This is a genomic window from Lysinibacillus sp. RC46, assembly GCF_041262385.1.
GTDB lineage: Bacteria > Bacillota > Bacilli > Bacillales_A > Planococcaceae > Lysinibacillus.
Map to the genome: position 1 here is coordinate 1 of NZ_JBGCCF010000017.1, position 57,671 is coordinate 57,671.

Below are 57,671 nucleotides of genomic sequence, written 5' to 3' on the forward strand. Positions count from 1 at the left end.
TCGTCCTGAGCCAGGATCAAACTCTCCATAAAAAGAAATTTGATTAGCTCAAATTGTTTTGCTGGCATCATGTTTGATGTCCAAAATTTTGTTTCGTTCACCAACTTAAGGCTAGCTACTAAAAACTTTATTGATTACGTTTTGCTTGTTCAGTTTTCAAGGTTCATGTCATTATCTTGTAGTGACAGCTTTTATATCGTACAACATAAAAGTTCGTATGTCAACAAGTTATTTAAAGTTTTTTGGAGCGGGTGATGAGAATCGAACTCACGACATCAGCTTGGAAGGCTGAGGTTTTACCATTAAACTACACCCGCGCGGTAAATTATATTTATTTAAAATGGCGCGCCCGACAGGAGTCGAACCCATAACCTTCTGATCCGTAGTCAGACGCTCTATCCAATTGAGCTACGGGCGCATATTATATAAATCCATAAATTGACTTGGTGCGGCCGAGAGGACTTGAACCTCCACGGGGTTGCCCCCACTAGGCCCTCAACCTAGCGCGTCTGCCGTTCCGCCACGACCGCATTCAATTAGGAACTTTCTTATCATACTATGATAATTCAAAAAGTCAACCTTTTTTCTTAAAAAAGATGAGCCATGAAGGACTCGAACCTTCGACCCTCTGATTAAAAGTCAGATGCTCTACCAACTGAGCTAATGGCTCATATTAAGAAATGAATGGCTGGGGTACTAGGATTCGAACCTAGGCATGACGGAATCAAAATCCGTTGCCTTACCGCTTGGCTATACCCCAATAAGTGGCGGTCCCGACCGGGATCGAACCGGCGATCTCCTGCGTGACAGGCAGGCATGTTAACCGCTACACCACGGGACCAATGTTACTATATTTTTATGAATTAAACTAATGAAATGACCCCTACGGGATTCGAACCCGTGTTACCGCCGTGAAAGGGCGGTGTCTTAACCACTTGACCAAGGGGCCATGGCTCCGAAGGCAGGACTCGAACCTGCGACAACCTGATTAACAGTCAGGTGCTACTACCAACTGAGCTACTTCGGAATAATTCATATATTTTGCCGTCGTTATCTTGTCGACTTTTACTATTATAGAGACATCTATAACGAACGTCAACCCTTTTTTTATTCCACTAGTTTTAAACGTCCTAAACACTTGCTACAACAGTATTTCCCCACATTCATTCTAATTTTCCTTACATATAATTGTTGGCATTTTACACATGTATATGTATAAAGTCGGCGTTGTTTTTTTTGAGATGTTTTAGGGATTTGCAATACTGAGCAAAAACGAGGAGCGTTCACTTTGACTAATAGCTCTCGAAAATCTTTGTCTCGATGCTGATACCCTTTGCCTTCCAAGTGTAAATGATAATGACATAATTCGTGTCGAACTATACCTTCTACTTCGCTAATACCATACAATTCATAAGCTTTTGGATTAACTTCAATATTGTGCGATTGCAAGAGATAACGTCCACCTGTTGAACGTAGCCTTGAATTAAAATATGCTCGATGCATGAATGGCTTCTGGAAACTTTCTAATGATATTCGACTAACAAGACTTTGTAGTTCCTCATTGTTCATATCTATATCACCTCTAACAATAAGAATACCACACTGCGTAGTATAGACAGTGTGGTATTGATTTATCCCGCATTAACGGATAGTAATTTATCTGTACCGAAAGCGTAGTGGCAGCAAAGCAAATACAATTGCGCCAATGCGAAATTGATTACGCTTCAATAGTTTGATCTTTAGGAGGTAGCATCGTTAGTGAAATGCGGCCTTTTTTGACATCTATTTGTTCTACCCAAACAGTCACAATGTCACCGAGAGCAACAACTTCTAATGGATGTTTAATCCGTCTTTTTTGTAATTTTGAAATATGCACAAGTCCGTCCTGCTTCACGCCAATATCTACAAACGCTCCGAAATCAACTACGTTTCTCACTGTACCTTGTAATTCCATCCCAACTTGTAAATCTTCCATTTTTAAAACATCTGTTTTCAGCAGAGGCTGAGGGAATGCATCACGTGGATCGCGACTTGGTTTCATTAATGTATCCACAATATCTTGAATTGTGACAACTCCAATATCTAAAACTTCACTTAATTTTTCTACATCTAGTTTTGCAATGGCCTCCTCTGCCTTCTGCATCCCAAGCTCTTTTTTATCAATTTGCGCTACCTCTAAAATCTGTTCGGCTACACTATAACTTTCGGGGTGAATGCCCGTAGCATCAAATGCGTTTTTTGCTCCTGGAACACGTAAGAAACCAATTGCTTGTTCATACGTTTTAGCACCAAGTCGCGGAATTTTCTTTAGCTGAGTACGTGTAGTAAATTGTCCATTTTCCTCTCGTACCTTCACAATATTCTCCGCAACCGTTTTAGATAATCCAGAAACGTATTGCAGTAGCGAAGCTGAGGCTGTATTAACATCAACACCAACTTGGTTAACAGCTGTCTCTACTATAAATGTTAAGGACTCCGTCAATTTCTTTTGAGAGACATCATGCTGATACTGACCTACTCCAACTGCTTTGGGCTCAATTTTTACTAACTCCGACAACGGGTCTTGTAAACGACGTGCAATAGAAACCGCACTACGCTGTTCTACCTGTAAATCAGGAAACTCTGCACGAGCAGTTTCAGACGCTGAATAAACAGATGCCCCTGCTTCATTGACAATAACATAGGCCGTATCAGTTTCAAGCTCATTCAATACATCTGCTATAAACTGTTCTGTTTCGCGTGAGGCAGTACCATTACCAATAGCAATTATAGTTATTGGGTATTTTGCTAAAATCTCTTTCACAACCGCTTTCGATTTTGCTACATCTGGCTTTGGCGGATGTGGATAAATGGCTGTAACCTCTAGCATTTTCCCGGTTGCATCTACAACAGCTAACTTACAGCCTGTACGGTACGCCGGATCAACACCCAATACATACTTCCCTTTCATTGGAGGCTGTAATAAAAGATTACGCAAATTCTCAGAGAAAATGTGGATAGCCTGCATCTCTGCCTTTTCAGTAAGTTCATTTCGTAACTCTCGTTCTATAGAAGGCTGAATTAAACGCTTGTACGAATCCTCTATCGCTAGCTTCACCTCGGCAATTGCTGGTGAAGAACCTGTAGCAGGAATCCATTCCTTCCACATAATCATCAATACTCGATCTATTGGTACATGAATTGCTACTTTTAAAATTTCCTCTTTCTCACCACGATTTACAGCTAAAATACGGTGCGGAACAATACGATTTACGGGCTCTTCATATTCGTAATACATTTCGAAAACGTTTTTGTCGTCTGTCTCTGCGTTCTTAACACTTGTTACGAGTACTCCATCTTTCCAGGAATACGTTCGAATTTTTTCACGGATTGCCGCTTCATCAGCAAAGCGCTCTGCTAAAATATCTCGAGCCCCAGCTAACGCATCCTCTACATTAGCAACTTTCTCCTCATCTACGAAAGCCATTGCTAATTGTTCTAAAGCATCACTACGATACTCTAATAGAAGATCCGCAAGAGGTTCTAACCCTTTTTCTTTCGCTATAGTCGCCTTTGTTCGACGTTTTTGTTTATAAGGTCGATATAAATCCTCTACACGCTGTAAAACAGTTGCTGCTTGAATAGCTTGTTCTAATTCAGGTGTTAGTTTATCTTGCTCCTGAATTAATCGTATAACCTCTTCTTTGCGTTGTTCAAGCTGCTGTATGTAGTGATAACGATCCTCTACAGCTTTAATCTGTACCTCATCAAGGGATCCAGTAGCTTCTTTTCGATAACGTGCAATGAATGGCACGGTGTTTCCTTCTTCTAATAATTTAATAACAGCATCAGCTTGACCTGACTTAATAGCTACATCCTTTGCAATGAGCTGTAAAATTTGCTTTTGTTCCACATTATCACTACCTTTTTTCTTTTTATTTTACCATTACACTTTACTAAAATTGCAAAAAAATAGTCTACTCTAAAAGAAGAGTAAACTATTCAATCAATTATACCTTGGCATAATTACGTCTGGAACAACCCCCTCGCTCCAAAAATTTCAGAGCGAAACTCTATCACTTACTAAGATAAATTCCTGTAACTTTTTTATTGCTTTCCTTTGTATTCTTGATACATGCATTTGAGAAATCCCTAATCGTTCCCCAACTTCATTTTGAGTGAGTTGTTCTAAATATGTAAGCTGAATTATTTCTCTTTCTCTCTCATCTAAAATACTCATAGCGTCAGAAACAATCATTCTTTTATTAGTCATTTCAAAGCCGTCATCTTCTTTACCCATAATATCAAATAGTGTTACTGTGCTGCCGTCAGAATCTGACTCTACTGAATGATCCATAGAAAGAGCATGATAACTACGGCTCATCTCCATAGCCTCTAAAACCTCTTCTTCTTCCACTTCTAATTGATCTGCGATTTCCTTAATAGATGGAGAACGCTGCAACTCAATTGTCAATGCTTCCACTGTTGTTTTAATGCGCGGTCCTAATTCTTTTATTCGCCTTGGTACATGAACATCCCAAGTTTTATCACGTAAAAAGCGCTTAATTTCCCCAACAATCGTTGGTACAGCAAATGCTTCAAAGCTCCGACCAACATTAGGATTAAAACGTCTAATTGCACCTAGCAACCCCAGCATACCTACTTGAACAATATCATCATAATGAGATCTACCATTCGAATATTTACGTGCAATGGACTCAACTAAATATCGATAATGCATCACTAAATTTGTTTGTGCTTCATCATCCTCTGTTGATTGGTACAACGCAATCCATCTTAATATATCTTCCTTGGACGAAGTTTTATGTGGTGATTCTTTCGACATTTTTTTCCACCTGCTCTCTAGCAACATACTTTGTCATGAAAACAGTAACGCCACCATCGTTATTTATCATCACCTCATCCATCAAAGTTTCCATTAAATAAAGCCCTAAACCACCTTCTCTTAAACCCGCAATACCCTCTTCAGGATGGTACGGTCCAACTTTCGACTTTATTTCCTCAAAATTGAAACTATTGCCGTAATCTGCAATCATCATTTCTATTTTATTTTCATACAAAGCGCAACCAATGACGATTTCTCCTTCTTCTTCGTCCTTATATGCATGATGTACAACATTCGTTACCGCTTCACTTGCGGCAATTTTTAAGTCCTCAATATCATCATAATTAAACCCAACCCGACTAGCTAAGCCAGAAACCGTCAATCGAATCACACTGACAAATTGCGGTTTTGCAGGAACCCTTATCTCAATATAATCAAATTCCTTCATTTTCGTAATTCCACCTTTTTATCAGTCTCAATATCCATTAAATCGCTTAAACCAGTAATTTCAAACAACCTTTGTAATCTATTCGACAAACCTACAAGTTTAACTTTCCCGTTTTCACGTAACGTTCTTTTATAAAAGGCTACAAAAATACCTAACCCTGTACTATCCATATAATTAACTTTCGATAAATTAAGCACTATTTCTAATCCTTCAATAATTTTCACTGCCTCTAACTCCTCCCTAAGACGTGAAGCAGTATAAGTATCTATTTCGCCCTCAATAAATCCGTATAATTTATTATCTAATTCTTTAAAGTGTATCGCCATATCCATATAGCACACCTCCACCATATTTGTTTGACTGCTTTTCTATTCCCGTAATTACAAAGGTTAAAACCCTATTTTTTTATAATCGCAACTGTAAAATCGTCTGATAGTTTAAAATCCTGCATTTCTTCAATTTGCTTATAAAGGAGATTACATAATTGTTGAGCTGATAAGTATTTATTTTCCAATATTAGTGATGTAATGACCTCTCGTGAATTCATTTCATCATGCGTTCTGAATTCCGTAACACCATCCGTCATCATTATTACGATATCATTTTCTTCCAAAACAATTTCGTTGTACGAATATTTCGTTTCTGGCAACACCCCCAGTAATAATCCTGTCGATTCCAAAGGAAAAAATTCATTATGTTTAGCGCAATAATGGAGGGCCGGCTCGTGACCTGCAGAAGCATAAGAAAAAATACTCTTTCGCATATCCAAGCAACCGTAAAACATAGAAACAAACATACTGTCGTCTACACTCTTTTCAATTACTCGATTGATGACCTCTAATACATACGAAGGTTCTTTATATGCATATTCTAACGTTTCAAGACCGTATTTCACCATAGTCATACATAATGCAGCGGGAACACCTTTACCTACCACATCTGTCACAGCTACACTCAAATAATCCTCTCGATTATATAAAAAATGTACATAATCTCCATTCATCTTCCGGTTTGGGATAGATATCATTCCTATATCAATACTTGAAAGTTGTGGTACGTCTGTTTTAAGTAATGTTTTCTGAATGTTTGTAGCGATTTTCATTTCCATCTCATACTCTGCTTGTTTTTGTAATAAACTTTGGTGCTCCCTATGAGCCATTCCATAATGCACCATAACTTCGATAAGAAAATCATATGCGAGCTGTTCTTCACTCATTCTACATGGAAATAGTTTCTCAACTGCGTTTTTATGGACACTTACAACATCCTCTGGAGATATATTCTTTTGGATTAACTGGCGAATGAAATTTTGAGCAATATACAAATTCTTTTCAGTTTGATCGGTCATATAATCTGACAAAATCTTTTTATATTGTGATTCTAATTGTTCCAAAAATTCCACATCCTAACGCAGCCATTTTTCAGCTCTTATCGTTGTTCCTTCTCCTACAATCGATTGAATAACCATATTGTCCATCAATCGATTAACGCCTGGTAAACCTGCACCGAGCCCTCCTGAAGTGGAATAGCCATCCTCCATCACTTTCCGAACATCCTCTATTCCTGGACCCTGATCAGTTGCAATAACAATTATCTTCTTCTCAGTGTCTGTCTCAACTTTTTCAATTTCAATGACACCTATCCTTGCATATAAATATATATTTCGGGCTAGTTCACTTATAGCTGTGGTGATTCGTGCCTGATCAACAGTGTCAAATCCAAGCGCCTTTGCTTCGTCACGCCCCAGTTGTCTTGCTGCTACTATATCCCACTCAGTAATAATTTCAACCGAAGACTTAATTGTCACTGTCGCCCCCCCAATTCCTTTCGGAGTTATACTCTTACACTTTAATTCAGATCATCTTATCAACTTTTACCTTGGCGTAATTGAACTGTCGCTACGTTAACACTACGCTTTCGCACAGACAATCTTGTTGCTGAACGATGATAAAATTCTATTTTTATTTTCTTAAACCTCTCGATATTTTTTCAAAAATCTATTCAAAATATAGATCTTGAGTATATCTTAAATCTATTAATACCATTTTTGAATAACGATTTCAATTTATGGTAATAAAGTATTTGAGAGTACAATATCAATTTCCCCTTGACGGAATTGTAGCTGTCGCCACAGAAAACTTTTGTTGCTGTCGCTTCGCTTTCGCACAGAAAATATTTGTTGCTGTCGCTTCGCTTTCGCACAGAAAATATTGTTGAATAAAGATAAAAAAGCATCGAGATGAAAATTCATCTCGATGCCACTATACACATATGTATATCAAAATTTAACAAGCCCTAAACTAATCATCAATGCACCATCAACTTTCTCCATCAACGCATTGTCAAGTTGCGTAATACGATCTGTCAATCTTGACTTATCAATCGTCCGCACTTGCTCGAGCAGAATAACCGAATCACGTTCAAAACCATACTTTTCAGCATTAATTTCAACGTGCGTCGGTAATTTTGCTTTTTGAATCTGTGCAGTGATAGCTGCGATGATGACAGTCGGACTAAATCGATTGCCAATATCATTTTGAATAATTAGCACCGGCCTAGTGCCCCCTTGCTCGGACCCAACTACCGGCGATAAATCTGCAAAAAAAACGTCACCACGTTTTACATTCAAAGTGTCATCCCCCGCTAACGAGACGCTCCACCGTATGTTGTGCTTCATATTCTGCGTGCAAGCATTCACTTGCAATACTCAGGTTTATATGAGACATTTCAACATATCCTTTCATCATAGCTTCCCGTATTTGATTTGGTTGCTCCTGCATTAAAACTTTGCGCGACAAAATACGCGCAAAAGATTCACTCTCAATTACTTCCTTTGTTTGTAGAAACAGTCTATCCTGAACAGCAATTGTAGCTTCTCTTAACTTTTTCTCGTACACAGCAAGCACCTCCAACGGAACCATCCACTTTTCATTACTACCCATTCTACCATTGAAAGATATTGTTGAAAAGACACGAAATGACAAAATATCTGACAATTTAAAGTCCAAGTTGTAAAAATATGTAGGTTGTCGAAGGTATTTGCCGAATATTCACCTTGCAATTCGTTACAAAATATGAATGAATCAGCTTCTTAGTAAATCTTCTATAGTTGTTATTTACCAAGTTGTTTAGTGTTTAGATATAGTATTCATTTATCCAAATTTAAATGTCAAAACTATTTAAGACCGCCTATAACAAAATCCTTAAGTAACTTTTTAGGTTAAGTCCAGATTAAATGTATAATCTAGGAACTCTCGCTGTAATAATGCATGGTACTTCATAATTAATGGTTTCAAGCTTTGCTGCCCATTCATTCATTGAAATAGCATCATGTCCTTGAGGACCAATGAGTGTTACCTTCTCACCTATAGCATATGCTTTAGGCAAGGCAACCATACATTGGTCCATACAAATTCGTCCAACAATCGGCATTCTTTGTCCATCAATTAGTACTTCTTGTCCACCTAATTTACGAATCACCCCATCAGCATAGCCTACTGGTATTGTTCCTATCCACATATCCGAAGGAGCCTCAAAAGTAGCTCCATAGCCTACTGAATCCCCTGCTTGTAACTGTTTCACATGAACAAGCTCACTCTCAAGCGAAAACGCTGGCTGTAACGGAAATGGTAAAATACTTTCTACATAAGAAGATGGTGATAATCCATACATCGATATACCATATCTAACAGCATCAAATTGTAAATGTGCATCTTTTACTAAAGATGTAGCCGTGTTTGATGCATGAACAAGTCTAGGTTTTTCGGGCAATGCAGTTACACATTTCTCAAAAAATTGTACTTGTCTATCAAAGTATGAAGTATCCTCTTCATCCGCAGTCGCAAAATGTGTAAATATCCCATCAAGCTCCACATTCACTGTATTTTGTATTGTTTGATATAGATCCAATAATTCTTGTTCTGAACGAACGCCAATTCTGCCCATTCCACTATCTACTTTAATATGTAGTCGTAAAGGACTTGCTTCATTAGCTATGAACGGAGCCGCTTGCTGTACCCATTCACTTGCAAATGCCGTAAGAATAATGCGCTGTTGGGCAGCATATGGTGCAAATGAAACTGAAGAGGCACCTAATATTAGTATGTCTGGCTCTTCAAAATGTGCTCGAATATGTAATGCTTCATCTGGCGTTGCCACTGCAAGCATTGTTGCACCTGCCTCAAGTGCTGCTTTTGCAACGGCTACATCTCCGTGACCGTATGCATTTGCCTTTACGACAGCTATAATTTGAACATTAGGTCGAAGTAGCATTTTCAAATTTTTTACGTTTTGTTGAATTGCTTGTAAGTCTACTACTGCTTTAGTTGGTCTAAAATATTGCTGTGTCTCCATTAGAATACCCTCTTTATTTTTTATTAAAACATTATGTATTGAATAAATTGCCTTTTTTATACTATTTTTACATAATTCGTTCTATTTTAGACTAATCTTCTACATAACTTTTATCATATATGACTTAACAACTTCTAAACAGTGTTAATTTTCTTCAAAACTGTACTTATTTACTTAACGAGCTACAGCTTTCCATATAGAAAGCTGTAGCTAGAAAAATTATTTCATACTACCTATCGTCATAGAAGTGGCTACTTGCACCATTTCTTCACGAGTCAATTTACTAGAGGCTACAAAGAATTCAACGCCGTCCTTTTCCCAGCTAATAGAGGTATCGGTAATAGCACCAATCGTAAAGCCTAAATCTACCGGATCACCAGGAGACGATACTGGCAACATAGCAGCCTCTTTCGAAACTGGCTGTTGCATGACAGTAAATGGCTTGTCACCGTCGAATGTTAAGATGACACGGTCCATTCCACCCTCTCGCATAACTTTCTCTTCCACCATCTTCGTATTTTCTAAATTTACAACAGGGTAGTGTGTTTGGAACTCTTTATTTTCGGCTTCTGCACTTACTGCCTTTTTCTCTTCATTTCCATTCGGGTTATTGTTGCTCTCCTTACTGTCTTTGTTGTCTTTGTTATCTTTTTTATCTTTTTCTGATGGTGTAGCTTGTTCACCTTTTGTTTCATCTGATTCTGTAAATTGCTCAACCGCATACTCTTTAGCAGCGTGTTGAACACCTAATTTAATATTTTTAAATGTGATACGAATTTGTTCTTCTTTTACATCATTCATAATTACTACGGAAGTAGGAAGCATTGTTTTCTTATCAACTGTTATAACCTGATGAGGCATACTATTTTTATAGCTATTTCTAGTAGCCGCTTCAAATATATATGCTTTGTCCTCTTCTTTCATGACTAAATTTTTATCTTGAGCTAAATCTTCTGCTAGTGCACCTATTAAATAAGCTTGACTATTTTTCTTGGGCCAATCACTTTGGAATTTATACATTTTGTTTAATGTAGGTGTCACAACAAAAACTCCATCTGCATTTCGCACTATCATTTGTGAAACATCTTTCCCACTTTCTACTACTTCTACTCGATAAAAATCAGGTTTCGTATGCCAAACTGTTACATCATATTTTTTGGGATCTCCACCAGATTTAATCTCCATCGTAGCATTCAACTCATAACCATTTGCTTCTGCCCATTTCCCATTAACTTTCTTCAACACTTTTTCCTGTGAGTCTGTACCACATGCCGATAAAAGTAATATCGTACAAAATAAGACGAGCCATTTAACTATTCGGTTGCCCACGCTTTCACCCTTTCCTTCTTTCAAATCCACTACGACAATATATGAACCGTATTTGTCAGTTATGTCATTTGAACAAGGGCAATATATTTATCTTCACTCAGAAATTTATTTTTCTTTTAACTTCTTTCAGCGGATATTTGGACAACCGCTGAAATAGAGGAACTCAGTCTAAGAACGCCACGTCCTGTAGCAACGACTGAGTGACCAACTTCGTGTTGGCCTAAAGCCTCCGGCGGACGTCACGGAATCGGCAAGGAGTTCTTTGTGCAAGCAAAGCCGATTCCAGACCCAATTATGCCAAGGCATAATTGATTAGCTTATCACCATAACGTAGGGTTGATTTCCGCTCCGGCTGGGGGCGTCAGTCTTCACTCCAATTAACTTTATCTAAATGGTATACGTTTTAAAAATGTCAACCACAACTTTTGGTGATGAGCTTTTTTAATATTTTATATGGCGCAAGCTTTGTTTATCATTATTTATTGTAATAATATTACTTGTGCCGCAGCGTATTGCTTAGAATGTGTTATACTTACAAATCCATTTGCAAGCTGTCCTTTGAAATATAAAACCGGATTTCCAGCTTCCCCTCTTAAAACTTCAATATCATGAAGCTTACATTCTTCACCAATACCAGTTCCCAATGCCTTTGAAAATGCTTCTTTTGCAGCGAATCGTCCAGCTAAAAATTCTATTTTACGAGTTTCTGAATGTGCATCAAACAAAACTCTTTCCTTTTCAGTTAAAATGCGATCTTTAAATTTATTTGTTCTTCTTATTGCTTTAGCAATACGGTCAATTTCTACAATGTCAAGACCAATTCCTTTAATCATTTGAACTTCTCCTTTTCCTATTTCTAAAAAGCCATGTATAATAATTGTAAATTGAGGTGGAGTTATGTTTAGTAGAACAGAAAATTTTAAGCAATATACAAAGTATTATCCGATTGTTTCAACATTAATAGCGGTTAATTTAATTGTTTATGTACTAACTATTTTACCTGGAGTAGGAGAAAATGTATTGAATTACGGATTTCAATCGAACTTCCTTATACGATCTGGTGAATGGTGGCGTGTTTTTACTGCAATGTTTTTACATGCTGGCTTTTCGCACGTTTTCTTTAATATGTTTTCATTGTATTTATTCGGACCAGAGCTTGAAAGAATTGCTGGCAAGGTACGTTTTACTACAATTTATTTAATGTCTGGTATTGTAGGTAACATGGCAACCTATTTACTTTATGATAGTAGCTATCAAAGTCTTGGTGCAAGCGGAGCTGTTTTCGGAATATTCGGTGCTTTCGGAGCGCTTGTCTACTATACACGTCGTACAATGCCGATGCTTCGTAAACTTATTTTGCCCATCATTGTGATCAGTGTTATCATGACTTTCCTACAGCCAAATGTGAATGTCTATGCTCACTTAGGCGGCTTAGTAACAGGTTTCCTTCTTGGACTCGTTTACTTACATCCAAAAAGAATTTTAAGCTGGCGTAAACAAAAGATGGCGGGTAAGTAATAAGTACAAGAGGAGCAATCCTCCGTGATAAGCTATCATCACGGATTGCTCCTCTTATTTTTATACTAGAGTGATATACAATTCGTCAATTTCAAAGTGCGACCGTATCCTCTTTCGCTGCCTTTATTTTTTTCCATTCAACTGCTGTTAAGCCATAGACAACTTGGTCTACATGATGATCATAAAGCCACTCAGCATCTCTTAAACGTCCCTCTTCATGAAACCCTAACACTTTTGGAATTGTACGACTTCGAATATTCCCTACCGCTACTCGCACTTCAATGCGATTTAATTTTAAATAGCTAAAGGCATAATCAATAAATGCTTTCATAGAATTTGTGACTAAGCCCTTACCAACAAATTCGTCCCCCAACCAATATCCAATACTTGTCCATTTATGTTGCCAATTCACTTGATGATAGCCAATCACTCCAGCAAGCTTCCCCTCATAATAGATCCCCGCTTGTAGGCCATTATTATCTGCGTATTGTTGCATCGCACCTCTTACAAATCGCTCTGTATCCTCTACTGTTTTCACATCATCTACAAAAGGTAACCATTCACGCAACGTATCTCTCGAACGATCCGTCAACGCGAATAATTCATCTACGTCACTTAAATCCAATAATTTTAAATACGTGTTCTTATTAATATCATACTTAAACAAAATTACCACCCCTTTTGTTTGATTTATTCTATTATAAACAGTATATTTGCATATTTATAGATAAAAAAGGCTAATCCTCCTATTAATTGTAAAGATTAGCCAAACTCTTGCTTTCAATGTTCATACCAAGATAATATTGTTTCAGCATCTTGCTGCTCTAAGTTTCGTACATTCCCTGCCATACCGGTCATACCTGACATGACCGTTGCTTTTACAGACATAACCTTCTTTCTTTTTTGAAAATAGGTTTGAGTAGTCCCAATAGATTGTATGCGTTTTTTCTCCATAAAGAATGTAGTACGACTGAACACACGATATTGCATAGTTAGTTGCTTTCCATCGATCATATAACCAGCTGATTTATGTTGCCAAATACCCATTACTATTGTTAATGGAATTAATAATAACGAAAGCAACCCATACGGATATAAGAAGTAACTACATGCACCAATTATAGGTATGAGCCAAACAAAATCAATTCGGTAAAAAAATGGACGAGCTCGTTCTGGTGAATAAATAAATTCTGGACGCCAATTTATATCTGGAAAAAGTTGCTCTAGCGTTCCCAAACAATCCTGCTTCTGAATAAGTGGGAACAGAGTAATTTTCTTATCATTTCCTTCTCCACCATTTCCTCCAGCACTCTCAACGACAACTGTGGCGAAGCCAAATAATTGGCGCACTGGATTCTCTACAATACGAATCGCCTGAATTCTATTTAACGGTAAAGTAATTCGTTTTTTCTCAATTAGCCCTTTTGTAATAATAAGCTTTTCATCTTCAATTCGGACTGTATATTGGTAATAATTGAACAGTGTAATAACAAATGACACAAACCATGCCAGAATTAGGCTGAATATCACTGTTAGTACAACTAAAAATGCACCAATTTTCGCAAAGTCAGCTAGCTCGTTAAAAATTTCCTCATATGGGATTATTTCTGAAATCTGAGGGATAAATGCTGCTACCCCGGACAGAACAAACCCAATTCCACCTGAAGTTATGGCCAATATAAGCAAATCACGTATCGACATATGATAAATAGTTGGAACTGGTACTTCCTCTATTAGCGACTGTTCATCATTCATCTGTTCATTTATTTGGTTCTTTGCACGACGCATTTCTAGCTCTATGACATCTGCCTCTACCTTACGTATAGCCGTTAACTCTACCTCAGGCTTTCTATCCTTACTCCCCGCAGTTTCAACCTGAACTTTTACTAAGCCAAATAATCGATGAAAAATACCCTCATTATAATTTAAGCTCTGAATACGTTCAAATGGGATATAACGTTTCTTTTTAACGAATAAACCATACTTTACACGCAATTCTCCATCTTCAAACCAATATACAAAGGTACGCCACTTAACAATGCCACTAACAAGCGCAAGTAAGGCCCCTACTCCCCATATACCGAATAAGAAAATCGTCCGCCAAAAATTATCACTATGGAAATTAAAGGAGAAGTGAAAACCATTAGTTATGATAATAACAACTAACGGAAAAATCATACTTTTTAATGCTTTTGCACTCGCGATAACAGCCGATATCGGGTGTAAACGATTAATTTCCTTAGACATCATCTTCCGCCACCCTTGCTAATTCCGAAATACGTGCACGAAGCCTATCAGCCTCGTCCATTACAAGTGCAGGAATTGTATGTACAGTTGCTGCTGTAGATATTGAAATATTACCTAAACCATATTTTTTTAATATCGGTCCTTGCGTCGTATCAACATGCTGTACACGCACCATTGGAATAAGTGTACGTTTAACAACGAATAAACCATGTTGCACCTCGATTTCATTGTCACGCACCTCATAGCGCCAGCGTTCCCATCTTATCTTTGGAAATAAATAAGTGGATAGGACAGCACTAAGTATGACTACAGCAACGGCAATGAAATAAATATATGATGGCCATTCATAATAATATGTGCCGTAGCATGCAAACGCCGCTACAATCAAAAGTAATAATGTTTGCAATACACCATATAAACGCCACACTGTTAACCCTTTCTTAGAAATCATATGCATTGGTTCTGTTCTCAAAGTCGTTCCCTCTCTTTCTTTAACTACGTATACGTAATCAGTAATCATTTTGTTTCAAAATTATATCAATTTTCGCCTTGGCGTAATTGCCGCTGACGCTTCGCTTTCGCGCAGAAAACATTTGTAGCTGTCGCTTCGCTTTCGCACAGATGAATTGCCACTGGACGTGGTGTTCTTAGACCGATTTCCTCTATTTCAGCGGGTGCTTGGACACCTGCTGAAAAAAGTTAAAAAAAAACCTTACAGCCATTTTGACTGTAAGGTTTAATCATTTCCATGAAGATAAAATTAGTCTTCGTGACGACGTGGTGCGCGTGAACGACCTTGTCCACCTTCACGGCGTCCGCCTTCTCGACGAGTTCCACCGCTTCCTCCACGACGATCTCCGCCGCTTCCTCCACGACGATCTCCGCCACTTCCTCCACGACGATCTCCGCCACGTCCGCCTTCTCGACGTCCGTTAAAGCTACGGTTACCGCCACGTCCACGATCTCCACCGCCACGGTTGTTAGAACGCTCACGACGCATTGGTAATGGTCGTTCTTCAGTAATTGTTACTGGCGAGTCATCTGGCTCTTTTGTTAACGAACGAAGTGCAGCAGCTACAACATCGATTGCATCATGGTTTTCAAGTAATTCTGTCGCAAGTGTACGATAATCACCTAAGTTGTTGTTCGCAATAAGACCTTCTAGTGTTTCCAAAGCTAGGCGTTGTTGACCAACTAAAGCTTCGTCAGTTGTTGGTGGACGAAGTGGTGTCATACGTTTTTTCGTTGTCTCTTCTACAATACGTAGGTAACCCATTTCGCGTGGTGTTACAAATGTTACTGCAAGACCTGATTTACCTGCACGACCTGTACGACCAATACGGTGAACATAAGACTCCGGATCTTGAGGAATATCGAAGTTATAAACATGTGTTACACCAGAAATATCAAGACCACGAGCAGCTACATCTGTTGCCACAAGAATATCAATTTTATTTTCTTTAAATTGACGTAACACAGAAATACGTTTTGCTTGGCTTAAGTCACCATGGATTCCTTCAGCAAGATAACCACGGATTGATAATGCTTGTGCAAGCTCATCCACGCGACGTTTTGTACGTCCAAAGATGATCGCAAGTTCTGGTTGGTGAACGTTTAATAAACGAGATAAAATGTCGAATTTTTCACGCTCAGCAGACTTCACAAAATATTGATCGATGTTATCAACTGTTAGTTCTTTCGCTTTAATTTTTACGATTTCTGGATCACGCATAAATGTTTCAGCAATTTTACGGATTGCTGGTGGCATTGTTGCTGAGAACAATAATGTTTGACGTTCAGAAGGCACATTTTCTAAGATTGAATTAATATCATCGATAAAGCCCATATTTAACATTTCATCAGCTTCATCAAGTACCAATGTTTGAACATCTTCTAGTTTTAAAGTACGACGATTAATATGGTCAATAATACGACCAGGTGTACCTACGATAATTTGAGGTTTATTTTTCAGTGCACGGATTTGACGGCCGATTTCTTGACCACCGTAAACTGATAACAATTTTACACGTTTATCATAACCAATTTTATATAGCTCTTCTGAAACTTGAATCGCTAATTCACGAGTTGGAGCAATTACTAATGCTTGGATATTAGGGTTTTTCGGGTCAATTTTTTCGATAAGTGGAATCCCGAAAGCGGCAGTTTTACCTGTACCTGTTTGCGCTTGACCTAATACATCACGGCCTTCAATTGCAAAACGAATAGTACCTTCTTGGATTGGTGTTGCTTCTTCAAATCCCATACGCTTTACTGAGCGTAATGTAGATTCGCTAATATTTAATTCTGAAAAATTTGTCAAACTTCTCAATCTCCTTTTTCTGCTTTTAAGTTGACAAATGGTTACATTTTCAGATGAAGTTGTCGGCAAATTCGAGCCTGTGTTTTGGAACGTTTCCGTTACTTAAAATTTTTCTCTATATGATGGTCACATAGAGCTCTCTTATATGAAAAGGAAAGCCCGGTCTTTACCGAGCGGTTTGATTCTGTCGTAATTATTCACTTTAGAATAAAACCGTTGTGTTCAAAAAAAAGTACTCTTCAATCAAATATGAAGAGTCTTCGCACAAAATGTATCCATTGCTTACACTAGTCTAACATGGGATTAAAACGTATGCAACGATAACGCATGAGTCGTAATAATCTGACTACTTTACGCACTCATTAAAAACGACAAAACGTAAGAAAACCATTCAGAACAATCTTCATCATAACATATATGATGCTTCCCTTTATCAGAAAAATACAAAGTTTTATCGTTTGAGGTTACTTGATCATATAAAAATTGAGCCGTGTGATATGGTACTATTCCGTCTAATTTCCCTTGTACAATATACACCGGAATTTTAATATCTTTATAATACGGCTCCACCATTCGAACAAGCTTCATGAATTCTATCGTTGACGATAGTGGCACATGATTAAATTTATGCCGGTACCGTAAAAACAATTCATTACTAGACAGATTACGATGATACGCCTCAGTGGCAAGCATTTTAAAATCTTTGACTAGTTGCTTCGGACTCACATACTTGGCGGCTGCGCTTAGTAATACAAGCTTTTTCACTTTATAACGTTTAGCTAAATAGAGCGCTATAATGCCACCCATTGAAAACCCAACTACTATTACTTCGTCTACTTTTTTAGCAAGAGCACGAAAAGCGAGCTCGGCATCCATTAGCCAATGCTTGGCAGTGAAACCACGCATTTGCAATTCCTCCCCATGTCCTGACAAAGTAGGTTCTTCAATCAGCCAATTTATATGCGTACGTAAATAGGTAGTAAAAGGTTCTACTTCATAAGGCCCGCCTGAAAATCCATGTATACATAACACACCTACTGACATTTTTTTCACCTCTAAATTGTAACTCATTTAAATCAAGAATTTAAAGAATCGGTGAAAGAGTATCCCACCGATTCCTTGTTTCATTTTATGACGTGAATGCACGTAAGATTGTTTCTAATTTCATACCGCGAGAGCCTTTTAGTAAAACGATAGCCTCCTCGTTAGCTTGCTGTAGTTTTTCGATAATTGGCGTATAATCATCCTCAACATATAGCAAATGTTCCTCATCAAAACGCTCTTTTAAGACTTCATTTAAATAAGCCATTCTTGGGCCAAATAAACATACATAAGCAATTTCTTCTGCATGAATATCCTTCGATAAATCTTCATGGAAATGTTTTTCATTTGGGCCAAGTTCAAGCATATCACCTAACACAAGCCATTTTTCTGGGCGGATCGTTGTCGATGCTACAAATTGAATAGCCGCCTTCATAGAGGTTGGTGCAGCATTGTATGCATCATTAATAAACAATGCCCCGTTTGATCCATTCACTTGTTGCATGCGCATATCCGTTAGAGCTACTTGTTTTAAGGATGCACGAATTTGGTCATCGTTTAAACCTAACTTTTGAGAAATTAACATAGCGACTAATGTATTTTTCACCTGGTGCTTCCCGAGAACGGAAATAAAGAAATCTCCTTCAATCACACCATGTGTAGAGAAGCCACTACCATCAGAAGTTGCTTCAATATTGTCTGCATACAATAGATTGTCATGCTCTAAGCCAAATGCCACTGCATTTAACTGCTGCTCTTTTGCAACTAGCTCCTGAAGCAGCGGTTCATCTCCATCATAAAATAGCACGCCATCCGGTTGCATTCCTTGAATTATTTCAAACTTGGCTTTAGCGATTCCGGCACGTGAGCCTAAATCTTGCATATGAGCCTCGCCAATGTTTGTAATCACCGTCATATGTGGACGAGCAAGTTTCGTTAAAAATTCTATTTCACCAAAACCACTCATACCCATTTCAAGCACAGCAACGTCCGTATCTTCATCTAGCTGTAAAACCGTAATAGGTAAACCTAGTTCATTATTAAAATTCCCAATGGTCTTTTGTACTTTAAAAAATGGTGTTAGCGTTCCCGCTAAAATATCTTTTGTTGATGTTTTACCGTTTGAACCAGTAATGCCAATAAATTTCGCTTTATGCTCACTACGATAGGCACGAGCCATTTGCTGAAGCGCCACTTCTGGATCATCTACAAAGAGTAATGGTACACCTTGAGGTGGATTCGGTTCATCTTTCTGCCAAAGAGAAGCACCTGCTCCTTTTTCAATAGCCTGCTGAACGAATTTATGACCATTGGCCGTCTCACCACGAAATGGTACAAACAGGTCCCCTTGTTGAATTGTACGTGTATCAATGGAAATTCCTGATACTACCGAGTCACCAAAAGCTGGTACATCCTCATTTAACCATGTAGCTAACTGCTTTAATGTTTTTTTCACAATAATCCCACTCAGTCTTTTTTATAGTGAAGCTGTTGTTTTTCTTCAAAACGCTCAATTGCTAGTGTAATCAGACGATTAATCAGCTCTGGGTAGCTTACATTTGTATGTTGCCATAGAAGAGGATACATGCTAACAGGTGTAAAACCTGGCATTGTATTCACTTCGTTAATATAAATGCTGTTATCGGCTGTCACAAAAAAGTCCGCACGAACTAAACCGCTTCCATCAATAGCTTTGAACGCACGCTTTGCAAGCTCCTGTAAGCTTGATACAGTATCTTTAGGAACCTCTGCTGGAATAATAAGGGCTGTCGAGCCATCTTTATATTTAGAATCATAATCATAAAATTCAGTTACTGGTTTGATTTCACCAGGTACAGAAACTTCCGGGAAGTCATTTCCTAGCACAGCTAGTTCAATTTCACGAGCAACAATACCTTGCTCAATTACAATTTTACGATCATACTGTAAAGCTATTTCGATAGCCTTCACTAATTCATCGCGGTTTGTTGCCCTGTTAATTCCGACACTTGATCCCAAGTTTGCAGGTTTCACAAACATCGGCCAAGCCAACTTTTCTTCACAACGAGCAAGGATAGCCTCCTGTTCATTAGCCCATTCGCTACGAATGAAGTACGTATACGGTACTTGTGGTAAGCCGGCAATTTCAAATAATTGCTTCATGATTACTTTATCCATGCCTGTCGCTGATGCTAACACACCGTTTCCTACATACGGCAAATTTAGAACCTCAAGTAAACCTTGAACAGTTCCATCTTCACCATTAGTACCGTGAAGTAATGGGAAAATTACATCGAATTGTACAGTTTTACCATCTTTATCCATTAAAAAATTTGTAATATTATTTTCTAATATAGTGTTATCATCACCAAATTGTAATTCTTCAATTGTACTTGCAGGTTTTTTTAGACGCTCACCGCGGCGCCATTCTCCTTCAAGGGTAATGAAAATCGGATATACTTCATACTCCTCGAAATTCAAAGCTCCAGTGACTGCACGTGCTGTCGATAATGACACCTCATGCTCCGCTGACTTTCCACCGTATAATAAACCGATTCTTTTTTTCATTTTTGTGCCCTCCGCATACTTCTTGAGTACTATTAGTTTATCATGAAACGTCTTGACAAATGACATCAATTTCGACTTGCCGTAATTGTAGCTGTCGCTGCATAAAACATTTGTAGCTGTCGCTTTGCTTTCGCTACATAAAGCATTTGTAGCTAACTCTTTACTTTCGTTACAAACATTAAAACAATTACTGAATGACGATAAAAATCTCACCGTAATTTTGACGGTGAGATTTAGTGTATATTCATTCTACGTACAAATGAATAGATCAATTATGCCTAGGCATAATTGCGTCAGGAATCAGCTTCGTGCTTAGGCCTGCACGATGCAGGTCAGTTAGCCGTTATCGCATGGATGCGATGATTTTAGGCTAACATCCTTTATTGAACTCCCTTCTGATTCCGTGACATCCGCCGGAGGCTTTAGGCCAACAGATGTTTTTTGCGCGAAAGCGTAGTGCTAACGTAGCGTCAGCAGCACCGATGTTGGTCACTCAGTCGTTGCCACAGGATGTGGCGTTCTTAGACTGAGTTCCTCTATTTCAGCGGGTGTTTGGATACCCGCTGAAAGAAGTTAAATAATATAAATCAATTCATCGTGCTCATTTTTCAAAATTGTATTTTTTAAATCATCCCACACCTCATCAGGGAAGGAATACTCTGACAGATTGCGAATTTCGAGACCGTAAGCTACTTTAGGCTTTTCAATTCGATACAATGATAACAGTGCCCCATCTTTAGCAAATGAACGATAGGCACGCAAAAATTCCGGTGAAATAGCAGGAATACTCGATTTCGCCTTCCTTCGCCAAAAACCAGTGCTACGTTCCTTTTCACGAATCAAACTGTTCAAAACATTAGCTATGAGTAAATCTGAATCGCTTAAATGGCGAAAATAAATTTTAGTCATTTTCTCTAAATCTGAAGAATAGTAGACAAATCGATTTTGTAATTTATTAAAAAATGGCGAAGTAATCGGTTCCTTTTTATGACTTATGTAAAGTAATTCCCCTTGTTCCATCGGTGTTAGTTGGTCTAGCCTCTTCTCATCCATAAAGTCTATCCAACACAATTCTTTGGATTCGGTAGATTTTTTTACAAACTGAGGTACTTCCTCTTCTGGTATATAATCCAACTGTGTATGCATATTAAAGGAACCATCTTCATAGGAATGTTTCAATAACAGTAAGTGATGAAGTGGTTCAAGTGCAGCCACAAATTGCGAGAATTTAAGCCCGCTAAAAACAACAAATTTATCGACCTCATTCATATGAACATAAATATGAAACATAAAATCTTCAGCTGACTTCAATTTTTTACCCACAACCATCACCCCATTCTTCACTACATTATAAAACTAAACAGGAATTTTTGAAACATTTAATGCTAATAATCGTCATAACAATATTCACAGGCGTAAAAGTGTTTTTTACGTTATAATATGAATGTTAAAGATGCTATTGCATATATGTTTTTTAACTACTCGGAATGAGCACATTTAGAAAGAATATAATTCTATTCATTTCTTACAAATATCTGAGAGGATTCTAAATCAAAAGCAAGTATTGAGCCCCCTTGTTCACACGCTCACTTCGGTTTGATATTTGCCTCTTGAGGATGCACTTTTTAAATATATTTGGTAGTATATTGAATTGGAATTAATTTAAATCAAATTTACTCATTAAGAGATACTATTTTAATATAGGTGGCTTGTATGGAAAATAAACGAAATTTCGCGAATCGTTTTGACTGGACGCTCGCTTTTATACTTTTAACCTTCCTAGTCATAAGTTTGTTAGCCATTGCGTCGGCTCAAACATCAGGTCAGTATGGTGTTAACTATGTTCCTTTACAATTGCGATGGTACGTCATTTGCTCAGTAATTATTGGAATAGTTATGTTTTTTGAACCTGACCAATATAAAAAAATGTCTTGGTATATGTACGGGGCAGGCATCGTATTATTAGTACTACTTATCTTCATGCCAGAAGGAACAGGACAAATCGGTGCAAAAATTAATGGTGCAAAAAGCTGGTATCATACACCTCTTGGAAATATTCAACCTTCTGAGTTTATGAAAACCTTTTACATTTTAGCACTTGCTCGACTTATTAGTAAGCACAACGAAGTCTATTCTTTTAGATCATTAAAAACAGACTTTATATTGTTAGGTAAAATCGGTGTTACACTGTTACTACCTTTAGCTCTTATTATGCAGCAACCTGACCTCGGTTCAGCATTGGTATTCTTTGCCATTACAGCTGCCGTTGTCATTGTAGCAGGTATATCGTGGAAAATTATTTTACCAACTTTTCTAGGTGGCGCTATAGTAGGTGGTTCTCTTGTATGGATGGCACTCTATATGCAGGGTTTTTTAGAGAAAACATTCGGCTTTAAACCATATCAATTTGCTCGAATCTATTCTTGGTTAGATCCATATTCATATTCTTCTAGTGATGGATACCATTTAATTACTTCCCTAAACGCCATTGGTTCAGGTGAAATTTTCGGTAAAGGTTTCCGTAGTCGTGAAGTTTACGTTGCCGAAAATCATACCGATTTTATTTTTACAGTTATCGGAGAAGAATGGGGTTTTATTGGTGCTAGTATCGTTATTTGTATTTTCTTTTTATTAATCTATCATTTAACAAAAACTACACTATTATTGAAAGATCCATACTCAACATATGTATGTGCTGGTATTATTGCAATGATTACATTCCACGTATTTGAAAATATCGGTATGACTATTCAGTTATTACCTATTACCGGTATTCCCCTACCGTTTATCAGTTATGGAGGAAGTTCATTGATGGGGAACGCTCTAGCCCTCGGTCTTGTTTTCAGTATGCGTTTCCACTACCGTACTTACATGTTTACCACTCATGATGATGATGATTAATTATGGACATAAAAAATGGGTAGTCTCAATTACAGAGACTACCCATTCTTATTTGTAAAACGAGTTAAGCTTGAACTTGCGGTGTTTGCGTTGGTGGTGTGAGCACTTTTAAAAGTTCAAGTCGAGACTTTGTTACAGTGGCTTTTACACCCAACTTAGATAAATTCGAAACAATCTTTTTCAAATCTACTTCTTTTTTCATACATTCCACCTCAATCTTTCCTCGAATTTATATAACGTTTTATTTCCAAAAAAGTTTCGTTTTTGCAAGCGTATGATGTCTGACGAGTTAATCTCTTTCTATCATACCATTTAACTTCGCTTTAAAATTTTTCATTTTTGTTACAATGTAAATTTTTCCTTAACATACTATTTACCATCTCATCATCAAAGCGTGAAGTTGATTTCCGTTCCGGCTGGGCGCTTTGTGCTGACGCTCCAGTCTCCACTCCAATCAACTATAACGTGTTAATAAATGTCATTCCTATAAACTTATTTACCATTAAACAGCAAAAGTTAAACATAAAAAATTAAAATACTGACATACCCTCTAGTAGTATACCCCAGAGATAAATTAATACACTATGCGACAATCGATACAAAAAATTAAAAATGGAGTGAGTCCATTTAGTTACTTTAAACTCGTTATTAAATTTTTAGTATCAATATAATTCATTGTTAACAGTCTGCAGTTTTTTATACATTGTTTTAACCTCTTTTCTCTACTGCATTGTCCCCGGGAAGTCTCCAAGCATTAACGTTTTAGCAAATGTCATCCCCTACTTTTAGTAATAAGCCATTAAACATAAATTGTTTTGACTTCCGCTTTCTTGTAATAACAATAACAAGAGAGGTAGAATATACATACTAAAATATCGTATGAAAGCAGGGTACTATATGAAAAAGGCAATTTTATTATTAATGTCTGTTCAATTCCTCGTCTACCTAGGATTTGGAATTATTATACCGGTCTTACCCGAGGTTGTAGTTCAGCAAAATTGGGATGAACTACACGTAGGTGGCCTACTTACAGTGTACTCGCTTGCAAGTTTTTTCACTGCACCATTTTGGGGTATGCTGTCCGATAAGGTAGGTCGTAAGCGACTTATATTAATAGGCCTAGTTGGTTTTAGCTTAAGTTTTGTTATTTTCTCTTTATTTATTGATAATTTAGCAATGTTGTACTTCTCACGTGTTGTGGGTGGTTTATTCTCAGGTGCACTATACACATCTGTGACAGGCTTTGTAGGAGATATGTCAAGTGAGGAGGATCGCAATAAATATATGGGTTTCATGGGTATGTCCATCGGGCTCGGTTTTATTTTTGGTCCTGCAATTGGCGGTATGCTCGGACACTATAGCCTGCAACTACCATTTATCGCTTCTGCAACACTAATTGCACTATTATTTATTTATGCAAGTTTCGTTTTAAAAGAACCTACAAAACGAAAAGATACAAATAAACGTGCCATTGTGCCAAAGGGTGCGGCCAAAATGTTGCAGTACCGTGTGCGATATTTATTTATGTTCTCATTTTTAGTGACTTTTATGCTGGCTGGAGTAGAAGCAACGTTCCAGTTATTCCAAATTGATCGAATTCAAATTACACCGTTACAAATTGGTTATTTGTTTATGTTTAGTGGCTTTGTAGATGCAGCTATTCAAGGCGGTGTTGTTAGACGTATTAAAAATGGAAGCGAGACAACTTGGTTAATAGGTGCACAAATTGTCACAGCTATGGGTATGCTTTTATTCACTTTAACAGCTAACTTATTTATGGCAGGCTTTGCCCTTTGTGTTTTCACAGCAGGAAATGCGCTCGCAAGAACATGCGTCGTATCTCTTTCAACTAAAGAATCTGGTGGTCAATACGGGACTGCTGCAGGTCTTTCCTATTCAATGGATAACCTAGGACGCATTCTAGGTCCACTATTCTTCACTTGGCTATTTACAATGCAATCTAGTTTAGGCTATTATACTTCAGCAGCAATAGCCGTCGTTTCAATAAGTTTAATATTTATTTTTAAAGCATCAAATAAATCTTTACGACTTGAATAATTTGTTGATAAAAAGCCGTAACTTAATAGTAATTCGAAGTTTATAGAACACAACAAGGGATATTGGATCCATCAATTATGCCTCATCTGGAATCGGCTTTGTGCTTACGCAAAGAACTCCTTTCCGATTTCCGTGACATCCACCGGAGGCTTTGGGCCAACAAATGTATTTTGCGCGAAAGCGTAGTGACAGCAAAAGGGTTTTATCTGTGCAAAAGCGAAGCGGCAGCGGCAAGATGTTGGTCACTCAGTCGTTACCACAGGACGTGGCGTTCTTAGACTAAGTTCCTCTATTTCAGCGGATGATTTGGACACCTGTTGAAAAGTGACTTAAAACCGCATTCATTTACCACCTATAGAGGTGGGAGACTTCTGTACCTGACGCTACGCTTTCGGTACAAAAGACATTTGCCGAAAGAATGTAAAGCAGAATATCGGAGGGCCCCGCATGAACAAAACAACAAATCTTTTTCTTCCAAAAGAGCTAGAATCGTTTCGTTTTGAAATTGAAGATACACTACTTTCAGCAATGATTATCACACCATATAAACGATCAACTACGTTAACGGAAAGTAAATTTGCTGGGGAACCTTACTTACCCTATTCCCAAACATATCCGAAAGATATTACAGGTGAGCCTATGCGGCTATTAGCTCAAATTAACTTTGCAGAAATGCCACCACTAAAGGATTTCCCATCTCAGGGTATTTTGCAATTTTTTATTTCATCTAATATTTTCGTGAATGTTGATCATTATCACGAGGATATTTTCCAGCAATTTTATAAAATACGTTTTTATCCTACTGTAAATTTTGAAGCGACAGTCCCTAAACAGGAGTTTTTAGTACAAACAGCAGATGACAGGTTCCCTATTCACCAGGAGTTAGCATTACAATTCCAACCTATCCAAGAACCTGTATCTGCTTTAGATTATCGCGCGATACATTGTTTACCAAACTTAATACCTTCATCACAAGATGTTGATTTACGAGAAATTTATCTACAGCACTTCTTAGGGGCTGGAGCTAAAATCGGTGGTTATGCCTATTTTTTAGAGGAAGATATCCGTCACGAATCGCAGCTTCTTAAACGATATGATGTATTGCTACTCCAAATTGACTCTAATGATGAAATTGGTATAATGTGGGCAGATAGTGGAGTTGGGAAGTTTTTCATTAACAGAGAAAAGCTTCTTAAAAGGGATTTTTCTGATATTTTATTTCAATGGGAGCATTATTGATCCTTATTCGACAAATGTAGCGGTCGCTTACAACAATTACGAAAGGCGAAATTGATTTTGGATTACCTCGTTAGTTTCGGAGGTAATCCTTTTCCATGCGTACTAACAAATTTCGTATCTTCTTTCCACATATAAAGTAAGCTATACTAGATATATTGTGAAAAATGTAGAAAAGGCAGGTGTAGGAATGAGTATTTTTACAGACTTTGGATTTCTAGTATCTTTCATTATGTTTATCAATATTTTAGCAGCAATGGTCATAATTTTTTTAGAGCGTAAAGATGCCACTTCTACATGGGCATGGATTCTCGTACTATTTTTCATTCCATTAGGTGGGTTTATTTTATACTTGCTATTCGGACGACAATTACGGAGAAAGCATTTATTCCGTTGGGAAGGAAGCAAGGATATTGGTATCGATAACCTCATTAGTTATCAGACAGAAGCGATCCGAAACGACACATTCGAGTTTCGTATAGAAAATGCGGAAAATTATAAAGAAATGATTTATATGCATCTTAAAACAAATAATGCAGTTTTAACGCAGGACAACCACATTGATATTTTTGATGATGGTGCAAATAAATTTGAGCAACTTCTGAAAGATATTGAGGTAGCAAAAGATCATATTCACATTCAATATTATATTTTCCGTCTAGATGACTTAGGTACATGCATTATTGATAAACTTATAAAAAAAGCAAAGCAAGGGATTAAGGTAAGAATCTTATATGATGAAATGGGCTCACGCAACATTAAAAAGCGCCATTTCAAGGAATTGCTTAATGCAGGCGGTGAAATCGAAGTATTTTTCCCATCTATTTTTCCACTTATAAACCCTCGTTTAAATTTTAGAAATCACCGAAAAATTGTTGTGATTGATGGCCGGATTGGTTATATCGGGGGCTTTAATGTCGGGGATGAGTACCTTGGTCTACAAAAGAAATTTGGCTATTGGCGAGATACACATTTACGTATTGAAGGTAGTGCGGTACATCCATTACAAACACGCTTTTTACTTGATTGGAATCAAGCTTGCGCACAACAGAAAATGGGTTATTCGGACCGTTACTTCCCTGCTATTCCAAAAAAAGGTGATGTAGGCTTACAAATCGTGTCTAGCGGCCCTGACTCTGAATGGGAACAAATTAAAATTGGTTATTTAAAGCTTATTAATATGGCGAAAAAATATATATATATCCAAACGCCATATTTCATACCCGATGTTAGTTTTTTAGAAGCTATTAAAATTGCGACGCTTTCAGGTATAGATGTAAGGATCATGATTCCGAATAAGCCTGATCATATGTTTGTTTATTGGGCTACATACTCATACGTAGGACAATTATTGCGTGCAGGAGCAAAAGTTTATATTTATGAAAAGGGCTTTATTCATGCTAAAGCAATTATTATTGACGATGAAGCATCTACAGTCGGAACTGCAAACCTTGACGTACGAAGTTTCAGTTTAAATTTTGAAGTTAATGCATTTATCTATGACTCAACGATTTCACATCAGCTTGCTGAGCTGTTTGAAAAGGATATTTTTGATTGTACTGAATTAACTTGGGAAATGTACAAAAATCGTTCTACACTGATTAAATTTAAAGAATCAGTTTCACGTTTATTAACACCTATCTTGTAGAATGTAGAAAAGGAAGAGAGCTAGTTCATTAATGATGAACAACTCTCTTCCCTTTTTTATTTCACACCTAAATATTCTTCTAGCGTAATATTTTGTTTTTTAATGTCTTTTGCTATGTCTACACCAACATAACGATAGTGCCATGACTCATACATATAACCTGTGATGTCTTCTTTATTTTGGGGGAATCGTAAAATAAAGCCGTAATCTTGAGCATGCGTAAATAACCATTGTCCAGCTGGTGTTTCACCGAATTCTTCAGTTAACCATAAACTATCTTTGCCGCTTTCCCCTATATCAAAGGCCAAACCTGTTTGATGTTCTGAATAACCCGGTCGAGCACTATAGCGATCAGCAGCAGCTTGCCCATCACGTTTAGCATAGTTATTATATAATGTTGTTTGATATTCAAAAGATCGATAGCCACTAAATGCAACTAAATCAAAACCTTGTTGTTTTGCTGCAGCAAACATTTTGTTTAGAGCTTGACGTGCCTCAGGATTTTCTTCAGGCGCAAAGGTAGATGGTAGCGGATATATTTTATTCGCTAATAAAATCCCCTTAATATATGTCGGCTCGGTTGGTAATGTTTGATTTGGTACATAGCCATTTTCATCTGTCTTCTGCTCTGGCTTCACAGGATTATCTGTTGTTTTTTTCGGCTCTTCTTTTGCAGGTGCATCTTTTTTAGTTGGTTCTGCTGTTTGTTGTTCTTCTTCATCTGATGCATTACTTACCTGTTTATTTTTATAGTTATACACTACGAAAATAGAGACAATAAGCGCCACTGAGATTACAGCACCAAGGATGAGTGGTAAACGTTTCTTTTTCACTATTTTTTACCCCTTTTAAAGTTATCCAGTACTACATAGTAAGGATCCTCTTTCAAAGAATTTAGAAAGAACAGTCCTAGTAAGTACCGATACTATTTTGTACTATATTGGTTCATCACCCAAAGTTATGGATACTTTTGTTAAAACGTCTACTATGTGAATAAGTTGATTGGAGTGGAGACTGGGCGACTCCTTGGGGATTAGCGTCACAAATGAGACCCTGGAGCGAGCACATAGAGGAACTAAGGCTAAAAGCCACTTCCTGTGATAACGCCTTCGTGATCAACATCCTGTGGCCCCAAGCGGCTCATCGGACGCCCCAGGAAGCTTTGCTCTGTGCGAAAGCGAAGTGACAGCAACAAATGTTTTATCTGTGCGAAAGCGAAGTGACAGCAACAAATGTTTTATCTGTGCGAAAGCGAAGTGACAGCAACAAATGTTTTATCTGCGCGAAAGCGAAGCGTCAGCGACAAAGCGCCCAGTCGGAACGGAAATCAACCACACGTTTTGGTGATGATCCACTATATTGGTATAGTCTCATTTTAGCACTGTTCACAATTTAGGGTGTAGATTTTCACCAATGATTTTAAAATTAATCTGTTAGTCTGTGAGAATAATAATAAGCACTACTATAGAAGCAATTGAGAAAAAGATTGCCATGTACTTCATCCATTTTGCCTCTTTTACATAACCTTGTTCTTTAAAACTTTTTGCCCTAAAACCATTCGATACGGCAAACATAATAGTCATTGCCAATACTGCAAAATTAAAATTACCCATGATAATAAATACGATAGCCGCAATACTAAAAATCGCGACGAGAATAGATGATAGCAACTTTATGTTCATCTTGCTGTCCTCCTAAAAAAATCGAGGCTACATAGGCGCCTCGACAAAAATTATTTTATTAGTTTACTTTTTCCGGATGCTCCGAATAAAATTTTCGACCGATATATGTTTGAATAATCAACAACGCACCGCTGACTGACCAGTAAAGTGGTAGGGCTGCCATAGATGTCATCGAGATAAAGACAATCATAATTGGTGAAATATAAATAAACATTTTCATTTGTGCTTTTTGTTGCTCTGGTACTGTCCATAATGATACACGTGCTTGAACTAAATATACAAGACCCGCGACAATTGTCATAGCGATATCAGGTGAACCTAAGCTAAACCATAAAAATTCGTGTGCTTTCACGTCTGTAGAATATAAAATGGAGAAATAAAGACCCATGATAATTGGCATTTGAATTAACATTGGTAAACAGCCCATGTTAAGTGGATTGATACCATGTTTTTGATATAATGCCATCATTTCTTGTTGATACTTCGTTTGCTCTTCTTTTGTCTTTGCTTCCTTCATCTTTTTCTGAACAGCTTCCATTTCAGGCTTAAACGCATCCATTTTCATTTTCATCTTTTGCTGCGAACGGTAATTTTTTAACATAATCGGCATTAAGACTAAACGAATAAGAACTGTAATAGCAATGATTGCTAAACCATAGCTACCTGAAAACATAGTGTTACCGAAAAATTCTAATAAAAATTCCATTGGTTTTACAAAGATACTATAGAAAAAACCTTCTTTGTTTTGCACAGCTTGACAGCCACTAAGAACAAAAACGGCGAGTCCAAGCATTGAAAATAGCTTCAAATTTTTCATTTTTCCACCTACTATTATTTATCAACTAAAATGAAGTATACATTATCTGGCCTATCTTTATCAAATAGCAAGTGCTACTAATTCCATAACATAAAAAAGATGCGAGCTTTAGCATCGCTAATGTGTCCGCATCTATTTATTAATCTTATTTATAACCCTTTGTGAATAATACTAGATATACTTCTAGCTTTAGACGTTTTGAAACTCTGATTCCGCCATCTCAAAACGATAAAACTCGTGATGTAGTTCATCTCGGAAATGTTTGGGCGTTACCCCAGTATATTTTTTAAAGATGCGGGTAAAATAACTTTGGTTACAGAAATGGAATTGATCTGAAATAGAAGTAATACTTTTATTAGTGTGTCTAAGATAGTACTGTGACTCTTCTACTCGACGAACATTTAGATATTCAACTAGTGTAATACCAACATGTTCTCTAAAAATACGCGATAAGTGACTAGTACTAATATGGAAGTTATTTGCGATGCTTTCCACTGTTAAGTCATTTTCCAATTCATCATTTATATACATAATTACTTTATTAACTGTCTGGTGACGGAAAGTCGGTTGCTTGCGATCTGCAATAAAATAGACAAAGAAATCGATTAAATCATCAGCAAATTGTAAAAATTCTGCGTCTTTCATTTGATTTTCGATCATATCATTACAAGCAATGTTAAAAGCAAATGCTTTCTTCGAAGGAACTTGATTGTCTAGCAATTTACGAGCAACAATTGACGACAAAACAGAAAAATAACTTCGAACAATTTTAATGACTTGTTTGCCAAAACGTATTGAAAGAATATCAATTAATTCATGCAAAGATTTTTTAGCCTTTGCCGATTCTAAATGGTAAATTTCAAATATTAATTTCGACTCAATATTAAAAAATTCTTCTATACCGATGTATTGATTAATACTATCGATTTCTTGAAAGTATCTTTTGGATATCGTTTCTGATATAGAATGTTGATGTAGTTGCATAATCTTCCCCATCTTTCTTCAGATTGCACGAGTTGCTTTTACATTTTTTGACACATATCTATTTCATATAAGAAAATAGTATTTCCTTAATAATTGTATGAATTGAGTCATATTTCACAATTATATAATTGAATATAACTTAAAAATAACCCAACTAAACCACTAGTTACAAAAAAAAATAGACTATACAGTGAATTTTACCATATTCTGCGATTTCCTTTCAACCACATTTTGTCTCTTGCACTAGTTCTAATTTATCATATATACATAGTAGAAACCTCGTAAACTTATTTACCTACATTTAGATTTTACCATATACATACCAAAATGAATTAGTAATTATTTAAAATTTGTTACAAATTATGTAATGGATTTTACAACTTTATATTTCATCAATCGACATTTCTCTTTTTTATTCCGAAATCTTCTCTATATAATTTATACGAATATGTAGTAAAATAGATGATAATACTATTTTTAAAAGTTTAGACGAGGTGTTAAAATTGGAACCAAAACAAATAGAAGAAATTATGGAGATTATTAAGGAATTCTTCCCTGAGAATACTTCCATTGCAATTTCCGATACAAACGAGTACTTGTACTACCAACCGAGCAAAAAAGTTGATTTAAAAATCAAACCTGGCGACCCAATTAAAGAAGGTTCTGCAGCTCATAAAGCGTTAAACTACGGACAAAAGATTAGCTCTTACATTGAGCCTGATGTATTTGGAGTAGCATATTACGGCATGAGTATTCCTTTAATGGAGGAAGGTGAAACTAAGGGTGCTATCACTGCGATCTTCCCACAAAAGCCGTCAGCATTTTTAACGAACTACATTACAATCAAAATTGACGATTGTTGGTACCCAATCAAGCATGACCAGGTTATTTATCTTGAAACACAGCTCCGAAAAACATTTGTTAAAACAATGAGTCGTGAAGGATATCACCGCTTAAACCTAAGTGATCTTGAGCTATTTTTAGCCCCTGACTCATTTATACGTTGTCACCGCTCTTATATCGTTAACATTGACTACATTGATGAAATTCAACCAGATTCACATTCAACGTTTTTATTAATCATGAAAGACGGTACCCGTATTCCTGTTAGCCAACGCTATGCAAGTTACTTCCGTCGTTCTTTAGGTTTCTAATTTTGTAAAGTACAGCGAGCAATTTTAATTGTTCGCTGTACTTTTTTCTTACTGCACATCACCAACAGTTTAGGATGACACGTTAAAGCTCATCAGACGCACCCAGGAAGCTCTGCTCTGCGCGAAAGCGAAGCGTCAGCGGCAAATGTTTTCTGTAGCGAAAGCAAAGCGGCAGCTACAATTGTTTTATCTGTGCGAAAGCGAAGCGTCAGCAACAAAGCGCACAGTTGGAACGAAAATCACCCCCCAGTATGTTATTTAATCTTTTATTTTTAGAAAATTTCCTTTGTAGCTCTACATTAAAACGTTTTCTCTGTCGAAAATTCGTTTTTATGCTCATTTTTCCTCTTTTTACTCAATTTAATGCTATTTCTAAAGTTTTTGTGACAATTTGGTGATAGTATTATTCAAATGGTTGGAGTCATACTACAACTGAATAAACAGAAAATTCTTACACGTTTTTTCTAGTTTTGTAATCGGTTTCCATCAAACTTTTTAGGGGAGGATTTTTTAATGGATGCAAATGTTCAAAAACGCCTAGGCTTAAAAGAACTTGAAAGTAAAATTGTTACTGCTGATGAAGCTGCAGCACTGATTTCTAACGGTGATGTAGTTGGTATGAGTGGATTCACTCGTGCGGGGGACGCAAAAGTTGTTCCTATGGCATTAGTAGAGCGCGCTAAAAACGAAAAATTCAAAATTGATGTATATACAGGGGCTTCTTTAGGACCTGAAGTTGATAATTACTTAGCTGATGCTGGCGTTATTCGCAAACGTGGACCGTTCCAAGGAGATGCTAAGATTCGTAATTTAATTAACTCTGGTGATGTCCTATATGTAGACGCACATCTTTCACATAACGCTGAATTAGTTCGTCAAGGAATTATTGGACCAATTAAATATTTAATCCTTGAAGCTGTTGCTATTACAGAAGATGGATTTATTATCCCAACAAACTCTGTTGGTAACTCACCAATCTTCGCTGAATATGCTGAAAATATTATTGTCGAATTAAATATTTCTCATCCAGAAGCTTTAATTGGTATCCACGATATCTATGTACCAGGTGAGCAAGGTCAACGTGAAGCAATCCCAATGACTGATGCTATGCAACGCATTGGTGACATCGGTATTAAAGTAGATCCAGCTAAAATTAAAGCGATTGTTATTTCTGAAGAGCCAGATGCTCCTTCATTAATCGTTCCGCCAGATGAAGAAACACAAACAATGGCGAACATTTTATTAGATTTCTTCAGCGATGAAATTAAAGCTGGTCGCTTAACAAAACAATTAATGCCATTACAATCTGGTGTAGGTTCTGTTGCAAACGCTGTACTTGACGGCTTCGCAAATTCAGAATTTGAAGATTTAGTTGTTGCTTCTGAAGTACTTCAAGATGCAGTATTCAACTTAATTGATGCTGGTAAAGTTAAATTTGCAGCAGCTACTTCAATTACACTGACTGAAGAATTACAGAAAAAAGTATATGGCAATCTAGAGAAATACGCTGATAAAATTTGCCTACGTCCACAAGAAATTTCTAACCACCCAGAGCTTATCCGTCGTTTGGGTCTAATCTCAATCAACACTGCTCTTGAATTAGATATCTATGGCAACGTAAACTCAACACACGTATCAGGTACTCGTATGATGAACGGTATCGGTGGTTCAGGTGACTTTGCACGTAACGCACGTCTAGGTATTTTCGTTACTAAATCATACGCAAAAGGCGGCGCTATCTCTTCAATCGTGCCAATGGTTTCTCACGTTGACCACACTGAACATGATGTTGATGTAATCGTAACTGAGCAAGGTATTGCTGACTTACGTGGTCTTGCGCCACAAGAGCGTGTACCTTTAATTATCGAAAACTGTGCACACCCAGATTACAAAGAACAACTTTGGGATTACTATAACCGTGCTCTAGAAGCAACTGGTGGCCATCAAACACCTCATATTTTAGAGGAAGCACTTTCTTGGCACGTAAACCTTGGTAAAAACAAAACAATGAAAAAAGAAATTGCTAAAGCTTAATTTCATATTTCAGGAACGCTTCATAAGTTGAAAAACTTATGAGGCGTTCTTTTTTTTCGGGAATGGTATAATCAGTGTTGGACTATCTTACTAAATACATAACTTTCCATCGGAGGAGCAATGAAGAAACTTATCTATTTAATTATATTCTTTTCATTTTTCGACCTATTTACCCAGCTTCCTATCATGAGTACATATGCTGAATCCTTAGGGGCATCAGCCTTCTTTACTGGATTGGCTGTAGGTATGTATTCTCTTTCCAATACATTTGGTAATATTATCTCTGGTTTTTTAACGGATCGTAAGGGACCATTCGTTATTTTAATCCTAGGTCTACTAACAACAGGGCTTTCACTTACACTTTATAATTTAGTAGAAGATCCTATTGTTCTATTGGTAGTCCGCTTTGCACATGGATTAGTTGCGGGCTTAATTGTTCCTGCTGCATTCACATTTTTAGCAAATGCAACTGAACAAGAGAAAAGAGGTAAGGGTAGTGCTATCTCTGGAGCTTTTGTTGGCATTGCCGCAATAATCGGCCCCGCATTTAGTGGCATTTTAGCGAGTCGTACTAGCGTACCATTCGTTTTTAATATAACAGCAAGCTTTATGCTCTTGTTGAGTGTACTCGCCTTCTTTTTACTAAAATCAAAGCAAGTAAAAAGAGAAAAATCTGCGCCAATTACAAACATCCCTATTCATGTACTTTTTACTAATACAGGTACATTAAAAGCCTTCTCAAGTGCATTCTTTTTAATGTTTTCTCAAGGGGTTATTGCCTATCTCCTTCCTCTAAAAGTACAATCTTTAGGCTTTGATTCACGCTTAAGTGGCACTTTGATGAGTACATTCGGAATTATTGCTGTACTCGTATTTATTTTGCCGACTAACCGTATTTTCGATAGGGTGGCACCAATTAAAACATTATCACTAGGTATAAGTTTAATGGGGATCAGTCAATTATTAATTAGTCAGGCGGATTCAAGTACGTTACTTTATATTGCAATGGCCTGCTATGGTATCGGGTTTGGCTTCTTGTTCCCATCAGTCAATTCACTTTTAATCGACTCTACGACTGCTGAAATCCGCGGAAAAGCCTATGGTTATTTTTATGCCTTCTTCTCACTAGGAGTCGTCCTAGGTTCCTCATTGCTCGGATGGCTCTCACTAGGTATTGTCAGCGGCTTTATATTTACTGGAATTGTATTATTAGTATTTGCATTGATCATTATATGTACACAAAAAAGACCTTCTCACGTTGAATGAGAAGGTTTTGTTATTATTTATCTTGTTCCTGAATTTCTCCATTGTAGTAATTGATACCTGTATGTCCCCCACCTTCAGCAACCATTTCGTTTGAAGCTATTTTTGTTGGAGACGTTCCAGCTTCTGTCGCTACTTCAGTCGATATACGCTTTGATATGTCTTTGTGCATCTCCATATTCGTTGTATTCAAATAAGATGCTAATTTAGATTTTGTACTATTAAACATACTTAATGCTTTATCACGATTTTCTTTTTTACTTAAATAAGATGCTGCTACAGCTAACCCCGCAATTACAACACCTGTTCTTTTTCCTTTTGCCATTATAAATCCCTCCCAAAAATATTGAAACTGGCTCTATAATATATCTTTTCCTTATTATTTGAGGACTAAACATAATTTTTATATACGTTACAGCATATATATAAAGAGAGATCATCTATAATCCTTCGTCTACCATATAAACAAAATTCATAGTAAGTCTGTATGTTCCCAGACATAGTTAATCAACCTCCTACTAAATTTCATTGTAGGTATCTATTTTTTGCTTATCACCAAAAATAAGGAATGTTATTTAAAGTACCCAATTGAAATTAAATTAAATCCCATGTTACGGTAAATATTTATGATTACAAAGGACATTTAAAGGGAAATAATGTATTAACACTAATAATTGGAGAGTGATTATCATGAAAGATTTGGACTCAGTATATGATTGGGTAGACATGGCTTCATTAGTAGGTGGAGCAGGCTTCTTAACAGTATTAATTTATAGTATTTTACTGTAAGGAGTAGCATGGATGATTTGCAAAAATCAATTATGACTCAGCATAATTGTTGCTGTTGCTTCGCTTTCGCACATAAAACATTTGTTACTATCGCTTTGCTTTCGCGCAGAAAACATTTGCCGCTGGAAGCTTTAACTTCTTTCAGCGAATGTTTTACAAAAACATTTACTGAAAGAAGTTAAAAGGCAATCCGCTTTCTACCAAGCAGATTGCCTTATTTTTATCCCGCATTAACGGGTAGTAAGTTTCACTTTATTGTTTTACATCATTATAATCATTAGACTTTTCAAATGCTGCAACTACATACGAGCAAACAGCTTCCATTTTATAGCCTTTCTCACGTGCATAAGCTGCAGCATGATCCAGCAATTTTTTTGCCACACCTTGGCCACGGAGCTTATCTGATACATATGTGTGATCCATTACCATTACTTGACCCTTTTGTTGCCATGTAATTTCCGCTAATCTTTCCCCTTCTTGCTCATAGGCAAAAGCAAGCTTATTTTCTGCTAGCTGTTGTAATTGAAATTCCATTTCTCACCACTCCTTTTTTTCATAGTAACACAGCTTTTTTTATGTAGCACTTAAAAAAGTACATCCCTTGAAAAATAAAAGAATCTGCTACCTTCCTCTAGCAATCAAGAGAAAGTGTTGCAGATTCTTTTCTATGAATTAATTAAACCAGGACGCAATTGTATCCTTTAAATTAGCAAAGAAATTTTTCACACTTTCCCAGAATCCTTTATCTTCCATTAGTGATCCGAATTTATCTTTAATCGTACTGCTAATATCATCTAATTGTTTAGACCATTTACCAAAATCAATGTCTAGTTTACTAATTTTATTCATCAAATCAACTAGCAATTGACGGTCCTTGTCACTTAAATTAATTTCAAGCTTGTTTAATTGCTCTTGCACAATCTTTTCAACTTCTTCTTTAGTTGCTGGCTTCGAGTCTGCAATTTCTTTTTTGATTTCCGTTAGTAATTGCGCAACCTTAGCATCGTCCACGCCTGCCGATTGCGTAAGAGTAGTTGCTACTGATAGTTCATCATTTGCAACATCTGTACGATCAGTATCTAGCTTTTCACCTGTTGTTACTTCGTAAGCTTTATATATTCCCACAAGCGCTGAATGGCCTGTTACTGCCTTAGGCGCAGCCACCTGTACTGTTGCATCTTCAATACCTGCAGTTAGCATGGCATTTGCATACATTTCAGAAGTAACCTGTGTAATATTTGACGGTGTAACAATTTCAATAACTAAGCCTTCTCCTGCATTCTTGCGCGTAATTTTGGCAGAAGAATACATACGAGAGCTTGAATTACTATCTTTAATATATTTAGCTAAGTCTTGACCTGAAACTGTTATTTCTTCAACTTCAGGCTCTTCGTTCACTTTTAATGACTTTTTAACAGACTCTTTTTCAGTCTCAGATAAGTTTGCACCGTATACGACGATTGGTGCTCCTAGCTTTTCATCAATTGCTTTAGGTGGCGTATTATCAGCTGCAAAACTTGTTGCTGGTGCCATCACGCCAAATACTAACATAGTCGCCGTTAGTATTTTTATCCACGTTTTTTTCAAATTGTGTGACCCCTTTCATTAGAAAACTCATTTGGCCTGTATAATGTTTGCCAATCAATTATACCTCGGCATAATTGCCGCTTTCGCGCAGAAAACATTTGCCGCTGTCGCTTCGCTTTCGCGCAGAAAACATTTGCCGCTGTCGCTACAGATAAACAATGCGTCCGGATTCGGCTTTGCGCCTAGGCCTGCACGAGGGCCGACACGATGTCGGTCATTTCGGTAATGCCACAGGACGTGGCGTTTTTACCGATGCAGGTCAGTTAGCTGTTATCGCATGGATGCGATGTTTTTAGGCTAACATCCTTTATTGAGCTCCTTCCCGAATCCGTGACATCTGCCGGAGGCTATACCTTTTTTCAGCGGATGTTTGGTCTCACGCTAAAGAAGGTAAGCAATAATTAGTACGAAAAAAAGACGAGAAGGTTTCAAAGCAGCTCTCGTCATTTTCTTTAATTTCATTTAGTAACAAAAACACTTGTAGCTGACGCTTCGCTTTCGCTACAGAAAACACTTGTATCTGTCACTTCGCTTTCGCTACAAAAACACTCGCTGAAAGAAGTTAAATTTCCTCTGTCCAACCGTCCTGCTGTTTTACCTTACCAGCTTTCATAAGCGTACCTAACGCTCGTTTAAATGCACCTTTACTCATTTTAAACATTTCTTGAACTTCATCAGGTGAGGATTTATCGCCAAATGGCATTTTGCCCCCTACCTCTTGTAGATAATTTAAAATTCTTTGTGCATCATCTGAAAGACGCTCATGTTTACGTGGTAAAAGTGAACCATTCATTGAACCATCATCTTTTACATCAATAATACGAACATCTACATCTTGTCCAAGACGAGGTTCTGCATTACGCTCTGACTCATGAACAAAAATACGGTACGGGATCTCCACACCTAATAAAAATGAGCCAACTGGTAATAAACGATATGGACGCGCCTTAATGTTTTTATTGTGCAGTTCTTCAAATGCACCTTCATATAATTCCGAAATTTTTTCTTCAGTTGCTAAACGTCCAAATAAATCACCATTGCGATCTGTGCGTAATGTCATAAATAAATGGTCGCCTGGTGCTGGCCAAAGTTCTATTATTGCAGGTAAATCTTCAGCTTTTACTAGCACCTCACGTGAAGTACCGATATCTACAAAAGCCCCTTCACGCTCGACTACTTTTAGAACACGAGCCCAGCCATATTCCCCTTGTACGAAAGCTGGAATAGCTGTTGTAGCCGCTAAATCGCCACGACGATCCGCAAATAAAAATACTTCAAGGCGGTCACCTATTGCAAGTGGCTCTGTTACCTCTGAAGCATTTAAGGGCAGTTCGTCAACTCCATTTGTTAAGATCCATTTCGATGCTTGTTGTTCTAATACAGTTAACGTAACAACTTCACCTGATTTTAATTCGTTCATATTGTCTTCCTTTCCCTCTTAACATCATTTTCACAAAAACTTTAGAAATTATGATGTGTTCTAGATGCCTCTAGTTTTTTAACGATGTCCGGATTTTCTTCCATTACTTGCACAAGATCCGCAATTCGATCGATTGAGTTCCAACTTAAATGATGTTCAATTCCTTCTACATCATCGTAAATTCGCTCTTCATCTACACCAATGATTCGCAAAAATTGCTCTAGAAGCTCATGGCGCAGTACAAGACGTTTTCCAAGCTTTTCTCCTTTAGGCGTCAATGTAAGGCCACGGTATTTTTCATAAACTAAATAACCATCTTTATCTAATTTTTGAACCATTTTCGTAACAGAAGAAGGAAGAACAGATAATGCTTCAGCAATGTCAGACACACGAGCATACCCTTTATTTGTGATTAATAAGTATATTTGTTCGATATGGTCCTCCATACTAGGTGTTGGCATATCCTTTTCCCTCTCTTTCCTTTTCTTACTCTCTAGTTTACTACAAGCTTGCCTTAAAAGTTAACTGAAAATACATATGCAAAAAAAACAATACATGTGCACCCTAAAAAGAACCAACTTCATATGTTGGCTCCCGTATAGTTGGAAAATTTGTGTCAATGAAATTGAGGTATCTTTAAATAAAGTATTGTCTTTGGCAAAGCGAGGGGTTGATTTCCGTTCCGACTGGGCGCTTTCCTGGGGGCGTCCGATGAGCCGCTTCACTCGCGTTGCTCGCTCCAGGGTCTCGGGCCAACACGATGTTGGTCACGAAGGCGTTATCACAGGATGTGATGCTCTTAGCCTTCGTTCCTCTATCGCTAATCCCCAAGGAGTCGCCCAGTCTCTACTACAATCAACCACTTCACTTAGAATGTATCTTCTAGCATGACATTCTAATTTATAACGATAAAACGAAACTTCAGCAACAAATGTTTTAAGTGCGAAAGTGTAGCGGCAGCAAAAGGGTTTTATCTGCGTGAAAGCGAAGCGGCAGCGGCAACATCAGATGTACAAACTCGTCAATGTTATAAGTCTATTCAGTTCAATTATAATGAGTAGCCAAAGCGTTCACTTTTGAAATGCATAAAATTTATAATAGCTCCACACTATTGTTGATTGGAGTGGAAGGATACTCGACTCCCGTGGGAAAGCGAGACAGGCGAGACCCTGCAAGGAGCGCAGCGGAGGAAGCGGCTCGACGCTCGCCCACAGGAAGCTCTGCTCTGCGCGAAAGCGAAGCGTCAGCGGCAAAGCGAGTAGCCTGGAACGGAAATCACCCTCATTTAATGCATCACATCATTCACTAAGATTTCCTTGACCATTTTGTTTTTCAAAAACATGAAAAGCCAACTTCATATAGAAGTTGGCTCTGCCTTATGTCGAGGATGCTTATTTACCACATGTAATGCATGAATAATCTCTTTATTGATTCGTTCAATATTTTCAGGAGTATTCATCATTCTAAATGCTTCATCTCGGGTTTCCATAGATGTAACATACTTGCTAGGCAATGCATTTAGTGTAAGTGCCACTGCGTCAAGTTCACAGATTTCACATTTACAAAATGTTTGATATTCCGGTCCTCGTAGTAGAAAACTTACTAAACCACGCACAATTTCCTCTGTAACATTTACTAAAATAGGATCTGACATATTCAAACCTTCGCCTCATTTATATTTAATTGTTACATTATTCCTGAAACCATAATAACGTTAACGAAGCTTTTTTTCAAGAATCGCTAGTAGCATCTATATCAAAACATATTACTAACTCCTTAGAATGATTTAATTTCCTACAAACTTCCTCCAGATTATATCTTATTCACCATTTCTTAGTTTTGATTAATCGCAATGAGTTAAACACAACTAGTAACGTAGCACCCATATCTGCAAAGATCGCAATCCATAATGTTAGCCATCCAGGGATAACGAGTAACAAGGCAACTAATTTTAGGGCTAAGGCAAATATAATGTTCTCTTTAATGATGCGTAATGTTTTCCTACTTAAGCCAATCGTATAAGGAAGCTTTGTTAAATCATCACCCATTAATGCGATATCCGCAGTTTCTAGTGCTGCATCAGTGCCAGCACCTCCCATTGCAATACCAACATCGGCTGAGGCAAGTGCAGGTGCATCATTAACACCATCTCCTACCATCGCTACTGCACCATACTGTGCACGTAAATCTTTAATGGCCATTAATTTTTCTGCTGGTAATAAACTTGCTCTCACATCTGTCATATTTAAAGAAGTTGCAATTGCCTGTGCTGTTGGCTCTGCATCACCTGTTAGCATAACTTTATGCTTCACTTTTAAACCATTTAATTTATTCAAGACATCTTTACTTTCTTGACGTAATTGATCAGCAATACCAATCATGCCTATAAACTGATCATTACTAACAGCTGCTACAACTGTTTTACCCTGTTGTTGAAGTTTTTCAACCTGTTCTTTTATCATTTCATCAACAGTCGTTAATGTAGCAATCCATTTTAAGCTTCCTACATAGATTATTTGACCGTCTACCGTTGCGTAGGCACCCTTTCCTGTTACGGATTGAAAGTCTGTTGGTATAAGCTCTGTTAAATTTTTCTCATGCAATGCCTGTAAAATTGCTTTAGCTAATGGATGCTGTGATTGCTTTTCAACGGCCGCTACTAGCTGTAAAACATAATCCTCAGACATCTGTTGCGATGTAAAAATATCCGTTACAGCAGGTTGACCTTTTGTAAGTGTTCCTGTCTTATCAAATGCTATTGCTTCAATATGACCAAGCTGCTCTAAATGAATTCCGCCTTTAATAAGAACACCTTGTCTAGCAGCATTCCCGATTGCCGTAACAATAGCAACTGGTGTAGAAACGACTAATGCACATGGACAACCTACAACAAGGACAGCTAATCCTTGGTAAATCCAATGTTGCCAATCACCTATAAATAAAGGAGGGATAACCGCTACAAGTAAAGCTACAATCATAATTGCAGGCGTGTAGTATTTCGCAAAGCGATCAACGAATTGCTGCGAAGGTGCTTTTTCTGCCTGGGCTTCTTCAACAAGATGAATGATTTTTGCAATTGTTGTGTCCTCTACTCGCTTTGTCACACGAACCTCTAGGGCACCTTCTTCATTTAATGTTCCTGCAAATACTTCGTCATCGACTGTTTTACTGACCGGAATAGATTCACCTGTAATCGCTGCCTGGTTCACTGCTGACAATCCACTAACTACAATTCCGTCCATTGCAATCTTCTGACCAGGTTTAACGATTAAAATGTCACCAATCTCAATCTCCTCCGTTGGCAGCTCCATCTCATGGAAATGTTCGCCATGCGCTCGCTTTATCGTTGCTGTTGGTGGAGCTATATCCATTAGCTGACGAATTGATTGACGCGCCTTATCCATTGAATACGCTTCAAGTGCTTCACTTACAGCAAATAAAAAGACAACAACGGCCGCTTCTTCCCATTCTCCTATAATGGCTGCACCGATTACTGCAATGGTCATCAGCGTCTTCATATCAAATTCAAAGCGCGCTAGATTGCGGAAACCCGTTTTGAAAATTCCAATTCCCCCGACTAGAATCGCGATAATAAACATCCCAATAGTTAGTGGCTCAGTTTCACTACGCATTGCTCCAAACACATATCCAAGCACTATGAATAACAAGGAGATTCCAGCTAATATATTTTCTGTTTTTCGATAAAAAGGTGTTGATTTTTCAATTGTTCTTACTGTTGATTGGGATACTTTTATGCCGTCGAAGGCACCTGCTTCTTCAAGCTGATCAGCGTCAATATTACCAATAACCATTATTTTAGAAGCACCAAAATTCACTTGTGCATCCTGGACCTCAGGAATAGCCTTCACGTTTTTTTCGAATTTTGCTGCACAGCTGGCGCAGGATAAGTTTTGTAGCCTGTATTCTTGTTTAGTTGGTGTCGCTGCCATTTGCAATCCCCTCTTTCACATGTTCGTAGGCAATCGTTACAATTTGATACACATGCTCATCAGCTAAAGAGTAGTACATTTGCTTTCCTTTACGATAGGATTTCGCTAAATTATTATCTTTCAAATATCGTAAATGATGCGATGCTGTTGCTACTGAAGAGCCGATAATGGAAGCAACATCGCAAACACACAATTCATCTTTGACCGTTAAGGCATACGCAATTTTAAGTCTTGTTTCATCAGATAATGCCTTTAAAAATTTTGCTACTCCTGATAGATCTGGCATTTGCTGTTGTACCTTAATGACAGCTTCTTCATGAACATGTGTTATCTCACATACTTCTTTTGGCATTTTTCTTCACCTCATTCAAATGTTTGTTTGATTGTTTTCAATATAACATAATATCCCATCATATTCAAACGATTATTTGAATGTAAATGATTTATATCACAAATTTAAAAATGTTTTTATTTAAATTACTACTCATGCATATAAAAGCAAAAAAGCTATCACTTTAATGTGATAACTTTGGCATGTTGTTGTGATAATGAAATTATGGTGACATATTAAACAAAGTGGAGTTTAATAAGGCATGCTAAGAGGTTGATTGAAGTGGAGACTGAGCGACTCCTTGGGGATCAGCGGATAGAGGAACGAAGGCTAAAAGCATCACATCCTGTGATAACGCCTTCGTGACCAACATCGTGTTGGCCCAAGCGGCTCATCGGACGCCCCCAGGAAGCTCTGCTCTGCGCGAAAGCGAAGCGTCAGCGGCAAATGTTTTATCTGTGCGAAAGCGAAGCGGCAGCAACAAAGCGCTCAGTCGGAACGGAAATCAACCCCTCGCTTTGCTGAGAAACCATGTTGTCTTAATATAAAACCCTATAGATTCTTATAGCTTCTCTTCCTACCGTGCTTTTAATCGCAACGTTTTACCTTTAATATCTTCTTTTCTCACAAACGTTTGATGATAATCTCCATTAGCCCAATCCATTACTTGATCTTGATACCAAGCTGATTTTACATGTCCACTCTGTCCGGGACCAACGATATGATAGGCTGAACTTAAATCACCAACATCAACAACAAAGCGCCATGATGCCCCATGATTAACATTTCCAGCTAAGTCATTATCAGCAGCCTGAACAGTAACCTTTGAACCACCAATAGGAACCTTTTTAGCATTAAAATATGCTGCAAGAATCGGCGAAGCTTTACCTAATGTATGGTCAAAGGTAAGCTGATGGAAGTTACCCCATTTCCATTTCGATACGTTTTTTCCGAATTGATTTTCTATTTGTGCGACAGTGAGCTCTAACGCCTTGTAAACTGTTGCATCTACTCCACCCTGTTCATCAATCCATATGCTCTTCTTACCGGCATAAGCTGTGCGTAAAAGTTGGTCTGTAATATTAAACTTCCCATACATTAATTCATACATATCTTCTGGCATCTGATCCTTAAATAACACTTCCTGTAATTTTTCCATTAATGTATGGAACACTAATGGCGCCCCTGAATCCTTTGCATCTACCATGTCCCAATTCTCTAATAACTTAATAACATCTTTATATTTTCCATCCTGATCTTGTGCTTTTATTGATGTTAATAAATATGGTAAAAACTCACGAGCATATAGGTTATGCTGATCCATTTGTAAATTCATCATGTCTTCCACTGTTAAAGAGTCATTCGCCGCTAAAATTTCCTTAATCCGTTCAAAACGATAAGGCTGTGCCCAGAAATCTGTTATATGATAAGGATATTCTTCCCCAATAACTTCATTATTCGCTGTTGCAATAAAGCCTTCATCTGGGTTTACTACAGTCGGAAGCTCATCCCACGGGATAAAGCCATCCCACCCATAGTCACTAGAATCACCCGGTACCGGCAATTGTCCGTCCCCTTGTTTTCGAATCGGAATTTGACCATTCGCTTTATACGCAATTGTGCCATCCTTTGATGCAAAAACGAAATTTTGAGCTGGTGCCTTAAAATCCTCTAATGCTTTTTCAAATTCACTCCAGGATTTTGACTTATTAAAGCCTAACACTGCACGTAGTTCTGTCGTCGGTTGCAGTGCCGTCCACTGCATCGAAAATTGTGCTGTAGGCTCAGTATCTTTAAAAGCTAAATCTGTCATGATTGGGCCGTGACGTGTGACGACGACATTAAAATCTACCGTTTCTCCGTCCTTTACCTTTATCGGTTCATTGCGCACCTCTGCTTGCTCCCACTTGCCATCATAGCGGAACTGTGTTGGATTATTCGGATTTGGTATTTCAATATATAAATCCTGTACATCAGGTCCAACATTTGTTACACCCCATGCAATGTTATCGTTGTGACCTAAAATAATGCCCGGGACACCTGCAAAGATTACGCCACTCACATTTTGCTCAGGAGATTGCAGATGCATTTGATACCAAATAGATGGTGTACTCAATCCTAAATGTGGATCATCTGCTAAAATTGGCGTGCCGTTTTTTGTTTTTTTCCCCGATACAACCCAGTTATTACTGCCGTTAAATTCATTTGGCAACAGCTCTGTCTTAAAATGCCCTGCCACGGCTACGGGATTTTCTTTATTTGCCTTGATAATAGATGAAGCGTTTTTAGGATACTTTATAAATAATTCTTTAGCTTTTTCTTCACCAAAGTTTTGTAAAGCCCAATGACGGAACGCAAGCGTATTCCAATTCCCCCCTAAGTCATAGGCCATATATTTACCAATAGTAAGAGAGTCTACAACGGACCATTCCTCCGGTTCGTAGCCTAGTAAAGCAAATTCATAGCTTAATGTATTATTTTTCTTAGCCTGTGTAATAAAAGCATTGACGCCATCTGCAAACCATTCAAGTACCTGTCTACTTTCTGCATCATAGGTAGATAATGATTTTTCAGCTGCATCACGCAAGCTAAACGTTCGGAAATGTTTGTCAGTATCAATAGTTGCCTCACCGATTATTTCCGACAAACGACCACTAGCTTGTCTTCGCGCTAAATCCATTTGAAACAGCCGATCTTGCGCTTGAACATATCCTTGTGCACGATACAAATCTGCATTTGTCTTTGCAAAAATATGAGGTATACCCTTGTCATCCCTTGTGACAGTTACATCTTCATCTAGCACGCTCAATGAAAGCTCTCCATCAATTACTGGTTTTGATTTATTCATAAACCATGTAATTCCAATAAATGCGACAATAGCTACTACAGCTAAAAATCCCGCTATAGCCAGTAGCCACTTTTTCCATGTAAACTTTCTCACATCCCGACCCCCTTTTTGCAATATATTCTTTTACCCGCTTTCAAATCCTTTTAAAAAAATTAATATTTATTGCGTTGCCGTATAAAAAAAATCGTATTTCTTTTTAGAAAATACGATTTTTCATAGAAACTAGTTATTAAGCTGTAATTCAATTGGACAATGATCACTGCCCATAATTTGTGAATGAATGCTTGCCACATTAATGTTGTTCTTTAGTCTTTCAGAAACAATAAAGTAGTCAATACGCCATCCGATATTACGTTCGCGTACTTTATTCATATAAGACCACCATGTATAGTGATCTGTTGTATCTGGATACATGTAGCGGAATGAATCTACAAAACCACTTGCCAATAGCTCCGTCATTTTTTCACGTTCTTCATATGTAAAACCTGAATTACCAACATTAGACTTCGCATTTTTTAAATCAATGTCCATATGTGCGACGTTTAAATCACCGCAGTAGACTATAGGTTTCTTAGAATCTAACTCTTTTAAATATAACGCTAATCGATCCTCCCATTTTAAACGAAGAGGTAGTCTAGCTAAATCACGCTGTGAATTCGGAGTATAAACATTCACTAAGTAAAAATCTTCATACTCTAGTGTAATAATTCTCCCCTCTTCCTGCGATTCATCGTCACCAACACCATAACGTACTGCAAGTGGGGTATGTTTTGTAAAGATGGCTGTACCTGAATAACCTTTCTTCTCTGCATAATTCCAATATTGCTCATATCCCTCAAGTGAAATCTCCACTTGTTCAGCCTGACACTTTGTTTCTTGAATACAGAAAAAATCTGCATCTACATGATTGAAGAAATCTAAAAACCCTTTACCTAAGCAGGCTCTAATCCCATTAACATTCCATGATATAAACTTCATTTTCTGTTTCACTCCTCAAAAAAACGCCCTCCACCATTAGCGAAGGGCGTAGTATCCTATAATTCGTCACCAACGATTTTTACTTCTGTTTCTAAGTCGATGCCAAACTTTTCTTTAACTACTCGTTGTACCATTTGGATTGTTGCAATATAGTCAGTAGCCGTTGCATTACCTTTATTAACAATAAAGCCTGCATGCTTCGTTGATACCTCTGCATCACCTACGCCTTTTCCTTGTAAGCCACTATCTTGAATAAGCTTGCCAGCAAAGTAACCTGGTGGGCGCTTAAAAACACTTCCTGCAGATGGGTATTCTAACGGCTGCTTAGATTCTCGCTGAAACGTTAAATCAGCAATTTTCGCATCAATTTCTTCCTGTACACCTTTTGCTAATTGAAATTCGGATGATAATACATAATACCCCTTCTTGGCAATGATACTATGTCGATAACTAAGTTCAAGTTCATCTTTCGATAATATTAAAATTTCGCCTTCTTTTGTTAATACTTTCGAAGAAATAATAATATCCTTAATTTCACCGCCATATGCACCTGCATTCATTGCCATAGCTCCACCAACTGAGCCAGGGATACCACATGCAAATTCAAAACCTGTTAAAGATGCAGCCGCAGCCAGTTTCGATACATCCTTAATAAGTGCACCGCTTTGCGCGTAAACATGGTCACCATTAATGCGAATCTCATCTAAAAATGAAAATGTAACAACGATCCCTCGATGACCGCCATCACGAACGACCATATTAGATCCATTACCTAACATTAATAAAGGTATATTATTCTTATGGGCATAGCGAATAACCGTTGCTGCCTCTTCCTCTGTTTCAACGAGAACGAAAACATCCGCTTTACCACCTAATTTTGTCATAGTATATTGCTGCAATGATTCATCTAACTTAATATTGGCCGGATTAACGCTCTTTGCTAAATCCGCCACCCATTGTTCTTTTGTCATGAGAGCTAATTCCTTTCTAACGTCCTTCTTACTCTACACTAGTATGGATTTAGAACCCTAATTTGACAAGTAAAATGAAGGTTATTTTTTTCTCGCCTTAACGGGTAGCGAGAGTCCCTGCTGAGATGATGAATATGATAAAGAAATTTCATGGTCATTCGTATTACATATGTCCAATGTTTATCTATCCATCAGAAAATTCGAGATAGACTTCACACTTATCTTCTACTGAAAGAAGTTAAAGCCAACTCGATGCCCATGATTCAATATTACGGATTGCTCCTTCTAATGCCCAACCTTTATCCGTCAAAGAATACTCAACACGTACTGGTACCTCTGAATATACTTTTCGTTCAACAAGCCCTTCTTTTTCTAGCTCTTTTAAACGTTCGGATAATAAACGACCGCTTACAGGTAATGAAGATTCTATCTCATTGAAGCGCTGTGGTCCGTCTAATAATTGATATAAAATTAGCCCTGTCCAGCGTTTTCCAATTAAATCCATTGCTTTAGCTAAACGAGGACATAAATTTGACTCACTCATTTTTTTCACCTCTTATGTACTCTATTGTAACGATTATTTTTAAAAAAGTAAATTTAAAGTAACTTATTTACTAACAATAATCTGTTTACTATTTTTCATTTAATTACTAAATGTAACTTATAAATGTTTTATCATTTTGGAATTTGATTTAGATTCAATTTTAAAGTAGGTAACTACTACCTTATCTAACTCTGTCCTTATAGTATTTATATAAAAATAACGATGCCATAGAAATTACCCATGACCGTTCAATTAGAGGTGAGTAATGGTCGTTTAATATCTGCATTGAAAATGGCAACTTACTTCTATATAGATGCGCATGATTTTATTATTATGACTCCTTCCATTGTTGTATCCCTTTTTAAAAGAAAAGATAACGTACGGTTATGACGTTATGTTGACAAAACTGTCTTACGGATTAGGGTTTTTATACTCTTTTTAAACATTCACAAAATGAACTTTTATCAATGTAATATTCTCTCATTTTTTCTAAAAACTCGTTGAATATCTGAATTGTTTATTTTATTATTCATGTAAGATATCAGTTTGGTATGCTTTTCCAACAAAAAAGTATGCGATTGATTTTAGTCGTTCAACTATTGGCATTTCTGTACAACATATGATGATATCAAAAATATATGGTGTATTTGATTCGTACGATGCAGAAATAGTTTTTTCAGAAATGGCGGGTGCAAACTTTTTATTCATAATCGCTGTTGCTAGTGTCTCGACGAAAAACTTCGGTCTTTATGTGCTTGTATCTCCCTTATTTTTTCGACGCTGACATTTATCCAAAAATTTCATTTACGTCTACATATATTGAAAAACTAGAAGATAAGGAGTTTGCTATACATGGCGATTTAACTAATCAATTATGCCTCGTCATAATTGTTGCTGTCGCTTCGCTTTCGCACAGAAACATTTGTTGCTGTCGCTTCGCTTTCGCTACAGATAAACAATGCGTCCGGAATCGGCTTTGTGCTTGATTCCTTTCTGATTTCCGTGACATCCGCCTTTATAACGACTTCAAGCACAATATTTCATAGATTGGAGGCCTTTTATGGTTGGGTTTGATGAATTCTCTTTTATACCCAGTTTTATTTCAATAATGTTTTTTATCGTGTTCGGTATTATAGCTTTTACTATTATTAAAGGTATCTTACAATGGTCGAAAAACAACAATGAACCATTATTAACAGTACCCGCTAAAGTCGTAACAAAACGTTCGAATACTAGTGGAGGTTCTGGTAACTCTAGTGCCTATACATCGTACTATGTAACGTTCGAAGTACAAAGTGGCGATCGTCTAGAATTAAAAATGAATGGTCGTGATTATGGACAGCTTGCAGAAGATGACCTTGGCTTATTAACATTTCAAGGAACACGTTATCATACATTTGAGCGACACAAAAAGGAGAGCAGCGTTTAACAACGCACTCTCCTTTTAACATTTCATTATTACTTAATTAAATATTTAGCAAAGCCACCTTCTGTATCTCCTAAATATTCGATATTACTACCTGCAGGAATGACTTTTTGCGCATCCTTAGCAGAGTTGTAAATGATTTTCGTATTTGCTGGGAACGGTACAAATGACCAGTTGTTATCCGCAGCAGGATTAATTGTTTTATTTTCCATAACGTAATCAATGACAGCTTGGCGATTTTCATAAGCATAGTTTGTTATATTAGAGCCATCTGTATTTTTAAATGTGGTACCATAAGAACCACCCACGCGGTAATTGTTCGTAATGATGATAAATTCTTGATTTAAATCGATTGGTTTACCGTTGTATTGTACGTTTTTAATACGATTTGCTTTTTCATCTACCAGAATACCTCGACTATCATATTTCGCCGGAGATGTTACATCGATTTGATATGTTAAACCATCTAATACGTCAAAATTGTAAGAACGTGCCTCTGGGTCAATAATATTTTGTTCTTCAGTTTTATTTGGATCAATTGTTGCAAAAATACCAGCAGCCATTTCTAACCATTCAACTGCTTGTGCACCTGTTACTTTAATCGTTGCAACCGTATTATCGTAATAATAAATGTCTGCCATATTTTTAATCGCAAGCGGACCTACAGGAATGTTCGTGTAATCTGAAGGGTTGTTACGAGACCCTGCTTTGAAAGGTGCACCAGCAGAAAGAATTGGTGTGTTTTCATCAGCGGTACCTTTTAATTCTTTCTCAATAAACCATTTTTGAGCTTGTGTCACAATTTGAATAGAAGGGTCATCTTGAACCATTGAGAAGTAGCTATGGATTGGTGCAGTTGTCTCACCAACAGGCTGACGTATATACTTCAACGTACCTTCATGCGCTTCTTTAATTACATTTAAAACTGTTTTAGATGGTTGTAAGCCTTCTTGTTTGATAGAACGGATAGAACCCTGTCCATCCACTACAACCCATTTAGAGCCTTGTTGTTCTAGTTTTAAATCAATGACTCCAAGATAGCTACCATAGCTTCCTGCCATAACAGTAGGCACACCGTTAATTGTCCCTTTTTCTTGATCAACATTTTTAAGATTTTTATAGTCACCTGGGAATGTTAAATGAGAGTGACCAGTAATTAAAGCGTCGACCCCCTCAATCTCAGAGATTTGATATCCAACGTTTTCGTTACCTTTTACGTAAGAATCCTCACCAATACCTGAGTGTGAAAGTACTACAATTACGTCTGCACCTGCTTTTTGCATTTCTGGTACAACCTCTTTCACCGCTTCAACTGGTTCTTGCATTTCTACTTTGCCTGCTAAATGAACAGCATCCCATTCAACAATTTTCGTAGGTACGATACCTGTAACGCCAACTTTAAGTGTGTGCTTTTTACCTTTATTGTCTACAACCTCTTTATCAAGAATTACATAAGGTGTATACATACGCTCTTTCGTTTTAGCGTCGTATGTGTTTGCATTTACAACTGGATATTTTGCATCATTTAATACTTCATCTAAAAACTCTAAACCATAGTTGAACTCATGGTTCCCTAAAGTTCCACCATCATATTTCAGTGCATTTAGTGCTGCAATAGCTGGATGAACTTCACCTGGTTTTAAAACGCTCTCCAATGCTTTATAAGATCCTAGTGGCGTTCCTTGAATTAAATCGCCATTATCAAATAATAATGTGTTTGGATTCTCAGTACGGGCTTGTTCAATTAATGTTGCTGTGTTTGCTAAACCTATATCAGCTGATTCAGTATCTAAAAAATAATTATAATTTGCAAGGTTTGTATGAATATCTGTTGTTCCTAAAATTTGAAGATCTACATTAGTTGTAGATGTAGGTAATTTGTATTCGGCTACAAAGCGTTCAATAATACTTTGCATTTGTTCAGTTGTGACATAGTCATCAGGACGAATTGTGTTATCTTCAAACCCTTGTAATATGTTTGCAGCAACGGCATTTGCTATATCTTGCTTATGTGTTGTTGCAACTTTATCTACATCTTTAAACTGATCTAATACAGAAAGTGGAGCGTTTTCATTGACTAATCCACGAGCAGAAATAACAAATGCTTGTTGACGTGTCAATTTATCATTTGGATCAAACAATGTCGCAGTTTTACCTTTAATAAGCTTCAATTCTACTGCTTTTTCTACATACGGGGCTAAATCCTTAGAGACATCAGTGAAGGCAATTTTAGAACCATCACCTAGCTCTACATTTAAGCTTTCTACTAATTCTTTCACATAATCCCCACGTGTTACATCGTTTGATGCAGCATTTGCGGATAGTCCAAATGGTAAGACCGCGAATAGAACAAGTAACATCGCCAAGAATTTAGTCATTAATTTCTTATTCATGAAACACTCTCCTTAAAAATCTAATATTTTCCTACAATTTCTATTATATTATACTAATTGCTTTATTTACTGAACGAATAGTCCTAATTGTATGTATTTTTAACCAAATAACAAAACACTTTACTCGAAAACGATAGATTACTATCATTTCACCAATATGATGTTATTAAATGTAAATCAAGAATAAGCGCATAATATCAATATTTTAGTCCTCCTCAGCATTACCATACCTCTATGAAAGAAATAAAAAAAGTCCTCTCAAATTAGAGAGAACTTTTATTAAAAATTAATTTATTATGCATTTACAGTTTGTAAAGATTGGGCAACTTTTTTAACCGCTTCTAGGCCATTTGCAATAATTTCTTGTGCTTTATCTTGTGACGCGTTATGGCCTTCAATGATAACCTCTTCGATAATTTCCATACCGAACATGCCAACAACGTTTTTGATGTAGTTAACTGACATTTCCATTGGTTGTGCTTCAGGTGCTGAATAGTAACCACCACGAGCATTTAAGATAACAACTTTTTTGTCACCCATTAAGCCTTCTAATTGACCGTTTTCATTATATTTAAATGTATAACCAGCTTGGAATACATAGTCGATGAAAGTTTGTAATTTCGCTGGGATTGTTAAGTTCCAAAGTGGGAAAGCAAATACAACAACATCAGCTGCAGTTAAAGCATCCATAGCTTTTTGTTTTGCTGCTAAAAGACGTGATTCAACGTCAGTTAACGCTTCACCGTTTTGTACTTTACCAAAAGCATTGAAAAGATCTTGACCGAAATAAGGCATATCTTCTGCGAATACGTCAAAAGTCGTTACATCTACACCTTGTACATTTTCCATAAATGTGTCATACATTTTTGTTGAAATACCATCTGGACGGTTGTTTGCTTTTACTACTAATACATTCATTATATAAATTCTCCCTTAAAATCAAAGTTTAATATCTCGAATTCAAGATATATAAGTATATTAAAAAAATTTACGAAAAAAGTCAACGCTAGTAGACTCAGACTTTTGACCGAAATGTAATTGATTCAAATTTACCCCATAACGTAAAGTTTCTTTCCATTCCGACCGAGCGCTTTCCTGGGGGCGTCCGATGAGCCGCTTCAGGGTCTCATCTATGACGCTATGATTTGACTCCAAGGAGTCGCCCAGCCTCCATTCCAATCAACTTCGCCACACGATATGCGTTTAACAAAGGTCATCCCCTTTTGATCTATGTGTTAGGTTGTTTTGGAGTGTGAAATGAACTTCCCCGAGCTTCTTCGAGTATTCTGTAAGGGAACCCAACCTTTTCGAGGTCCTTACCTGAGTGTCGTTATAGTCAGATCAGCTTCTATTATTTCTTACCTTTCTCCATCAGAATTAAAATTTACAACTATCATCGGTACAAACTCCACCATCTTCAGAGCCTGCCATCTTTAATCCTGGTTGTATGCCTTCTTCCTCAGCAACTTTACGTAAAGTTTCTTCAAATACTTCTTGAGGTTGTGCCCCAGAAATACCGTACTTACGATTTAACACAAAGAACGGTACCCCTCTTACGCCAAGCTGTAGCCCTTCTTGTATATCTGTCTCTACGTCTATTTTAAAATCATCGTTAGATAGAACCTTTGCAACTTCATCACGGTTCAGACCTACTTGCACAGCAATATCGATTAATACATCGTCCTGACCAATACGCTTTGCTTCAATAAAATAACTGTATAATAGTGCTTCGACAAGTGCTGTAACATCCCCTTGCTTTTCTGCCCATTTTACTAGACGATGCGCTTTTAATGTATTTTCCTCCATTGAATTATCAAAGTTATACTCTAGACCAACTTCTTTAGCGCGAGCAGCAACACCTTGCGTCATTTCCTTCGCTTTTTCTAACGACATTCCATACTTTTTCGCCAATGCTTCATACGTAGACACATTAGTATCCACAGGTGTTGTTGGGTCAAGTTGATAGCTTTTATAAACAAGCTCTACCTGCCCTGCAAAACCCATATCCTGAATCGCCTGCTCTAGTTGCTTTTTACCAATATAACAAAATGGACATACATAATCTGACCAGATTTCAATTTTCATAGGTAGTCACGCTCCTTTTGCTACATTGTAGCGATAGTAAATACAGCAAGGCAATTTTTATGCTTCATTGCATAAATTTTCAAATCAATCTACATACTGAACGTAAAAACAATGTGAGGGTTATGTATGACACAATCTCTTTGGCTCGGAACAATTGATCCCGTCTCGCTACCATCGCTTCCTGCATCAACAACTTGTGATGTATGTATAATCGGTGGAGGATTGACGGGACTATATACAGCATATGTCTTAGCAAAATCGGGAGTAGAGGTGGTCTTACTTGAGGCAAATTCCCATATCGGTCATGGTACGACTGGTAATTCAACAGGAAAATTAACTGCTCAGCATAGCTTAGTTTATGCCAACCTTATTGAAAAACTTTCTGTAGATGAGGCACGACTCTATTATCAGTTAAACCAAATAGCTGTAGAGAAAGCATTACAGTTACTCCCTAAAGAAAGTATTCAACAAGTAGATTCCTTGCTTTATTGCCAAACAAAAGAAGGTTATGCCCAATTATTAAAAGAATGGAATGCCTATAAAGTATTAAATATTAAGGCGAAAATCACTTCTGATACAGAGCTTCCCTTCCCAGTTACAAAAGCGCTTAGCATGTCCCAGCAAGCTCAAATACATCCAGTAGAAGTTTGTAATTTCCTTGTAAAAGAAGCATTATCAATGGGTGCAAAAATCTACACAAATACCCGTGTTCAGCAATTAAACATACCTCAGAATAGCTTACATACCGCAAATAATATGTCGGTTCAATACAACAAGCTTATTTTGTGCACACACTATCCAATCGAAGCCTTTAGAGGACTTCAGCTTTTTAAACTTTCTAATAGTCGCTCCTATATGGTTGCTAGCAAAATTACCGATACACTACAAGGTCAATATTTATGCGTAGATAATCCTACTCGCTCTATTCGGACGGCTACCATTAACGGCGAGCACTATTTAGTATTAGGTGGAGCTAATCATATTGCAGGTGAAACGACTAATACGGAGCCCTATTATGAGGCCATTCAAAATGAAATGAAGGCGCATTTCGATCAGGAAGCAATCTATCGCTGGTCAGCGCAGGACATTGAAACACCTGATATGGTCCCTTATGTTGGCAGGATTACACCATCCTTGCCTAATGTTTTCATTGCAACTGGCTATCGAAAATGGGGAATTTCCAATTCTTTTGTAGCGGGAGATATCCTATCATCCCTAATAACAGGAGCTGGGAATGAGGATGGTGCCATTCCTCTTTACTCGCCGGCACGTACGAAATTCGGGGCACAGTTTATGCAGATGCTAAAGGTAGGAGGCTTTGTAGCTAAGGAGTTCGTGACTGGTTATGTGAAACATGCTAATACACCAACTTGCACGCATTTAGGCTGTAAAACAAAATGGAATGAAGCCGACGAAACATGGGATTGCCCTTGTCATGGCTCTCGTTTTAATGCCAAAGGAGAAGTTCTTGAAGGTCCTGCTGTACACCCATTAAAACTAGATTAAAAAGGAGCTGGGACAGAACTCGATTATTTTGAAAAATAGCGAAAATAGATAATAACTTTTTCGCTTCAACGAGTAGAGTGTTCCTTCCTAAATCAAAAAAATGTTAGACCGAAATACAATCGGTCTAACATTTTTTCTTTTTGTCCCAGCATCTTTTTATTATTTCAATGCATCAGTTAAAACTGGAACGATTTGTTTTTTACGGGATACAACACCCGGTAAAAGAACGCGATTATTCACAAGCTCCGCGCCAAATCCTTTTACTGCAGCCTCAGCTACTTGTCCAACTGCAACGGCTGTTGAATCATTGTTTAAAATATCTGTTACAACAAAGAAGAATAAATCTAAGCCATTTTCCGCTACATTTTTATTTAATAAAATTTCTAATTCTTCTTGGCGACCAAGTACATCGTTAATATCGACAGCATTTACTTGAGC

The 57,671-nt window shown here is 37.4% G+C and carries 52 protein-coding genes and 8 tRNA genes (1 of these 60 running past the window's edge); 11 read left to right on the forward strand and 49 right to left on the reverse strand.

All coding sequences use genetic code 11. The annotated features are described in order from the left end of the window. Window positions 1–243: 243 nt before the first annotated feature. The 20 genes from ABH966_RS15675 to acpS form a co-directional block, all read right to left on the reverse strand. Window positions 244–317, reverse strand: a tRNA-Gly gene (locus ABH966_RS15675). Between the two features lie 24 nt (window positions 318–341). Then, window positions 342–418, reverse strand: a tRNA-Arg gene (locus ABH966_RS15680). 26 nt (window positions 419–444) lie between these two features. Beyond that, a tRNA-Leu gene (locus ABH966_RS15685) sits at window positions 445–530 on the reverse strand. Between the two features lie 67 nt (window positions 531–597). After that, window positions 598–670, reverse strand: a tRNA-Lys gene (locus ABH966_RS15690). 15 nt (window positions 671–685) lie between these two features. Continuing rightward, a tRNA-Gln gene (locus tag ABH966_RS15695) sits at window positions 686–760 on the reverse strand. A gap of 5 nt (window positions 761–765) precedes the next feature. Further along, window positions 766–841, reverse strand: a tRNA-Asp gene (locus ABH966_RS15700). Between the two features lie 36 nt (window positions 842–877). Next, window positions 878–949 (reverse strand) — tRNA-Glu (locus tag ABH966_RS15705). A 1-nt stretch (window position 950) separates the two neighbouring features. After that, a tRNA-Asn gene (locus ABH966_RS15710) sits at window positions 951–1,027 on the reverse strand. An 80-nt stretch (window positions 1,028–1,107) separates the two neighbouring features. Next, entirely contained in the window at window positions 1,108–1,569 is a 462-nt protein-coding gene (locus tag ABH966_RS15715) for a SprT family protein (RefSeq protein WP_370079919.1), read from the reverse strand. A 148-nt stretch (window positions 1,570–1,717) separates the two neighbouring features. Continuing rightward, window positions 1,718–3,892 (reverse strand): Tex family protein, encoded by a 2,175-nt coding sequence (locus ABH966_RS15720; protein ID WP_370079921.1) that lies wholly within the window; start codon window positions 3,890–3,892, stop codon window positions 1,718–1,720. Between the two features lie 147 nt (window positions 3,893–4,039). After that, complete coding sequence (gene sigB / locus ABH966_RS15725; RefSeq protein WP_370079923.1) at window positions 4,040–4,825, reverse strand: RNA polymerase sigma factor SigB; 786 nt, start codon at window positions 4,823–4,825, stop codon at window positions 4,040–4,042. Beyond that, complete coding sequence (gene rsbW, locus ABH966_RS15730) at window positions 4,803–5,273, reverse strand: anti-sigma B factor RsbW (RefSeq protein WP_370079925.1); 471 nt, start codon at window positions 5,271–5,273, stop codon at window positions 4,803–4,805. The genes sigB and rsbW overlap by 23 nt, the downstream gene beginning before the upstream one ends. After that, window positions 5,270–5,605, reverse strand: coding sequence for an anti-sigma factor antagonist (locus ABH966_RS15735; protein WP_370079927.1), 336 nt, complete (start codon window positions 5,603–5,605; stop codon window positions 5,270–5,272). Before ABH966_RS15735 ends, rsbW begins: the two co-directional genes overlap by 4 nt. Window positions 5,606–5,670: 65 nt before the next feature. Continuing rightward, window positions 5,671–6,666, reverse strand: coding sequence for a PP2C family protein-serine/threonine phosphatase (locus tag ABH966_RS15740; protein ID WP_370079929.1), 996 nt, complete (start codon window positions 6,664–6,666; stop codon window positions 5,671–5,673). Between the two features lie 12 nt (window positions 6,667–6,678). Then, entirely contained in the window at window positions 6,679–7,080 is a 402-nt protein-coding gene (locus ABH966_RS15745) for an anti-sigma regulatory factor (protein WP_370079931.1), read from the reverse strand. A 471-nt stretch (window positions 7,081–7,551) separates the two neighbouring features. Beyond that, a complete protein-coding gene (locus tag ABH966_RS15750; RefSeq protein ID WP_370079933.1) occupies window positions 7,552–7,902 on the reverse strand; it encodes a type II toxin-antitoxin system PemK/MazF family toxin in 351 nt (116 codons plus the stop codon). 4 nt (window positions 7,903–7,906) lie between these two features. Then, window positions 7,907–8,170: a hypothetical protein gene (locus tag ABH966_RS15755; RefSeq protein WP_049663444.1), complete on the reverse strand. Its 264-nt coding sequence runs from the start codon at window positions 8,168–8,170 to the stop codon at window positions 7,907–7,909. A 334-nt stretch (window positions 8,171–8,504) separates the two neighbouring features. Beyond that, window positions 8,505–9,626 (reverse strand): alanine racemase, encoded by a 1,122-nt coding sequence (alr, locus tag ABH966_RS15760; protein WP_370079935.1) that lies wholly within the window; start codon window positions 9,624–9,626, stop codon window positions 8,505–8,507. A gap of 219 nt (window positions 9,627–9,845) precedes the next feature. Beyond that, complete coding sequence (locus ABH966_RS15765) at window positions 9,846–10,955, reverse strand: LolA family protein (RefSeq protein ID WP_370079937.1); 1,110 nt, start codon at window positions 10,953–10,955, stop codon at window positions 9,846–9,848. Between the two features lie 479 nt (window positions 10,956–11,434). After that, entirely contained in the window at window positions 11,435–11,788 is a 354-nt protein-coding gene (gene acpS, locus ABH966_RS15770; protein WP_370079939.1) for a holo-ACP synthase, read from the reverse strand. 64 nt (window positions 11,789–11,852) lie between these two features. Between acpS and ABH966_RS15775 the strand changes: the two genes are divergently transcribed. Continuing rightward, window positions 11,853–12,473, forward strand: coding sequence for a rhomboid family intramembrane serine protease (locus tag ABH966_RS15775; RefSeq protein ID WP_337988590.1), 621 nt, complete (start codon window positions 11,853–11,855; stop codon window positions 12,471–12,473). Between the two features lie 91 nt (window positions 12,474–12,564). On the opposite strand, the gene ABH966_RS15780 is transcribed toward ABH966_RS15775, so the two are convergent. The 8 genes from ABH966_RS15780 to ABH966_RS15815 all read right to left on the reverse strand — a co-directional run bounded on the left by ABH966_RS15780 (window position 12,565) and on the right by ABH966_RS15815 (window position 21,957). Next, complete coding sequence (locus ABH966_RS15780) at window positions 12,565–13,140, reverse strand: GNAT family N-acetyltransferase (RefSeq protein ID WP_370079942.1); 576 nt, start codon at window positions 13,138–13,140, stop codon at window positions 12,565–12,567. 113 nt (window positions 13,141–13,253) lie between these two features. Next, entirely contained in the window at window positions 13,254–14,720 is a 1,467-nt protein-coding gene (locus tag ABH966_RS15785; protein ID WP_370079944.1) for a PH domain-containing protein, read from the reverse strand. Beyond that, window positions 14,713–15,192, reverse strand: a complete 480-nt coding sequence (locus tag ABH966_RS15790) for a PH domain-containing protein (protein ID WP_370079946.1) — start codon at window positions 15,190–15,192, stop codon at window positions 14,713–14,715. Before ABH966_RS15790 ends, ABH966_RS15785 begins: the two co-directional genes overlap by 8 nt. 288 nt (window positions 15,193–15,480) lie before the next feature. After that, window positions 15,481–17,040 carry a degradosome RNA helicase CshA gene (cshA, locus tag ABH966_RS15795; RefSeq protein WP_370079947.1) on the reverse strand — a complete coding sequence of 520 codons (1,560 nt, stop codon included), beginning with the start codon at window positions 17,038–17,040 and terminating at the stop codon, window positions 15,481–15,483. Window positions 17,041–17,391: 351 nt separating this feature from the next. Continuing rightward, window positions 17,392–18,084, reverse strand: a complete 693-nt coding sequence (locus tag ABH966_RS15800) for an alpha/beta hydrolase (protein ID WP_370079949.1) — start codon at window positions 18,082–18,084, stop codon at window positions 17,392–17,394. Between the two features lie 85 nt (window positions 18,085–18,169). Further along, the gene (locus ABH966_RS15805) at window positions 18,170–19,537 is read right to left on the reverse strand and encodes a UDP-N-acetylmuramoyl-tripeptide--D-alanyl-D-alanine ligase (protein ID WP_370079951.1); all 1,368 of its coding nucleotides are present in this window, start codon (window positions 19,535–19,537) and stop codon (window positions 18,170–18,172) included. Between the two features lie 11 nt (window positions 19,538–19,548). Further along, window positions 19,549–20,628 (reverse strand): D-alanine--D-alanine ligase, encoded by a 1,080-nt coding sequence (locus ABH966_RS15810; protein WP_370079953.1) that lies wholly within the window; start codon window positions 20,626–20,628, stop codon window positions 19,549–19,551. 573 nt (window positions 20,629–21,201) lie between these two features. After that, the gene (locus ABH966_RS15815) at window positions 21,202–21,957 is read right to left on the reverse strand and encodes a hypothetical protein (RefSeq protein ID WP_370079955.1); all 756 of its coding nucleotides are present in this window, start codon (window positions 21,955–21,957) and stop codon (window positions 21,202–21,204) included. Window positions 21,958–22,341: 384 nt separating this feature from the next. On the opposite strand from ABH966_RS15815, the gene ABH966_RS15820 reads away from it, so the two are divergent. Continuing rightward, a complete protein-coding gene (locus tag ABH966_RS15820) occupies window positions 22,342–23,529 on the forward strand; it encodes an FtsW/RodA/SpoVE family cell cycle protein (protein WP_370079957.1) in 1,188 nt (395 codons plus the stop codon). Between the two features lie 64 nt (window positions 23,530–23,593). Here the strand turns inward: ABH966_RS15820 and ABH966_RS15825 are convergent, their stop codons facing one another. Next, the gene (locus tag ABH966_RS15825) at window positions 23,594–23,731 is read right to left on the reverse strand and encodes an Lmo0850 family protein (RefSeq protein WP_370079959.1); all 138 of its coding nucleotides are present in this window, start codon (window positions 23,729–23,731) and stop codon (window positions 23,594–23,596) included. A 695-nt stretch (window positions 23,732–24,426) separates the two neighbouring features. On the opposite strand from ABH966_RS15825, the gene ABH966_RS15830 reads away from it, so the two are divergent. The 3 genes from ABH966_RS15830 (at window position 24,427) to cls (ending at window position 28,471) form a co-directional block, all read left to right on the forward strand. Continuing rightward, complete coding sequence (locus ABH966_RS15830) at window positions 24,427–25,587, forward strand: MFS transporter (RefSeq protein ID WP_370079961.1); 1,161 nt, start codon at window positions 24,427–24,429, stop codon at window positions 25,585–25,587. 447 nt (window positions 25,588–26,034) lie between these two features. After that, complete coding sequence (locus tag ABH966_RS15835) at window positions 26,035–26,826, forward strand: YwqG family protein (protein WP_370079963.1); 792 nt, start codon at window positions 26,035–26,037, stop codon at window positions 26,824–26,826. A gap of 187 nt (window positions 26,827–27,013) precedes the next feature. Next, window positions 27,014–28,471 (forward strand): cardiolipin synthase, encoded by a 1,458-nt coding sequence (cls, locus tag ABH966_RS15840; RefSeq protein WP_370079965.1) that lies wholly within the window; start codon window positions 27,014–27,016, stop codon window positions 28,469–28,471. Window positions 28,472–28,527: 56 nt separating this feature from the next. Here the strand turns inward: cls and ABH966_RS15845 are convergent, their stop codons facing one another. The 4 genes from ABH966_RS15845 to ABH966_RS15860 all read right to left on the reverse strand — a co-directional run bounded on the left by ABH966_RS15845 (window position 28,528) and on the right by ABH966_RS15860 (window position 31,954). Beyond that, the gene (locus ABH966_RS15845; protein ID WP_370079967.1) at window positions 28,528–29,304 is read right to left on the reverse strand and encodes a M15 family metallopeptidase; all 777 of its coding nucleotides are present in this window, start codon (window positions 29,302–29,304) and stop codon (window positions 28,528–28,530) included. A gap of 600 nt (window positions 29,305–29,904) precedes the next feature. Continuing rightward, entirely contained in the window at window positions 29,905–30,153 is a 249-nt protein-coding gene (locus ABH966_RS15850) for a hypothetical protein (RefSeq protein WP_132361600.1), read from the reverse strand. 58 nt (window positions 30,154–30,211) lie between these two features. Further along, complete coding sequence (yidC, locus tag ABH966_RS15855) at window positions 30,212–30,970, reverse strand: membrane protein insertase YidC (protein ID WP_370079969.1); 759 nt, start codon at window positions 30,968–30,970, stop codon at window positions 30,212–30,214. A 189-nt stretch (window positions 30,971–31,159) separates the two neighbouring features. After that, a complete protein-coding gene (locus tag ABH966_RS15860; RefSeq protein WP_370079971.1) occupies window positions 31,160–31,954 on the reverse strand; it encodes a helix-turn-helix transcriptional regulator in 795 nt (264 codons plus the stop codon). Window positions 31,955–32,457: 503 nt separating this feature from the next. On the opposite strand from ABH966_RS15860, the gene ABH966_RS15865 reads away from it, so the two are divergent. The 3 genes from ABH966_RS15865 (at window position 32,458) to ABH966_RS15875 (ending at window position 36,408) form a co-directional block, all read left to right on the forward strand. Continuing rightward, entirely contained in the window at window positions 32,458–33,108 is a 651-nt protein-coding gene (locus tag ABH966_RS15865) for a LytTR family DNA-binding domain-containing protein (protein WP_132361594.1), read from the forward strand. Between the two features lie 513 nt (window positions 33,109–33,621). Then, entirely contained in the window at window positions 33,622–35,142 is a 1,521-nt protein-coding gene (locus tag ABH966_RS15870; protein ID WP_370079973.1) for a succinyl-CoA:acetate CoA-transferase ScpC, read from the forward strand. Between the two features lie 120 nt (window positions 35,143–35,262). After that, window positions 35,263–36,408, forward strand: a complete 1,146-nt coding sequence (locus tag ABH966_RS15875; RefSeq protein ID WP_370079975.1) for an MFS transporter — start codon at window positions 35,263–35,265, stop codon at window positions 36,406–36,408. Window positions 36,409–36,421: 13 nt separating this feature from the next. Here the strand turns inward: ABH966_RS15875 and ABH966_RS15880 are convergent, their stop codons facing one another. From ABH966_RS15880 to ABH966_RS15935, 12 genes are all read right to left on the reverse strand, one after another. Further along, window positions 36,422–36,730, reverse strand: coding sequence for a hypothetical protein (locus ABH966_RS15880; protein WP_370079977.1), 309 nt, complete (start codon window positions 36,728–36,730; stop codon window positions 36,422–36,424). Window positions 36,731–37,446: 716 nt separating this feature from the next. Continuing rightward, window positions 37,447–37,728 (reverse strand): GNAT family N-acetyltransferase, encoded by a 282-nt coding sequence (locus ABH966_RS15885; protein ID WP_370079979.1) that lies wholly within the window; start codon window positions 37,726–37,728, stop codon window positions 37,447–37,449. Between the two features lie 138 nt (window positions 37,729–37,866). After that, the gene (locus ABH966_RS15890; RefSeq protein ID WP_370079981.1) at window positions 37,867–38,781 is read right to left on the reverse strand and encodes a DUF1002 domain-containing protein; all 915 of its coding nucleotides are present in this window, start codon (window positions 38,779–38,781) and stop codon (window positions 37,867–37,869) included. Window positions 38,782–39,343: 562 nt separating this feature from the next. After that, the gene (locus ABH966_RS15895; protein WP_370079983.1) at window positions 39,344–40,201 is read right to left on the reverse strand and encodes a CvfB family protein; all 858 of its coding nucleotides are present in this window, start codon (window positions 40,199–40,201) and stop codon (window positions 39,344–39,346) included. 41 nt (window positions 40,202–40,242) lie between these two features. Continuing rightward, complete coding sequence (mntR, locus tag ABH966_RS15900; RefSeq protein ID WP_132361580.1) at window positions 40,243–40,662, reverse strand: transcriptional regulator MntR; 420 nt, start codon at window positions 40,660–40,662, stop codon at window positions 40,243–40,245. Window positions 40,663–41,555: 893 nt separating this feature from the next. Beyond that, window positions 41,556–41,855: a late competence development ComFB family protein gene (locus ABH966_RS15905; protein ID WP_370080102.1), complete on the reverse strand. Its 300-nt coding sequence runs from the start codon at window positions 41,853–41,855 to the stop codon at window positions 41,556–41,558. A 169-nt stretch (window positions 41,856–42,024) separates the two neighbouring features. Beyond that, the gene (locus tag ABH966_RS15910; RefSeq protein WP_370079985.1) at window positions 42,025–44,151 is read right to left on the reverse strand and encodes a heavy metal translocating P-type ATPase; all 2,127 of its coding nucleotides are present in this window, start codon (window positions 44,149–44,151) and stop codon (window positions 42,025–42,027) included. Beyond that, a complete protein-coding gene (locus ABH966_RS15915) occupies window positions 44,132–44,503 on the reverse strand; it encodes an ArsR/SmtB family transcription factor (protein WP_370079987.1) in 372 nt (123 codons plus the stop codon). The genes ABH966_RS15910 and ABH966_RS15915 overlap by 20 nt, the downstream gene beginning before the upstream one ends. Window positions 44,504–45,059: 556 nt before the next feature. Then, window positions 45,060–47,423 carry a penicillin acylase family protein gene (locus ABH966_RS15920; protein WP_370079989.1) on the reverse strand — a complete coding sequence of 788 codons (2,364 nt, stop codon included), beginning with the start codon at window positions 47,421–47,423 and terminating at the stop codon, window positions 45,060–45,062. A 129-nt stretch (window positions 47,424–47,552) separates the two neighbouring features. Next, window positions 47,553–48,308, reverse strand: coding sequence for an exodeoxyribonuclease III (locus tag ABH966_RS15925; protein ID WP_370079991.1), 756 nt, complete (start codon window positions 48,306–48,308; stop codon window positions 47,553–47,555). A gap of 56 nt (window positions 48,309–48,364) precedes the next feature. After that, on the reverse strand, window positions 48,365–49,279 hold the full coding sequence (gene murB, locus ABH966_RS15930; RefSeq protein ID WP_370079993.1) for a UDP-N-acetylmuramate dehydrogenase: 915 nt from the start codon (window positions 49,277–49,279) through the stop codon (window positions 48,365–48,367). Window positions 49,280–49,517: 238 nt separating this feature from the next. After that, entirely contained in the window at window positions 49,518–49,823 is a 306-nt protein-coding gene (locus ABH966_RS15935; RefSeq protein ID WP_370079995.1) for a winged helix-turn-helix transcriptional regulator, read from the reverse strand. A gap of 622 nt (window positions 49,824–50,445) precedes the next feature. On the opposite strand from ABH966_RS15935, the gene ABH966_RS15940 reads away from it, so the two are divergent. Next, window positions 50,446–50,607 (forward strand): hypothetical protein, encoded by a 162-nt coding sequence (locus tag ABH966_RS15940; protein WP_370079997.1) that lies wholly within the window; start codon window positions 50,446–50,448, stop codon window positions 50,605–50,607. 276 nt (window positions 50,608–50,883) lie between these two features. Then, window positions 50,884–51,252 (forward strand): DUF2500 domain-containing protein, encoded by a 369-nt coding sequence (locus ABH966_RS15945; RefSeq protein WP_370079999.1) that lies wholly within the window; start codon window positions 50,884–50,886, stop codon window positions 51,250–51,252. A gap of 29 nt (window positions 51,253–51,281) precedes the next feature. Here the strand turns inward: ABH966_RS15945 and ABH966_RS15950 are convergent, their stop codons facing one another. The 3 genes from ABH966_RS15950 to ABH966_RS15960 all read right to left on the reverse strand — a co-directional run bounded on the left by ABH966_RS15950 (window position 51,282) and on the right by ABH966_RS15960 (window position 55,727). Beyond that, on the reverse strand, window positions 51,282–53,642 hold the full coding sequence (locus ABH966_RS15950; protein ID WP_370080001.1) for a bifunctional 2',3'-cyclic-nucleotide 2'-phosphodiesterase/3'-nucleotidase: 2,361 nt from the start codon (window positions 53,640–53,642) through the stop codon (window positions 51,282–51,284). 294 nt (window positions 53,643–53,936) lie between these two features. After that, the gene (locus ABH966_RS15955) at window positions 53,937–54,560 is read right to left on the reverse strand and encodes an FMN-dependent NADH-azoreductase (protein WP_370080003.1); all 624 of its coding nucleotides are present in this window, start codon (window positions 54,558–54,560) and stop codon (window positions 53,937–53,939) included. Between the two features lie 459 nt (window positions 54,561–55,019). Next, window positions 55,020–55,727 (reverse strand): DsbA family oxidoreductase, encoded by a 708-nt coding sequence (locus ABH966_RS15960; RefSeq protein WP_370080005.1) that lies wholly within the window; start codon window positions 55,725–55,727, stop codon window positions 55,020–55,022. A 126-nt stretch (window positions 55,728–55,853) separates the two neighbouring features. Between ABH966_RS15960 and ABH966_RS15965 the strand changes: the two genes are divergently transcribed. Continuing rightward, window positions 55,854–57,233, forward strand: coding sequence for an FAD-dependent oxidoreductase (locus ABH966_RS15965; RefSeq protein WP_370080007.1), 1,380 nt, complete (start codon window positions 55,854–55,856; stop codon window positions 57,231–57,233). A 159-nt stretch (window positions 57,234–57,392) separates the two neighbouring features. On the opposite strand, the gene ABH966_RS15970 is transcribed toward ABH966_RS15965, so the two are convergent. After that, window positions 57,393–57,671, reverse strand: the end of a protein-coding gene (locus ABH966_RS15970) for a manganese-dependent inorganic pyrophosphatase (RefSeq protein ID WP_370080009.1). 648 nt of this gene lie beyond the right edge of the window; 279 of the gene's 927 nt are visible here — the last part of the coding sequence; its start codon lies off the right edge, out of view; its stop codon occupies window positions 57,393–57,395.

What these genes read in the sequence shown, in the direction of transcription:
- ABH966_RS15810 (WP_370079953.1), bottom strand. Translation starts at nt 20,628, where the DNA reads ATGAAAAAAAGAATCGGTTTATTATACGGTGGAAAGTCAGCGGAGCAT.
- ABH966_RS15955 (WP_370080003.1), bottom strand. Translation starts at nt 54,560, where the DNA reads ATGAATGTATTAGTAGTAAAAGCAAACAACCGTCCAGATGGTATTTCA.
- ABH966_RS15905 (WP_370080102.1), bottom strand. Translation starts at nt 41,855, where the DNA reads ATGTCAGATCCTATTTTAGTAAATGTTACAGAGGAAATTGTGCGTGGT.
- ABH966_RS15885 (WP_370079979.1), bottom strand. Translation starts at nt 37,728, where the DNA reads ATGGAATTTCAATTACAACAGCTAGCAGAAAATAAGCTTGCTTTTGCC.
- ABH966_RS15935 (WP_370079995.1), bottom strand. Translation starts at nt 49,823, where the DNA reads ATGAGTGAGTCAAATTTATGTCCTCGTTTAGCTAAAGCAATGGATTTA.
- ABH966_RS15850 (WP_132361600.1), bottom strand. Translation starts at nt 30,153, where the DNA reads ATGAACATAAAGTTGCTATCATCTATTCTCGTCGCGATTTTTAGTATT.
- ABH966_RS15960 (WP_370080005.1), bottom strand. Translation starts at nt 55,727, where the DNA reads ATGAAAATTGAAATCTGGTCAGATTATGTATGTCCATTTTGTTATATT.
- ABH966_RS15915 (WP_370079987.1), bottom strand. Translation starts at nt 44,503, where the DNA reads ATGCCAAAAGAAGTATGTGAGATAACACATGTTCATGAAGAAGCTGTC.
- rsbW (WP_370079925.1), bottom strand. Translation starts at nt 5,273, where the DNA reads ATGAAGGAATTTGATTATATTGAGATAAGGGTTCCTGCAAAACCGCAA.
- ABH966_RS15835 (WP_370079963.1), top strand. Translation starts at nt 26,035, where the DNA reads ATGAACAAAACAACAAATCTTTTTCTTCCAAAAGAGCTAGAATCGTTT.
- ABH966_RS15775 (WP_337988590.1), top strand. Translation starts at nt 11,853, where the DNA reads ATGTTTAGTAGAACAGAAAATTTTAAGCAATATACAAAGTATTATCCG.
- ABH966_RS15825 (WP_370079959.1), bottom strand. Translation starts at nt 23,731, where the DNA reads ATGAAAAAAGAAGTAGATTTGAAAAAGATTGTTTCGAATTTATCTAAG.
- ABH966_RS15895 (WP_370079983.1), bottom strand. Translation starts at nt 40,201, where the DNA reads ATGAACGAATTAAAATCAGGTGAAGTTGTTACGTTAACTGTATTAGAA.
- ABH966_RS15870 (WP_370079973.1), top strand. Translation starts at nt 33,622, where the DNA reads ATGGATGCAAATGTTCAAAAACGCCTAGGCTTAAAAGAACTTGAAAGT.
- ABH966_RS15815 (WP_370079955.1), bottom strand. Translation starts at nt 21,957, where the DNA reads ATGGTTGTGGGTAAAAAATTGAAGTCAGCTGAAGATTTTATGTTTCAT.
- ABH966_RS15925 (WP_370079991.1), bottom strand. Translation starts at nt 48,308, where the DNA reads ATGAAGTTTATATCATGGAATGTTAATGGGATTAGAGCCTGCTTAGGT.
- sigB (WP_370079923.1), bottom strand. Translation starts at nt 4,825, where the DNA reads ATGTCGAAAGAATCACCACATAAAACTTCGTCCAAGGAAGATATATTA.
- ABH966_RS15830 (WP_370079961.1), top strand. Translation starts at nt 24,427, where the DNA reads ATGAAAAAGGCAATTTTATTATTAATGTCTGTTCAATTCCTCGTCTAC.
- ABH966_RS15860 (WP_370079971.1), bottom strand. Translation starts at nt 31,954, where the DNA reads ATGCAACTACATCAACATTCTATATCAGAAACGATATCCAAAAGATAC.
- murB (WP_370079993.1), bottom strand. Translation starts at nt 49,279, where the DNA reads ATGACAAAAGAACAATGGGTGGCGGATTTAGCAAAGAGCGTTAATCCG.
- ABH966_RS15800 (WP_370079949.1), bottom strand. Translation starts at nt 18,084, where the DNA reads ATGTCAGTAGGTGTGTTATGTATACATGGATTTTCAGGCGGGCCTTAT.
- acpS (WP_370079939.1), bottom strand. Translation starts at nt 11,788, where the DNA reads ATGATTAAAGGAATTGGTCTTGACATTGTAGAAATTGACCGTATTGCT.
- ABH966_RS15785 (WP_370079944.1), bottom strand. Translation starts at nt 14,720, where the DNA reads ATGTCTAAGGAAATTAATCGTTTACACCCGATATCGGCTGTTATCGCG.
- ABH966_RS15945 (WP_370079999.1), top strand. Translation starts at nt 50,884, where the DNA reads ATGGTTGGGTTTGATGAATTCTCTTTTATACCCAGTTTTATTTCAATA.
- mntR (WP_132361580.1), bottom strand. Translation starts at nt 40,662, where the DNA reads ATGCCAACACCTAGTATGGAGGACCATATCGAACAAATATACTTATTA.
- cls (WP_370079965.1), top strand. Translation starts at nt 27,014, where the DNA reads ATGAGTATTTTTACAGACTTTGGATTTCTAGTATCTTTCATTATGTTT.
- ABH966_RS15940 (WP_370079997.1), top strand. Translation starts at nt 50,446, where the DNA reads ATGATATCAAAAATATATGGTGTATTTGATTCGTACGATGCAGAAATA.
- ABH966_RS15735 (WP_370079927.1), bottom strand. Translation starts at nt 5,605, where the DNA reads ATGGATATGGCGATACACTTTAAAGAATTAGATAATAAATTATACGGA.
- ABH966_RS15820 (WP_370079957.1), top strand. Translation starts at nt 22,342, where the DNA reads ATGGAAAATAAACGAAATTTCGCGAATCGTTTTGACTGGACGCTCGCT.
- ABH966_RS15965 (WP_370080007.1), top strand. Translation starts at nt 55,854, where the DNA reads ATGACACAATCTCTTTGGCTCGGAACAATTGATCCCGTCTCGCTACCA.
- alr (WP_370079935.1), bottom strand. Translation starts at nt 9,626, where the DNA reads ATGGAGACACAGCAATATTTTAGACCAACTAAAGCAGTAGTAGACTTA.
- ABH966_RS15715 (WP_370079919.1), bottom strand. Translation starts at nt 1,569, where the DNA reads ATGAACAATGAGGAACTACAAAGTCTTGTTAGTCGAATATCATTAGAA.
- ABH966_RS15950 (WP_370080001.1), bottom strand. Translation starts at nt 53,642, where the DNA reads ATGAATAAGAAATTAATGACTAAATTCTTGGCGATGTTACTTGTTCTA.
- ABH966_RS15875 (WP_370079975.1), top strand. Translation starts at nt 35,263, where the DNA reads ATGAAGAAACTTATCTATTTAATTATATTCTTTTCATTTTTCGACCTA.
- ABH966_RS15880 (WP_370079977.1), bottom strand. Translation starts at nt 36,730, where the DNA reads ATGGCAAAAGGAAAAAGAACAGGTGTTGTAATTGCGGGGTTAGCTGTA.
- ABH966_RS15910 (WP_370079985.1), bottom strand. Translation starts at nt 44,151, where the DNA reads ATGGCAGCGACACCAACTAAACAAGAATACAGGCTACAAAACTTATCC.
- yidC (WP_370079969.1), bottom strand. Translation starts at nt 30,970, where the DNA reads ATGAAAAATTTGAAGCTATTTTCAATGCTTGGACTCGCCGTTTTTGTT.